We start from the raw sequence: 57,671 nt of genomic DNA on the forward strand, positions 1-57,671 counted from the left end.
GGGCTGGACGGTGTAGGAACCACCGCCCTACCAGGAGCTCGTCACATCACCCCGCCGCCACGCCGCAGCACCGCGTCAGTTCCGAGACACGTTCTAAGGGGCGACTCGCCACACCCGCATGCGGTTTGCGCCAGGTCGGCGACTGTCGCACGCAGGCCGGGCCCGGGAAGCTGCCCCCGGCGAGGGCTTCGCGCACGGATCACTCCGCGCTCGTGCGTCAGTGCGTGTCCGCTGGCGTCGGGAGCAGCCAGAGTCCGCCCGCCAGCGCCCCGTACAGCAGTGCCGGGCCGGTGTGCGGCAGCCCCTTGCCGGAGGCTGCCCGTGCCTGTCCGTAGCGAAAGGCCCACCGTTCCGCGGTGAGCACCCCGCCGACCGAACAGGCGAGCACGGCGGCCACGGACCCGAGAGCGACGGCCTTGCTCCCGGCGGGCAGCGAGCTGAAGGTCTTCGAGGGGAGGGCCTCGCCGTCAACCTCTTGCCGTTCGCGTGCGGTGGCCCATGCCGCCCGCAGGTCCGGCACGGATGCCGCGACGGTGACAGCCGTGAGCCCTGCCTTCGCCCAGCCGCGCGCCGTGCGGGAAGAGATGAAATCGGGCGTGGCGTAGTACATGGCGGTCCCTACTCCGGTGACCAGAGGTGCAACCGCTCGTGAGGGCGTTGGCCGAGTGATCATGCAGCCATTCTTTCGCGCGCGAGCGACCAGCAGAACGCGATCGGCGCAGGTGCCGACACCAGGAACAGGAGAACCCCCACGGGCTCAGGGGCCGTGGGGGTTCAACTCGGTGTCCGAGGGGCGACTTGCTACATCCGCACACGGCTCGGGGTCCGCGATGCGTGAATGGCTTCCGCTGGATCCGGTCGATTGCTCCCGCGCCTGACGTGCATCACGCGTTGCTGTAGGTCCTGACCGGCTCCACGAGCACGGCGGTGCGTCGCTGCTCGGCCATGACGCGGTCGTACTCCTCCCAATCGTCGTGGTGGCCACCGGCCGCGGTGAACACCGCGCGGAACAGCAGGCGCAGCCTCTCCGTCTCGGTCAGCCACGGCTGAGGGTCATCGGGCCCGGCCAGCTCGGCTCGGCCCTCACCGTCGCCCACTGCCATCCGTGCCGGAAGGTGAGGTGACCTGCGGGCGCGCCCGGAGGTTGGTTAGTTTGACCGGGCCGTAGGTCACGAACCCCAGGACCGGCTGCTCGGTCGCGGGATGGGGAAGCACTCCGGCGCTCACCACGGACGCCTGGATGGTCCTGTCGGCGCGCAGAGTGGAGACGACCGCCAGGTGGTTCTCGGGCGCGGCGATGGCCGAGATGTCGTCGAGGCTGGTCATGACAGAACCTTGGCATGGGTCGCGGGTCCTTCTCCCGTCGCGGCCGCGGTCCGGGACTCTAGGTTGGCCGCGGACCCGGACCATCTGGAAGCCACGTGAAGAGGCGGCCAGACCTGCGGCGTGTTCGGTCCGGCCGGAGGGGCGGCGAGGATGGGTCCAACCATCTCGAACGAATGGGCGGCGATCTGGTGAGCGAGATTTCTCGGGTCCTGATGCTGGGTCTCGGGAGCGTGGCCCGTTGCGCTCTCCCGCTGATGTTCGACACCCTGCCGCTCCCGCCGTCCGCCTACACGGTGCTCGACGCACGGGACGACCCCGCTCTGGTGGAGGCGGCCCGTGAGATCCAGGCTCGCGGTGCCCGGTTCGAGTCATGCCTCATCACTCGCGACAACTACGCAGACACGCTGGCGGGCAGGCTCGGCGTCGGTGACCTGCTCGTCGACCTGGCCTGGAACATCGGGACCCTGGACCTGCTGCAGTGGTGCCGGGACAACGGGGTGCTGTACGTGAACGCCTCGCTGGAGGTGTGGGATCCCTATGCCGGTGGATGGACGGAGCCACCGACCTCCCGGACCCTCTACCGCCGTCACCTGGAGCTGCGTGCCATGGTGGCGCGCTGGCCGGACAACGACGGACCGACGGCGGTGCTCGACCACGGCGCCAACCCGGGGCTCGTCTCACATTTCGCCAAGGTCGCCCTGCTGGACACGGCTGATGCGTGGCTCGCCGAGCCACCGGTGGCAGGGGAGTCCGACCGCCGCGACCGGGTGACTGAGGCGGCCGCTGCTCGCGACTGGGCCGCGCTCTCCCGGGCGCTGGACGTCCGGGTGATCCATGTGTCCGAGCGCGACACCCAGGTGAGCAACCGGCCCAAGCGGGTGGACGAGTTCGTCAACACCTGGTCGGTCGAGGGGTTCTACGAGGAGGGCGTCGCGCCGGCCGAGATGGGCTGGGGCACCCACGAGAGGACGCTACCGCCGCTGGCGTACGTGCACGAGGACGGCCCCGGCAACCAAATCTGCCTGGCCCGGCCCGGCTGCCGGACGTGGGTGCGGTCGTGGGTCCCCGCGGGCGACATCACCGGCATGGTCATCCGGCACGGCGAGTCGTTCTCCATCTCCGACTTCCTGACCGTGTGGGAGGACGGCAGACCGGTGTACCGCCCCACGGTGCACTACGCGTACTGCCCCGCGGACGCGGCGGTCGCCAGCCTGCACGAGCTGCACATGCGCGGCTACCAGCTGCAGCCCGTCCAGCGGATCATGGCCGACGACATCGTCGACGGGCGGGACGAGCTCGGTGTCCTGCTCATGGGCCACCCTCTGACGAGCTGGTGGACCGGGTCGCTCCTGGACATCCACGGGGCACGGCGGCTCGCCCCGGGCCAGAACGCCACAACGCTGCAGGTCGCCGCCGGCTTGCTGGGGGCCATCCGGTGGATGTGGAACAACCCCGCCCGTGGCGTCCGCCTGCCCGACGAGCTCCCGCACGACGGGGTCCTCGCCACGGCCGAGCCCTACCTCGGCCCGTTCGTGTCCCGCCGGGTCGACTGGACGCCGCTACGGTCCCGGGTGGACGTCTTCGCCGGGTACGGGGCCGCCACGCCGGCCGCGGAGGACGTGTGGCAGTTCGCCAGCTTCCTGGTTTCCGACGGCGAGTGACCGGACCTGCGCCGACGGCGGCAGGCAGTGCACCGGCATGGGGGAGAACCCGTTGAAGCCGTCCGTGCAATAGGCGCTGGTGTACGCGCCGGCGGACAGGACGTCGAGCCGGTCCCCGTCGGTGAGCGCCAGCGGCAGCTCGTACCGGTGATGCTGGTACATGATGTCCGCGCTGTCGCAGGTCGGGCCGGCCAGCACCACCGGCCCGCGCGGACCCACACGGGACGTCACCAGCCGGTACCTGATCGCCTCCCCGGCGGTCTCGGCGAGGCCGCCGAACACGCCGGTGTCCAAGAACACCCACCGCTCGTCGTCCGCGTGAGACTTCCGGGCCACCAGGACGACCTCGGTTCGCATCACCCCGGCGTCGGCGACCAGGAACCGCCCCGGCTCCACCATCAGCCCGGGGCGGCCACCGGCCGCCCCGGGCGGGAAGTGCCGGTCGACCGAGGCCCTGATGCTGGCCGCGTACTGCTCGATAGGGGGAACGTCCTCCAGGTAGTGGGCCGGGAATCCACCACCAAGATTCAGCACCCTCACCCGGACCTGGTCCCCGCTGCGCCGGCTCACCTCGCGGCTCACGGACGCCGCCAGGGCCACCGCGGCGTCCCATTGCCCGGGGTCCCGCTGTTGCGACCCGACGTGAAAGCTCACGCCGCAGGCGTCCAGCCCCCGCTCGTCCGCCTCCAGCAGCAGGTCGACCGCCATGTCCGGCGTGCACCCGAACTTGCGGCTCAACGGCCAGTCGGCCTTAGTGTCGTGGGTCAGCAGCCGGCAGATGACGGCAGCACCAGGGGCCAGGGTGGCCAGCTTGTCCAGTTCCGCGGCGCTGTCGAAGGCGAACAGCCGGACCCCCAGGCCGTAGGCGTGGGCGATGTCGGCCCGCTTCTTGATGGTGTTGCCGTACGACAGACGATGCGGGGACACTCCCGCGCGCAGGCACAGGTCGATCTCGGCCGGGCTGGCCACGTCGAAGTTGGACCCGAGAGCGGCGAGCAGTCGGATGACGTCAGGCTCCGGGTTGGCCTTGACGGCGTAGTACACGGAGGCCTCGCCCAGCGCTGTCCGCAGGGCGGTGAACCGTTCGGCGACGACGTCCAGTTCGATCACCAGGCACGGCGTCGACAGGTCGTGCTGGGCGTGGAACTGGGCAATGGCCGGCGGCAACCCCTCCGCTCCGACGGCCGTGCCGCTCTGGCTCTCGCCCGCCTCCTCGCCGGCCGCACCGGGCACTGCACCACCGCCTCGATCCGTCGCTACCCGTGGCACGATCAACGAGAGACACGCCGACACACCCGTCCTCGTCCTGTCTCGACCAGCGCAGCCACGAGTTCAACGCCAGCGGACGACTACGCCGGAAGCCGGCCCTCGGACCCAGCCGCGACGACCGACCACAGGCAAGGACGCGAAGGGTATCTCGGGGATCTCCAACGGGCTGGGACAGCTGGTTGACACTGCGAGGCCGACAGGTAGCTCAGCGGCTGCCCGGCCGAGTCGATTTTCGTGGCGTCACGGCCCGCGCGGCCGGCACGGCCTCATCCCGTGCCTCCGGGTCAGAGCAGCTGGTCCAGATCGTCGGGCCCGGGTCCGGTTCCGCCGGAGTCGCGGAGGGGAGACGAGTCAGGCAGGTCATCGTCCGGTGGCTCCGCTGCCACCGGTCCCTCCGCGTACAAGGTGCTCGGGTCTTTCGGGTCCATCTCGCTCATGATCCGGCTGTACCCAGCGAGGAAGGCAGTACCCGAGCAGCCAGCCGCCGGGCACCGGCCACCTGACTGCCTGCACAGCGCCGGCCCCCCCGCGGTGTTCTCCACCGAGAGAGCACCACGACGAGCAGCTGAGCGGGAAGCGGGAAGGCCTTCCAGACGCGCCGGCCCTCTGATCAGCGCAAGGGCGCGCCCTAGCCACCCGCGCATGGAAGTAGCCCCGCCATAACTCTCGACGAGGCGCCCGCCCTAGCAGCCACGGAGCTGACCATTGAGATGAAGCGGTGGACGTGCCGCCGTCGAAAGCGCAGAACCCCAGCGACCCTGGAGGCCGCGGGGGTCCAACTCGGTGTCCGAGGGGCGACACGCTACATACGCACACGGCTGCACATGGCGCCGAGGTCTTGCTACAGAATGGACTGCGTCCCGATCTCCCGAGAGTAGGTGCCGTTCTCGGCCCCGAGCCTGGCCTTTCGAGGTGCGGTGCACGTGAAGAGCTACAACTCCCATCCAGGCCGCCAGACCTCGCGATGAGGGGAGCGACCCGTGCCGGTCATCGACCGTTCTCATATGGGGACCGTCCGTTCTAGGGGCAGGGTGAGGCAGCCCCCTCCGGCCGTCGCTGGAGGGGGCTGCTCTGGGCCGTTGATGCGGGCGGTGACGAGCGTGTCGGTGATTGACGCGTGGTCACTCTCATATGCGCGGGTCGGGACCGCAGGACGGGTTGTTCGGCGGGAGCGCTGCCGCGAATCTGAATGGTCGAGCGTGGCCCGGTCCGGGCTGCTCACAGAACGGTTGCGGGTTCGCTCCTCACGCTTGCCGTCACTCGCCCGGTGATCATCAACGGACGTCTGTGGTTCCGTCCTCGCTCAACAGCGCCTCGGTCCGTGGGCGCGGTCGGAGGTCAACGTGGAGCACGCGCAGCGCAGCGAGCATGAACGACGTTGACCTGCGGGCGGGCTCGCGGAGGGCTTCGCCGCCGGCGAGGACGGAAGGGTCAGCCGTCGGGGTCCATGACTGCCAGCGCCCAGCACCAGCCTGCCAGCTCCCGGGCGATGGCGAGGTTGGCCACCACCGGGCGCTTGCGGCGCGTATCGAAGGACTGCCATCGGGCGTGCAGCCGCCGGTTGCCCTTCGCCGCGTGCGCGGCCACCGCCGCCGGTGCGCGCTGCCAGCGGCGCTGCAGCCTCGTCGAGGGCCGGTAGGGCGGGCGGTGGTGCCAGGCCGCCTCGACCAGCAGCCGACGCACGTGGCTGTTGCCGGTCTTGGTCACCCCGTGCTGCGAGCGGCTCTCCCCGGTGGAGTGCTCGCCGGGCACCAGTCCCAGATAGGCCCCGATCGTGGCCGGCGAGAGCCGTGACCAGTCGCCGATCTCGACCGCCAGCCCGAATCCGGTCAACGTCGAGATGCCGCGCAGGCAGGTCAGGCGGTCGATCACCGGGGTGAACCGGCTGGCCGCGGCCAGCTTGGTGATCGCCTCATCGAGGCGGTCCCGGCGGCCCTCGGTGGCGGCCAGCGCCTCCAGCGCCGCGTCGTAGGCGCATTGCAGTGCCGGCCGGGCGAAGCGCTGGGTGCGCAGCCAGTTCTCGTGCACCCGGGTCCACGGGGTGCCGCCAGCGTAGACGATGCCCTGGCGCAGCAGTAGATGCGTCACCCGATGCCGGGCGCTCATCAGGTCACCGCGCACATCGTCGCGGGCGCGCACCAGGTCCCGCGCGGCCTCGGTCTCCTCATCGGGGACCGCGACCGCGGTCACCTGGCCCACCGCCAGCAGCTGGGCCAGGTGCAGCGCGTCTTTGGCGTCGGTCTTCACCCGCTCCCCGGACGGGCGCAGCAGCCGCGAGGGCGCGGCCACCACACAGTCGATCCCCGCCGCCTCCAGGGCCCGGGCCAGCCCGAACCCGGTCGGCCCCGCCTCGTAGGTGACCGTCACCGGACCGGGCAACGACCGCAGCCACCCGATCACCTGCTCGTGCGCCGGCGTCAAACGCGCCCGCAACACCTCACCGGTCTGCACATCCAGCCCGCGGCCCACCACCGAACGGGCATGAACATCCAGTCCGACACTCGTACGCTGACCGATCACTGGGGCCTCCCACGCCTGTGGCTCTGCCGCCAGGGCCGCCCCCTGCGCGGCAACCCACGATCATTCGTGGCGGGGCCCCAGCCCCCATACCGTCTGACAGGGCCCGCATCTCGTGGGAGTCCGACGGGCCGGAGGACGCTCCCGCCGTCCTCCTGCTCATGGGGCTCGCCTACCCGGCCGCGATGTGGTTCCGGCTGGTGCCTGCACTGGCCGAGAGCTACCGGGTCATCCGAATCGACAACCGGGGTGCCGGCCGCACCGGTGACGTTCCTGGGGCGCCGTACACGATCGAGACCATGGCGGCGGACTGCCTGGCCGTGTTGGACGCGGCGGATGTCGACACCGCCCACGTCGTCGGCATCTCGATGGGCGGCCTGATCGCCCAGGAGATCGTGCTCACCGCTCCGGAACGGGTCCGCTCGCTGTGCCTGATCGCCACACACCCGGGCATCGCGCACGCCGTCATGAACCCCCAGGCGATGGCGATGCTGATGCAGCGCGGCCAGATGACGCCCCAGGAGGCGGCCGAGGCCTCCATTCCCTTCAACTACGCGCCCGAGACGCCTCGCGAGCGCATCGAGGAGGACTGGGCGGTGCGGTTCCCGCTCGCCGCCACGAACGAGGGTTACCTCGCCCAGGTGGTCGGGTCGTCGCAATGGGACGGCTACGACCGCCTGGAGGGCATCACCGCCCCGACGCTGGTCGTACACGGGGAGCTCGATGCGCTCGTCCCGCCGGAGAACGGCCGCATCATCGCCGGCCGCATCCCCGGCGCCGAGCTGGTGATGATCCCGAACGCGAATCACGTGCTGATGACCGACCAGCCCGAGCACGTGTCGAAGCTGCTCGTCGAATGGCTGGATCGGAACCGATAACGAAGCAGTCATGCTGATCGTCCATCGAAGCCAAGCCCGCCCAGCCGCGACCAGCCAACGTCGGGCGCGCCCTGTGTCGCAGCATGGTGACGGTCGTGTGTCCGACGTGTCCGCCAGTCAGTCGCGAGGCAGCCTCCACCCCCACTGCCAGGGCCAGAGGAACCGGCAGCCGTGCTGGCCAGTTCGTCATACGGGAAGCTGGCCACTCGCGCGTAGGCATCGGCGAAGGCGGCCTCGTACTGGCTGCGGTCGAAGGTGATCGGCTGGTCGAGCCGATCGACCGGCCGGGGGTCGTAGATGCCGTCCTCCCAGCGGAAATCCGACCACGAGACCTCGGCGTCCCCGACTCGGCGGGCGGCGGTGAGCGCACCGCACGCCAGGTCGCCGTCCACGTGGCACAGGAGCAGTGCAACGGCGCCCGGGAGCGAGGTCGTCGCTCGGACGTTGGCCGAGGAGCTTCTCCAACGCCTCGGGAACGCCGGCCAGCCACGGACGGTTCAGCTCCGTCACGAGTTCCGGTCCGGGTGTGGTGGTGGTGATCGAACGCAGTGACTGGCCGTTGACCACCAGGTCGAGGAAGTGCGACTCGGGGGGCGCGTGAGGTTGCCGTCGATAAGGCGGCCCGTCACGACGGCGGGCTCCAGGCGCAGCTCCGCCAACTCCAAGGTCACTGCAGGAGTATCACCATGCTGTGACGTCTGGACGCCCTGCCTCAGATGACGGCGCGCCCTGGGATGCTCGCGCCGTGCTGCTGACCTCTTCCGACGGCGCGAGCGTCGAGCTCCGCCCGACCCGCTATCAGTTCCCCGCTGCACACCGAGCGAGCCGGGCGACTGGGACGCGAACTGGCTGCAAGTCCGCGGTCGGATGCGGACGGTGGCGGGCGACTCCTGGGAGTTTGACGACCCCTGCCTCACCACGTGGGAGGCGCGGTAGCTCGGGGACTGGCTGAGGGCGGCCGCTGACGGGCGTGTCCCGGTGACGAACGCCCCCACCGAGGACTCGGAGGAGCTGCTCACCTTCACCGAGCCCAATCTCGGGTTCAGCGTCGGCGCCCGAGGGGACGACTCCCTCGTCGTGCGTATCCACCCGTCCCTCGAATCGGTGGCGGATCGGCCTGGGGCGGGGGAGGAGGCGCCCTACAACTTCTACGCCTACAGCGTGCCGCTCCGGGTCCGGCGCGAGGAGCTGCTTGCCGCCGCACAGGCGTGGGACGAGGACACCAGGCCGTTCCCCGAGCGGTAGGCGTTCGACACCAGCCAGGTGCAGCGGGCCTGACCCGTGAACGACGACAGGGCGTCCACGACGTGGGCGCCCTGTACCTTCAGCACTGGCGTGAGCCAGTGATCTTGTGTCCGAGGGGCGACACGCTACATACGCACACGGGTCCGGCCTTGACGAGGCGACCGCTGGTCATCCCTGCTCGACGTCAGTCTCCTCCGCGAACTCCCGAAAGGCGGCGAACGCGCGTGGCCCGTACACGGTCGCCGGTCCGCCGTTCATCGCGATGGTGACGCCGAGCGCCTCGGCAACTTCCGACTCGGTGGCACCCGTGCGGGCGGCGCCACGAGCGTGGGACGCGATGCACCCGTCGCATTCCTTGCTCACTGCGATGGCGAGCGCGATCGGCTCCTTGGTCTTCTCCTCCAGCGCACCCGGGGCGTATGCGGCGGCATGCATTCGGCGGTAGCCGTCGTAGACCTCGGGGATCGCGCGACGCAGCGCGCGGGCCGGTTCGCGGAGCTCCTCCTGGACGGCGTGGCCGTAGCTCATGGCGTGATGGTGTCAGCCGCCGTGCCGATGGGCGCGATGAGATCCGTACATCCCGGCGTTGCGCGGACCACCTGGAGGTGGTTGTCGCAGGTGCGCCGCGCTCGAAGAGTTCGCTCGGGCCAGCAGGAGTACGCACACAGCTGCTCATGGCGCCCAAGTCCTGCTAGAAAATGGACTGGGTCGTGGTCTCCCGAGACCAGGTGCCACTGCCTGCGGCCGGACCTGACCTCTCGAGGTGCGGTGCACTCGAGGAGCTACAACTCCGATCGAGGCCGCCAGATCTCGCGATGAGGGGAGCGACTCGTGCCGGTCATCGAGCGTCCTGACACGGCCCGCATCTCGTGGGAGTCCGACGGGCCACAGGACGCTCCCGCCGTCCTCCTGCTCATGGGGCTCGCCTACCCGGCCGCGATGTGGTTCCGGCTGGTGCCCGCGCTGGCCGAGAGATACCGGGTCATCCGAATCGACAACCGGGGTGCCGGCCGCACCGGTGACGTTCCTGGGGCGCCGTACACGATCGAGACCATGGCGGCGGACTCCCTGGCCGTGCTGGAGGCGGCAGATGTGGAGACCGCCCACATCGTCGGCATCTCGATGGGCGGCCTGATCGCCCAGGAGATCGTGCTCACCGCTCCGGAACGGGTCCGCTCGCTGTGCCTGATCGCCACACACCCGGGCATCGCGCACGCCGTCATGAACCCCCAGGCGATGGCGATGCTGATGCAGCGCGGCCAGATGACGCCCCAGGAGGCGGCCGAGGCCTCCATTCCCTTCAACTACGCGCCCGAGACGCCTCGCGAGCGCATCGAGGAGGACTGGGCGGTGCGGTTCCCGCTCGCCGCCACGAACGAGGGTTACCTCGCCCAGGTGGTCGGGTCGTCGCAATGGGACGGCTACGACCGCCTGGAGGGCATCACCGCCCCGACGCTGGTCGTACACGGGGAGCTCGATGCGCTCGTCCCGCCGGAGAACGGCCGCATCATCGCCGGCCGCATCCCCGGCGCCGAGCTCGTGATGATCCCGAACGCGAATCACGTGCTGATGACCGACCAGCCCGAGCACGTGTCGAAGCTGCTCGTCGAATGGCTGGATCGGAACCGCTGATCAGTCCGATAGCCGTGCCCGGTCCGGATGGTGGACGACCGGCGTGCGGTCCGGGGAGTCCGCAGCCTCCCACGGCGGGGATGCACGTGCCGGATGACCTGCCCGTCCCGCAGGTCGCCGCAGACGTCGCGTCCGGCGTCGGCCTCGTCACCGTGGGCGCTGTGGGCGCTGCGGGCGCCCGGTGTCGTCCCGCTCCTCGGGTACCAGGTCCAGTCGTGGGCAGCGGCGTACCCGCGCTGTTCGGCCGGCGGGGTGTCGAGGAATTCGGTCGGCGGCACTAACCAGCCCGGGTGCCGGCCGCCCCGCACGCCGGTGCGGCGTGGGACCACGAGGCAGCGCTGACGGCACAGACCCAGCGGGGCGTGGAATGCGGCCACGGTGAGGAGCTGGGTGCCGCAGGCGCTTCGGCCGGGAGCAGCTCTCGGCAACGTCGCCGGCGGCCGCTGCTGGAAACTGCCACCGGTCCAGTTGCTGCATCGCCCGGGAGGGGGGTCGGCAGCGGGCCGCCGGCCGATGTGGGCTTTCAAGCATTGAGCCGACTTCAGAGACAGGAGACTCCAGCGGCCTGAGGCCGTAGGGGTTCAACTCGGTGTCCGAGGGCGACACGCTACATACGCACACGGCTGGGAGCCGGCTGAACGGAGACCGGCGGACCTACGCCTCCGCGGAGCAGTCGGTCGGCGCTCCCTACGACGAAGCCTGAGCTGACAGGTCCTGGGTCATCAGCGGCCCGCTCTGATCGTGCGGATCCGCTGCTGAACGTTGGCACCCAGCGCCATGAGGGAGGTCATCCGGCGTTCGGCGGAACTGCCCAGTGGCGGCAGCAGCCCGAGCTGTCTCAGCAGCGAGGCACTGTCGTAGTACGCGTGGAGCGAAGTGATCCTCCCCTCGTGCACGTGGAAGAGCTCGGCGAGCCGGAGCTCGATCGTCCGGCCCGTGGGAGGGATGGTCCCCCCGGGACCGACCAGGGGCCCGCGGTGGGACCCACGCCCGACGTGCTCGGTTGCAACGCGAGGCCCCTCCGCCACGACGGTGACCAACTCGGCGGTCGCGTCGGGGAGCGCTGTCCGGAACATGCCCAGCCATCGCCGGCAACCGTCAGGGCCGCTCAGCGTCTGTCCCGAGGCGACGTCGGTGAGCTGGAAATCGTCGGATACGAGGGCGGCAGCGCCGTCCAGATCTCCTGCGTTGAAGGCGTCGTACAGCGCGCGGACGATCTTGGTCCCGGGTCGCTCCACGTCCTTCACGAACCCTCCCGGTCAACCGGAGCACCAGCTCGGCCCCCGTTCGAGGCCGGCGGTCCAGCAGCATCCTGATCAGCGCGTCGGCGCCGTTCCGAACACCACGTCCGCGAGGTCCATCTCCACGATGCCGAGTGCGCATCCCGCGCGCACGCGAAGGGTGCTCCGGCGCGGTAGTGGAGGCAACACCTTCTGGCCTGGTGACGCCGCGACGCTCATGTCGAGCCGCCGTCCGCGCACTCATCAGGATCTGGACGGACGGAGGCGGGTCGAGTCGACCCATCGCCCATGGGGCCAGGGGCAGCGGCGTCTGAGACTGGGGCCGGCCTGCCGGCCGATGTGGCCATTCAGGGATCGAGCGGACGTGCCGACGTCAGAAGCAGGAAACCTTCCCCCGACCTGAAGACCACGGAGGGTCAACTCGGCGTCCGAGGGACAACACGCTACATACGGTGGCCGCCTCTACGTGCAGGGCCCGATGGTCACCGGGGCCGTCGCACACCACCCTGGTGGACGCCACTGGAGCCTGCGGCTTTAACACGTGGTTCCGACACCGAGCAAGGGTCTTGCGGAGGTGGCCCGGGGGCGACGCGCCTCGCCAAGATTGAATACGGGTTCCTCTGTTCCGGACGCGTCCGCTGGGGGGCGGTTCTCAAGGGGGGCCTTGCGGGGGACGTCCCATGCCGCAGCCACGGAGGTGCTCACATGACCGGATCGATGTTGGCCAGTGGCCTGTCGGGGGAACTGATCGAGGCCTTCCGAGCAGAGCATCGTGGCGATTGCTTCACACCCTCCGACGACGCATACGACGCGCGACGAGCGCTGTGGAACGGCATGGTGGACAAGCGGCCCGCGCTCATCGCACGCTGCGCAGGCGTGGCAGATGTACTGCGCACTCTGACGCTCGCGCGTGACGCCGGGCTACCGCTTGCTGTCCGTGGGGGTGGGCACAACGTTGCGGGCCTGGCGCTGTGCGACGGTGCGGTCGTCGCGGACCTCTCCGCCATGAGGTCTGTCCGGGTCGATCCGAAGAACAGGAAGGTGCGAGCGGAGGCCGGGGTGCTCTGGGGGGAGTTGGACCGGGAGACGCAGGCCTTCGGACTGGCCACCACGGGGGGGATCGTCAGTACGACCGGCATCGCCGGGCTCACCCTCGGCGGCGGAGTCGGCTGGCTGGCTCGCAAGTACGGCCATTCATGCGACAACCTCGTCTCGGTCGACGTAGTCACCCCGGACGGCGTCCTCCGCACGGCCAGCGCGGAAGACCACGCGGATCTGTTCTGGGGGATGCGCGGTGGTGGCGGGAACCTCGGGATCGCGACGTCGCTCGAGTACCGGCTGCATCCCGTCGGCCCGACCGTCGTGGGCGGCATGATCCTGCACCCCGCTGATCGTGCGGCAGACGTCCTGCGCTTCTATCGCGAGTTCATCCCTGCGGCTCCTGAGGAGTTGGGCCTGTACTGCGGCCTGCTCTCGGCTCCTGACGGCACGCCCGTCGTCGCTCTCATCGGCTGCTACCACGGGCCGCTCGACGACGCCGAAGCGGTTCTCGCGCCGGTGCGCTCCTTCGGAACGCCCATCGTGGACATGTTCCAGCAACGCCCGTACGTCGAGATGCAATCGCTGCTCGATGCGGCGTTCCCCGCAGGAGCCCGGTACCGCTGGAGGTCCTCGTTCCTACGGGACCTGGCGGACGGTGCCGTCGACGCGATCGTGGAGGCGGCGGCCTCACGAACCTCGCCGTTCTCGGCCATCGTCCTCGAGTGGTATGGCGGCGCCCCCAACCGCGTCTCGGAAGACGCGACGGCGTTCCCCCATCGCGAACCCCAGTTCGACCTCATCGTCAGCGCAATGTGGATGGACCCCGGCGAGGACGACCTGCACACCGACTGGGTGCGGCGGGTCTGGGGTGATCTGGCCCCCTACGGCAGCGGTCGGGTCTACTCCAACGTCGTTGACCGAGGGGAGGAGGGCCGCGTCCGGGAGGCCTACGGCGCCGGCTTCTCGCGCCTGCGGGAGCTGAAGGAACGCTATGACCCCGACAACATGCTGCGCTACAACCACAACGTGGCCACGGCCGGCTGAACGCCGCCGCTACCAGGACGAGACCGCCCCGACACCGGTGGACAGCCCACTGGGACTGCGCGCTCCACCCTCGATCGCCGCTTCGTCATGGAGAGCAGCCCACCAGGCAGCCGAAGCAGTCGAGCCGGCTCAGGCCCAGGCAAGCGCCACATGGTCGTCGGCGCTTGGCGCGCAGGCGCGACTTCTGGCGTAGCAGGCGACCGCCCCGAGCATGGCCCTGGACGACCAGTCGCTCACGAAGTCCGCCAGTCCGCCCACAATCCTTCGGTCGACGGGCGACTCGCCGACGTGCAGAAAAGCGACCCTTCACTGGCTGGATGCCGTGCGGTTCAACTCGGTGTCCGAGGGGGGACTTGAACTCCCGTCGAAGGGCAAGCATCCAGATGCCTACAGGCGCCCTGAGCTGTGCTTTCGCCCTGGGTCCGAGGCTTGGGCGGTCCCGAAATCCCGTCCTGATACGCCCGAATACGCCGTCGGCGGTATCACGGGAAGTATCACGACCGGGTCCTCGGGGAGGGCTGACTCGTGGGCTGATCCGCCCCTTCGGTCCCGAGCGTTTGTCGGCCGGGGAGCAGACGTGAAGGAGCCGGCGAGGTGGTTGGTGCTGGGACTTGATCCTCACGGTTGGGGCCGGTGAGCCTCGCTGGGTCGTGTCGCTACCGGTCCCTGGAGTCGGCGCCCTGAGCCTCTGGGAGAGAGTCGTGGACGATCACGCCCAGGACGGCAAGTAAGGGCAGGCGGGGGATCAGCACTCGTCGACCCAGACGGAGAGCCGGCAGCTCGCCGTTCTCGATCGCGCGAGACACCGTGCGCACGTCGACGCCGAAGACTGAGGCCGCCTGCGCGACCGTCACGACGGCGGAGCGGCTGGCCCTGAGATCGTCGAGGTTCACCGCAACTTCTGCGCCCGAGCGGGGACATGGGGGCTGCGCCAGCGCCGCCCGTCGCATCAATAGTGGGGGAGGGACCTTCCGTCGTTCTGCAGTTTCACGGCGGTAGGGGCGCATGTCAGCGTGACCACTGCTGAGTGGAGCTCGGGCCCATGCCCTCTGCTACTGGAGGAGTTCTGGAGACCCAGGTTCAGTGCATGGCCGGGGCGCCGGTCGCACGGGCGCGTCTCCGGTAGGCCTCTAGTACGGGCTCCAGTTCCCGCGCCAGGCCGGGCAGGTCGCGGTCGTACACGCGACCGTCGTTCAGCTGGCGGGCAAGCGCGCCGAGCAGCCCCGGCCAGTCACGACGGGTCGGATCGAGAGGAACGCGGACCTCGACGCGCCGTTCCACCACCTCCACCGCTGAGCGACCCGAGGATGTCGCCCGGGTCTGCTCCCAGGCTCGGTGACGACAGGTGGCTGAACACCACTTGGGGATCGGCCCTCGGCGACGCGGCGTGATGGGCCCTCCGCACCACCCACAGGATGCCGCGGCGGTCCGTCGTTCACGACCGTCTACTGGGACGCCATCCGGGTCCGGAGGAGGCTTCATGACCGGCGTCCGCGCAACCTGTTGACGCCGTTGCCGCTCGCGCTGGCGTCGTCGAGCTCGGTACTCCGGGGTGCCGCTGGTTCCCATGCCCACGACGGTCCAGACGAGCCTCCAGTAACTCGTCACCACGAGTTTGGTGACCCGAGGTGCAAGAGGTGTAAGGGCTTGCGATCTTGAATCGCTGCCCCTGGGGATGAGAATTCTCCAGTCGTCCGGCGACGTCGGAACACACTGGTGCGGGCGAGCCCGCTGAGGTGTATGGCGCGGGGTCCTCGGGTGCCCTTGATTGCTGCTGCGAGCGGTGCGCCACGAGGCGCTGTTTGTCCGGATGGAGGTGGGAGACCTTCGTCGCCTTGCCGTCGTAGCGGTGGGGTGAAGCTGGAGGCAGCCGTTCCCGGGGGTCGCCGGGAGGGGTGGGAGCAGCCTCGACAAAGTCGGGCCGGTTCAGCACTGCCGGATGGGCCGGGCCCGGTGAGCGAGACGAGAAGGCATACGCGAGGAACCGGTGTCGTAACGCCTCTTGAGGCAGCGCCAGCTCCAACCCGGTGGATGTGGGCTGGTCAGCGGTGCGTCCCCCCTCGAGGTCGGGGGTAGGGAACTTCTGGTTCGGTGCGCTCGCCAGGGCCAGGAGGCCACGGTGAAGGTCTACGGCGTAGCCGTGGCGAGGCCGCAGGGGCAGAGCCGGGTGCCTAACTCGTCGACCGGACAGCAGTGAACGTGGGAACCATCCGCGGTCGTTCCACCGTCCGCGCCCGGCCAGGGCGAGGGCTCGGGGGATGGGCGCGACGCCGGCCGAGGGCGCGGATGGGGCGGAGCCGTCGTAGTACTCCGAGCCGGGGAGAGCCCGGCACATGGGGAAGGGCGGCAGCGTGTCGAGCAAGGAGGAGCATGCAATGGTCGAAGACGCGCCGGTGAATACCGGCGCCGCCACGTGGCCGGACCCGGTGTCGGCTGCGGCGGCGGTACGACGGATGCAGACCAAGTTGCACCGTTGGGCGGCAGACGACGTCTGCCGCCGGTTCGGCGATCTGTTCAACCTCGCCTATGACCCGGCGTTCCTGGTGCACGCGTGGCACCGGGTGGCCGCCAATGCCGGGGCGAAGACCCCCGGGGTCGACCGGGCCACCGTGGCCCGGATCGAATCCGGCATCGGGGTGCAGGCGTTTCTGGGCCAGATCCGCGACTCGCTGAAGTCCGGCGAGTTCGCCCCGGTCGAGGTGCGGCAGGTGCTGATTCCGAAGGCGAGCGGCAAGCTGCGCGCCCTCGGCATCCCCACCGTCGCCGACCGGGTGGTCCAGGCGGCGCTGAAGGCAGTGCTGGAACCCATCTTCGAGGCGGATTTTTTGCCGTGCTCGTATGGGTTCCGCCCCAACCGGCGGGCGCAGGACGCGATCGCCGAGATCCACTTTCTGGCCACTCACGGGTATGAGTGGGTGCTGGAGGCCGACATCCAGGCGTGTTTCGACTCCATCGAGCACACGCCGCTGACCGATCGGATGCGGCGACGGATCTCGGACAAACGCGTTCTGGCGCTGGTCAAGGCGTTCCTGAAGGCCGGGGTGATGACCCAGACCGGCGATCGGGAACAGACGCTGACCGGCACTCCGCAGGGCGGGATCCTCTCCCCGCTGCTGGCCAACATCGCCCTGTCGGCGCTGGATGAGCACTTCGACGTCCACCGGCGGCGGGAGATGGGCACCAGCGAGCAGCGGGCCACGCGCCGACGCAAGGGCCTGGGCAACTGGCGGCTGATCCGGTACGCCGACGACTTCGTCGTCATGGTGTCCGGCCAGCGCGAGCACGCCCAGGCGCGGCGAGAGGAGGTGGCGGCCGTGCTCGCCCCGCTGGGGCTGCGGCTGGCACCGGAGAAGACCCGCGTGGTCTCCATCGACGAGGGCTTCGACTTCCTCGGCTTCGCCATTCGCAGGAGGGCGAAGCGAGGAACTCTGAAGAAGGCCGTGTACACCGTGCCGTCCAAGAAGGCCGTGCAGGCGATCAAGGACAGGATGTCACGCCGCACATACAGATCGACCCGGCAGCAGAGCCTGGCCGAGGTGATCGGCGGGCTGAACCTGATGCTGCGGGGATGGGCGAACTACTTCCGTCACGGAGTCTCCGCGCGCGTGTTCCATTCGGTCGACGATCACGCCTGGCGGCGGCTCGTCGGCTGGATCCGCGCCAAGTACTCACGGATCGGGATGAGGGAACTCCGCCGCCGGTTCTGTGACCGCGGCTGGAGGATCGCCCACGAGGGGATCGTGTTCACCGGCGCATCCAGCGTCGCGGTGACCCGCTACCGCTACCGCGGCAGCACCATCCCGACCCCCTGGACCCCGAACCGAGCAGCCGCCACGGCGGCCTGACCAACGGGTAAGACACGTGGAGCGCCCGGTGCGTGGAGACGCGCACGCCGGGTGCGGTGAGCGGGCCGGGGAAACGCGCTGGCCGCAAGGCCAGCACCGCGCCCCGGCCCGACTCGACCGCGGGTCTGTGTCCTGGCAGAGGACCCTCCGGATGACGCACCACAGGTCGTCGACCGCAGGGAGGGATGGAAGGTGGAAGTTCTGTACGAGCGGGTTGCCGGGCTCGACATCGGTAAGGCGACGCTGACCGTCTGCGTGCGCACACCCGGGCCGCGGGGTGGCCGGCGGGCGCAGACGCGGACGTTCTCGACGATGACCCGGTCGTTGCAGGTGATGCGGGACTGGCTGCTGGCCGAGGGCGTGACGGTGGCGGCGATGGAGTCGACCTCGACCTACTGGAAGGCGCCGTTCTACTGCCTGGAGGAGGTCATGGAGGTCTGGCTGGTCAACGCCGCGCACATCAAGGCGATCTCGCGGCGCAAGACCGACGCCAAGGACGCCGAGTGGATCGCCCAGCTGCTGGAGTGCGGGCTCCTGCGCCCCTCCTTCGTGCCACCGGCAGACATCCGCCGACTGCGGATGCTCACTCGCTACCGGGTACAGCTGATGGGCGACCGCACCCGAGAGATCACTCGGCTGGAGCTGATGCTCGAGGACGCCTCTGTGAAGCTTTCGTCGGTGGCGGCGAGCCTGACCAGCGTCTCCGCTCGGGCCATGCTCGGCGCGCTGATCAGCGGAGAGAGCGATCCGCAGGTTCTTGCCGAACTAGCCAAGGGGAAGATGCGCCGCAAGATCCCGGCCCTGACCGAGGCGCTGACCGGGCACTTCGACGCCGGCCACGCGCAGCTGGCCCGCGCCATCCTGGATCGCCTGGACCGGGTGGAAGCCGCGCTGGCCGAGCTAGATGCGGTGCTCGCGGAGGCCTTCACCCCGTGGACGCGGCAACTGCAACTGCTGCAGACCATTCCCGGCGTCTGACCGCGGGTGGCCCAGGTGATCATCGCCGAGACCGGTGGAGACATGTCCCGCTTCCCCTCGGCGGCGCACCTGGCGGCCTGGGCCGGAGTGGCGCCGGCGATCTACGAGTCGGCCGGCAAGCGCAGCCCGGCCGGCGCTCGGCACGGCAACAAGTGGCTCAATCACATGCTCGTCGAGGCCGCTGGGTCGGTCGCCCGGATGAAGGGCGCCAACTACCTCTCCGCGCAGCACGCCCGGCTGACCGCCCGCCGCGGCATGGGTCGTGCCCAGGTCGCGGTCGCGCACTCGATCCTGGTCTCGACGTACTACATGCTCCGCGACGACGAGCCCTATCAGGAGCTGGGCGCGGACTGGCTGGCCCGCCGCAACGACGAAGCCCACACCCGCCGCTTGATCGCCCAGCTCGAACGCCTCGGCCACACGGCCCACGTCTGAGGGTCAAGGGGTCGCAGGTTCAAATCCTGTCAGCCCGACAGTGTGATGTCTCAGGACATCGCGGACGCCCGAACCCACGAGTCGTGGGTTCGGGCGTCCGTCATTTCCGTGCTGGGCCGGGTGGTCGGCCGGTGGGCTGGTAGCCCGCGCGGGGGTCGAGGATCAGGTCGCGGTGGAGCTCGCCGGTGGCGGCGTGGATGACGCGGATGTGCAGGTCCTGAACGAGCAGCAGGACGTCGGTTCCGGTGAGGGTTCGGCCGACGCCCATGTGGTGTAGGCGGCCGGCCACGCGCAGGGTGACGCAGCCGTCGGTGAGCGTGGCGGCCGGGTAGCCGTGTTCGGTGGTGGCCTGGGTGAAGGTGGCGGCCGTGATCGGGCCGGTGATGCGCGGGTGGGCGGAGACGTGCAGGGCGTAGCGGGAGTGGTCGTCGAGCCAGGTGATGCTCTGGGTCGTGGCGCCGGTGGTCAGGCGGTAGTGGGTGAAGTCCGACTGCCAGGTCCCGTTGGGCATCTCCGCGGCGAAGCGCAGGTAGGAGGCCGTCGGTCGCTTGCCGGGGTCGGGGTTGACCTGACCGGCGCGGGTCAGGACCCGGTGGATGGTGGCCCGCGACAGCGTGCGCTGGTGATGGTGGGTCAGATGCCAGCCGATGGTGTCCGCGCCGGCGTCCAGGCCGGCCTCGGTGAGTTGCACCGCAGCACCAGCTCGGTGGTCGCCGGATCGGTGGCGGTCGGGCTGGTGTGCGGCCGGCGGGAACGGGGCTCGAACGCGGCTTCGCCCTCGACGGCGTAGCGGGCACATCAACCGGCTGATCCAGGACTGGGTGACGCCGTAGGAGCGGGCCACCTCCGACTGCGACGATCCGGCCAGGACAGCGGTGATCACCAGACGGCGCTTGGACACCTCGCATCGTCGAGCCCGGACCTATGCCGATGTCTTGAGACACCCCATTCCGATGTCCTGAGCCACGACACTGTCAGCCCGACAGTCTGATGTCTCAGGACATCCCGGACGCCCGAACCCACGATTCGGGGGTTCGGGCGTTCGTCATCTCTCGCCCTCGGGTCGATGAGCCGCGCCGGACATGGTGACAGGCGCAGCGCTTGCCGAGCCGGTGACGGGGTCAGGCCGCAGGAGGACAGTGATGTGCAGCCGGATGGCGCGTGCGTGGGAGGAGTAGCGCGCGATGAGACCACCGAGCACGTCCTCGGGTCGGACTTCGGCGGGATCGACTCCGCCCTCGTCACGGGGGTGTCACGCACAGTCTCGTCTCCGCATGAGTGTGCGAAAAATCACGTGCGGGTCTTGTGCCAGTGACACGCCTCTGGTTCCCTCATGCGAAACCAGTCTCGGATGACGCAACACATTGAGGAGTGTCATGGAGCACCCGCGCGACGAGCAACGCTCGCTCTCCCGCCCACCGAGCAGGTCCCAGGTCGGAGCCGAACCGCTCTCTGCCGACGGTGCCGGCGTGCTGGGGGAGGAGCATTCAGCCCTCAGGGCCACCGATGCGACCGTCACCGGGACGCATCCGGCCATCGCGGACACACCGCCGTGTCAGGCCGACCGGCACTGGGCTGTGGACAGGGTTCTGTTCGCCATCGCCGCAGCCATGGCGCTGGGCTTCGTGGCCTGGGGCTTCGTCTCTCCCACGGGCTTGGGCACTGCCAGCGGATCGGTCCTCGGCTGGGTCACCGGCAATCTCGGCTGGCTGTTCGTACTGCTGGCATCGGCATTCGTGGTGTTCGTGATCTGGCTCGCCGCCGGCAAGTACGGGCGGATCCCGCTGGGGCGCGACCACGAGCGGCCGGAGTTCCGCACCATCTCGTGGATCGCGATGATGTTCAGTGCAGGCATGGGGATCGGCCTGATGTTCTTCGGGGTGGCCGAGCCACTGTCGCACTTCGTCGCCCCGCCACCGCTCACGACCGAGGCCGAGTCGTCCGAGGCCATCCAGACGGCGATGGCAACCACACTGTTCCACTGGACACTGCACCCCTGGGCGATGTACGCCGTGGTCGGGCTGGCCATCGCTTACGGCACCTTCCGGAGGGGCCGCCGTCAGCTGATCAGCTCCGCCTTCATCCCGCTGCTCGGAGAGCGGCGGGCCGCGGGTCCGGCCGGCCGGGTCATCGACGTCCTGGCCATCTTCGCGACGCTGTTCGGATCGGCCGCCTCTCTCGGCCTGGGTGCCCTGCAGATCGGCAGCGGTGTCGAGATCCTCGGCTGGGCGGGGAACGTCGGGAACGGCGTCCTGGTCGGGATCATCGCTCTGCTGACCGCCGCGTTCGTCGCCTCGGCCGTCTCGGGGATCGCCCGCGGGATCCAGTGGCTGTCCAACACCAACATGGTCCTGGCCATCCTGCTCGCGGCCTTCGTCTTCGTGGTCGGCCCGACGATCTTCATCCTCAACCTGATCCCCGACGCAGTCGGCAGCTACTTCTCCGACCTCGGCGAGATGGCGGCGCGCACGGAGGCCACCGGTGGTGACCCGATGGCCGCCTGGCTCCGCGGCTGGACGGTCTTCTACTGGGCCTGGTGGATCAGTTGGACGCCCTTCGTCGGACTGTTCATCGCGCGCATCAGTCGCGGCCGGACCATCCGCCAGTTCGTGACGGGCGTGCTTCTGGTGCCCAGCCTGGTCAGCTTGCTGTGGTTCGCCATCTTCGGAGGCGCCGGCATCGCCGCACAGCGCGACGGCGTCGACGTCAGCGGGTCGGGCACCACGGAAGGGCAGCTGTTCGCCGTTCTGGGGCAGTACCCCCTCGCGACCGCCGCGACCGTCCTCGTGATGATCCTGGTGGCGATCTTCTTCGTCTCCGGTGCGGACGCGGCCTCGATCGTCATGGGTTCGCTCTCGCAGCGCGGCACCCTGGAACCGAGCCGATCGGTCGTCGTCTTCTGGGGCGTCGTGATGGGCTCCGTCGCAGCGATCATGCTGCTCCTGGGCGAGGAGGGTGCAGCCCTGACGGGGCTGCAGAACCTGACGATCATCGCGGCGCTGCCCTTCGCGCTGGTGATGGCGGCAATGGCCGTCAGCCTGGTCAAGGACCTGCGCAAGGATCCCATCGTCCTGCGCGGCAACTACGCCACGTTGGCAGTGGAGCAGGCTGTCGTCGACGGCATCCGCCGCCACGGCGACAACTTCGTCCTCGTGGTGGAGAAGACCTCGGTCCCACCGGCGGACGTTGCTGCAGCCGAGGCGCAGTCGTCCCCGGCGGGCCCGGACTCGGACGGACGGCAGTCGGGCGGCCGGGGGAGCCGCTTCCTGCCGCCGAACGGGAACGTGGCCGTTCCCCCGCAGGGTCAGCCCAAGGCGGAGGTGATCGGCAGACCGATGGGTCCCCGCACCTAGGGACACCACCCCACCGGTGAGGGCCTCCCGGCGTCGGAACGGCGAGAACCGTTCCGACGCCGGGAGGCCCTTCTCGTTGAGGTGACCTCGGTCGAGGCACGGTACGACGGGGGACACGCATCTGCCGCGGATTCGGAACTTCCGAGGAGCCGCGGCATCGACGTGGCGCCGGCCGGGTTCACCAGAGCTCGCAGACGGACGTATCTCCGGCGGCTCCGGACGCCGCGCCCGGGCTCGGCTCCGGCCCGGACGACCGTGACAGCCGCGGACGCGCCAGCAGCTTTCCGTCGCCGGGGGTATCCGAGACGCGCCGGGTGTCCTGAGGGCCCCAGGGAGATCCATGCAGAGGACCAGCGTGCGGCTGTCCGGTTTCTCACGAGCGCTGCGCGACGTGGCGCGTGTCGCCGGGGACTCAGTCAGGTCGGTCGACTGCTCGCAGCGGGGCATCGTCTGCCTCCGCACGACGACGCCCGCCTGAACCGCCGAGTCGAGCAGCGGTTCAGGCGGGCGCTCGGGATCAGGAGAGTGCCGCCACGCTGGAGCGAAGCTGTCGGCGCCAGCGGGTGAAGAGGCGGGGCTGGTTCATCCCGAGCACGGCGACGGGTTCACCGTCGCGCTCGTAGAGCACCAGGAAGCTGCGGTCGGCGCAGCTGCCCTCCACGACCCGCGCGACGTCGGTCTCGCGGCGCGAGCCTGCGAACTGGATGCGAGCGCCGTACTGGTCGGACCAGAAGTAGGGGACCGGGGACGGCGCCGGATCCGCGCTGCCCAACAGCGTGGCGACCGCGGTGGCCGGCTGCTCGAGCGCGTTGGTCCAGTGCTCGATGCGGACGTGCCGCTCCGCGGAGGTCGACCACGTCGCGGCGCAGTCGCCGACGGCGACCACGCCCGGGATGTTGGTGGCACCGCGGGCGTCGGTGAGGACGCCGTTCCCGAGGGCCACGCCGGAGTCGACCAGCCACTCGATGTTCGGTGTGGCGCCGATGCCCACCAGCACCACATCGGCGGGCAGGGGGGTTCCGTCGGTCAGTTCCACGGCCTCGACCCGGTCGGTGCCGATCAGTCCGGCGACCCCGGTCCCGGTCAGCAGGCGGGTGCCGTGATCGGCGTGCAACTCGGCGCAGACGGCGCCCATGTCGGGGCCCAACGGACCGGCGAGGGGGACGGGCTGCGTCTCGACGACCGTGACGTCGAGCCCGAGCTTGCGGGCCGTGGAGGCGACCTCCGCCCCGATGAAGCCGGCGCCGATCACCACGAGCCGCTCGGCGGCAGCCAGGTCCTCTCGAAGAGCGATTGCATCGTCCAGCGAGCGCAGCGCGTGGACACCGTCGAGCCCCTCACCCCCCGGTAGGCGCCGAGCACGGGCTCCCGTGGCGAGAACCACGCCGTCGGCTTCGACCTCGCTACCGTCGCGCAGCAGTACCGAGCGGCTGAGGTGGTCCAGGCCGACCGCCGTGGTGCCCAGCCGCCACTCGAGACCGAGATCCGCGTCGTCCGGGGAGCTCAGGGCGATGTCCTCCAGCGACGCCGTGCCGGCCAGGAAGTCCTTGGAGAGCGGCGGGCGGTCGTAGGGGAGATGCTCCTCGTCACCGATGACCACGATCCGGCCGTCGTAGCACTGGTTCCGCAGGGCGCGTGCAGCCGAGAGACCGGCCAGCGAGGCGCCGACCACGGCGACCGTCGGGCTCATGCGGCGCCGTCCGCGGCGATCCCTGCCTCCACGTAGACCATGCCGTCCTGGACGACGACCCGGTGGGTGCGGACCGGTGTCTTGGCCGGGGGACCGGAGACCTTGCCGGTGCGCAGATCGAAGCAGGATGCATGCAGGGGGCACTCCACGGCGCAGCCGTCGATCCAGCCGTCGGCGAGGGAGGCGTCCTGGTGAGTGCACGTGTCGTCGATCGCGTAGAAGTCGCCGTCGACGTTGAAGACCGCGATGGGCTCCTCGCCGTCGACTCGGATCGCTTCACCAGGGGGCAGTGCGGTCGTCGGGCAGACCGGGATCATGGGGGCTCCAGGCTTCGTGAGTGTTGCGTATGTCACAACTCATCGCCGATAGCGCAACAGCATGCCTCGGTCGGGGGGCAACGTCAAGAGCGCTCGGTCGCCCTGCGCGGTCGGGACCTACGCTGAGGTCATGAGTGGGCCGCAGGGTGTGAACGGTGAGCGGGGCTCGGTCGCCGCGGTCCAGTCCGTCGACCGCGCGCTGAGCGTCCTGGAGATCCTCGCGGCGCACGGGGAGGCCGGCGTCACGGACGTGGCTGCCGAGCTGGGGGTGCACAAGTCGACGGCATTCCGGCTGATCGCCGTGCTCGAGAGTCGAGGTTTCGTCGAGCAGTTGGCCGATCGAGGCAAGTACCGGTTGGGGTTCGGTGTCGTGCGCCTGGCCGGCGCCGCCGCCGCGCAGTTGGACATCGCTCAGGAGGGGCGGCGGATCTGCGAGGCGCTGGCAGCCGACGTCGAAGAGACCGTCAACATCGCGATCCTGGACAGTGACCGCGCGGTGAACGTCAGCCAGGTCCGTGGACCGGCGGCCCTCAGTACCCACAACTGGGTGGGGCAGGGCACTCCGCTGCATGCCACCTCCAGCGGCAAGGTGCTCTTGGCCCACGCTGCCGACGCCGTCCGCAAGGGAGTGCTCTCCCGGGATCTGCAGCGCTTCACTCCTGCGACGATCACCGATCCGGAGGTGCTGAGGCAGCACCTCGACCGCATCGTCGAGCAGGGCTGGGGGTCGACCGTCGAGGAGTACGAGGTCGGGCTCAGTGCCGTCGCGGCGCCCGTGCGCGGCGCGGACGGTGATGTGATCGCGGCACTCAGCGTCTCGGGGCCGTTATTCCGCATGGAAGCGGAGCGCTTTCCGCGGCTCGCCCGCCGGGTGATGGCGAGCGCGGACGAGCTGAGCAGAAGGCTCGGCTTCTTCAGCTGACGGGACGCTCGGCGGACTGCCGCCGAGCGGAGGGCCAGACGCTCCGGCGCGGACGAGTCGCCGCATGTGGGAGGCGACGGGCGGAGCGGGCGCCACGCCCCCTCTGGCCCGTGCGGGTGCCCACCGACGGTGCTGGGACCGGCGGCCCGGGGTCGGCCATGCCCTGGCGACGCGACTCCCATACGCGGCGAACGGGCGGTGCAGCTGACTGTTGCGCAGGGCGCATCGGAGTGTGTAATTTGCAACACATCGGTCGTCATGCAGCGAGTTGGCGGACGACGGCCGTGCAGTGACACAGACCTGCGCTGTCCGACCTTCTGACGTGTCCCACAGATCGCCCGACGGAAATCCCGAGGTGCCGTATGACCACCACCGACCTGCCCGCGAGCCTGATCTCCACGCTGCCGGGCCAGTACTACACCGACCCGGCCATCTTCGCGCTGGAGCAGTCCCACGTCTTCGAGGACATGTGGTTCTGCGCCGTGCGCTCGAGCGACCTGCCGACGCCTGGCTCCTTCAAGAAGGTCCAGGTGGGCAGGGAGAGCGTGCTCGTGGTCCGCAGCCGGGACGGGCAGCTGCGTTCCTTCCTCAACATCTGCCGACACCGCGGTGCGCAGATCTGCACGGACGACTCCGGAACCGTCAAGCGGGCCTTCCAGTGTCCCTACCACGCCTGGACCTACGACCTCGAGGGCAAGCTCATCGCGGCGCCCAACCTGACGAAGATGCCCGACATCGACCGGCTCGAGTACGGCCTGGTGCCGGTGGCGCTGCGCGAATGGCTGGGCTACGCGTGGGTGTGCCTGGCCAAGGAGCCGCCGTCCTTCGAAGACGACGTCGTGGCCTCGGTGGTGGAACGGCTCGGTGACGTCGACTCCATCGAGCACTACCAGCTCGATTCGCTGTCCGTGGGGCGCCGCATCACCTACGACGTCCAGGCGAACTGGAAGCTCATCATCGAGAACTTCATGGAGTGCTACCACTGCGCGACGATCCACCCCGAGCTCACCGAGGTGCTCCCCGAGTTCGCCGACGGCTACGCGGCGCAGTACTTCGTCGGACACGGCGCGGAGTTCGGGGAAGACGTCCAGGGCTTCACCGTCGACGGCAGCGAAGGCTTCGACCGGCTCCCGGGCGTCGACGAGGACCAGGACCGTCGCTACTACGCGATCACGATCAGGCCGACCGTCTTCGTCAACCTGGTGCCCGATCACGTGGTCTTCCACCGCATGTTCCCGATCTCGGCCGACCGGACGATCGTTGAGTGCGACTGGCTGTACTCGCACGACGTCGTCGAGTCGGGCAAGGACGTGACTCGGTCGGTGGAGCTCTTCCACCGGGTGAACGAGCAGGATTTCGCCGCCTGCGAGCGGACCCAGCCGGCCATGTCGTCCCGTGCCTACGCCCACGGCGGTGTGCTCGTGCCCTCCGAGCACCACATCGGGGCCTTCCACGAGTGGCTGACGCAGCGCATTTCCCGCTGACCCCGGAGGGACCGCCGTCCAGGCAGCGCGGGGCCGGGAGGACGACGTCCTCCCGGCCCCGCGGCGTGCGACCGCGTAACTGTCGCTAGTCCGTAACTGCGTAGGACAGGCGAGCCAGCCACTCTTGCCGCCACGCCTCCGTCCGCGCCACCTCGTTGAACGTGAACAGGGGGAAGCCCTGCAGCTTGTTCTCCGGACTCGCGAGCGCGGGCGCGAGACGTTCCACGAGCCTGTCCGGTCGGTAGCCGTGGGGCAGGAAGAAGCGCCAGAACATGCTCTGCTGCTTCGCCAGGAAGCGGGCCGACTGGCCGAGGCCGAGGCCGGCCGAGATGCGGACCAGTTTCTGGCGCGTCACCGCGCCGGGCAGACCGATCCGGATCGGCAGGTCGACGCCGCGCAGCTGCACCTGCCGTGCCCAGGCCGTCGTCGTCGAGGGGTGAAAGCACAGCTGCGTGATGATGTGGGTCGCGTGCGGGGCCTTCCGCTCGAGGGCCCGTTCGATCAGCTCCGCGCTGATGTGTCCGTGGCCTTCGGGATACCCGCCGATCCCCACGTGCCGGAAGTGGTGGCCGATCGTCTCGAGTTTCTCGAGCAGGGAGAACGCATCGGGGAACGTCCCCGCCGGCTCGGCGGCGTCGCCCCCGATGACGAACACCCCGTTCACGCCGGCTGCACGCAGGCGGGCCACGATGTCGGTGAGATGGGACTCGTCCCGGACCAGCCGGGCGGCCAGGTGCGGCGTCGCATCGAACCCGTGGCCCGACAAACGCTCGGCCAGCCCGATGGTCGGGGTCAGGCCCTTGGCCTCGGTCGTCGTGATCGTCAGGGGAACGTCGCGCGGCACGTGCCCGACGACGGCCTCCTCCGCGGTGCGCAGGGGAAGGACCTCGTAGCTCGCCCCGCGCAGCGCGCCTCTCAGCACCTCACGCGGTCGACGTGGCGCCGGCCGGTCGTCGGGCGACCTCGCGGAGGCCCGGCCGTCCCGCGCGGTGGCGACGTCGCGTCCCTCAGTGGACATGGCTCAGTTCCGCCGCGATGGTCGTGTCGTCGCCGTGGCCGGTCCGGACGACGGTGTCGCCGTTCAGGCTCAACAGCTGCGATCGGATGGAGGCCACGATCGTCGGGTGGTCGCTGAACGAGCGGCCGGTCGCGCCGGGGCCACCGCAGAACAGCGTGTCGCCGGTGAAGACCGTGCTCAGCTCGGGCGCGTGCAGGCAGGTGCTGCCGGGCGAGTGCCCGGGGGTGTGCAGGGCGTGCAGCGTCATCCCGGCGACGGTGAACCGGGTACCTGCGGCCAGGTCGCGGTCCGGGGCGGTGTCGGGATGGGTCATGTCCCAGAGCATCCGGTCGGCCGGGTGGAACCAGAGCTCGGCGCCGGTGGCCGCGCGCAGGGCGGGTGCGGCGGTGATGTGGTCGTTGTGCCCGTGGGTGAGCACGATCGCCGTCACGCGGCGGCCGCCGATCGCCTCGACGATCGGGGCGGCGTCGTGCGGCGCGTCCATCACGAGGACCTCGTCGTCGTCCCCGATCAGCCAGACGTTGTTCTCGACGTCGAAGTCCTGCCCGTCGAGGCTGAAGACCCCGGGGACGACGACCTTGTCGATGCGGGCGGTCACTTGTCCAACACCACGACGGAGCGCAGTACCTCCCCCTGGCGCAGGTTGTCGAAGGCCTCCTCGACGTCGTCCAGGCCGATGGCCTCGGTGACGAACTCGTCGAGCGGGAAGCGGCCCTGCAGGTAGAGGTCGATGAGCATCGGGAAGTCGCGGCTGGGCAGGCAGTCGCCGTACCAGGAGGACTTGATCGCGCCACCACGGCCGAAGATTTCGATCGCCGGCAGCTCGATCGTCATGTCGGGCGTCGGGACCCCGACCATGACCACGCGGCCGGCGAGGTCGCGGGCGTAGAAGGCCTGCTCGAACACCTTCGGGTGGCCGACGGCGTCGATGGCGACGTCGACGCCGAAACCGCCGGTGAGCGCCTTGATCCCCTCGACAGCGTCGGTGGACCGCGAGTTGACGGTGTGGGTCGCGCCGAACTTTCGCGCCCACTCCAGCTTCCGGTCGTCGATGTCGACGGCGACGATCGTCGTCGCACCGGCCAGCTTCGCGCCGGCGATCGCGGCGTCCCCGACGCCGCCGCAGCCGAACACCGCCACGGTCTCGCCGCGCTGGACGGCCCCGGTGTTCATGGCGGCGCCGGCGCCGGCCATCACGCCGCAGCCGAGCAGACCGGCGGCACTGGCCGGCGCGGCCGGGTCGACCTTCGTGCACTGCCCGGAGTGGACCAGGGTCTTCTCGGCGAACGCGCCGATGCCCAGCGCCGGGGACAGCTCCGTGCCGTCGGTCAGCGTCATCTTCTGGGCCGCGTTGTGGGTGTCGAAGCAGTACTTCGGCTCGCCCTTGAGGCAGGCGCGGCACTGGCCGCAGACCGCGCGCCAGTTGAGGACGACGTAGTCGCCGACGGCCACGTTCGTGACGCCCTCGCCCACGGCGGAGACGATGCCGGCGGCCTCGTGGCCGAGCAGGAACGGGAAGTCGTCGTTGATGTTGCCCTCGCGGTAGTGCAGGTCCGTCGCGCAGACCCCACAGGCCTGCACGTCGACGACCACTTCACCGGAGGCGGGATCGGGGACGACGATCGTCTCGACGGTCACCGGTGCGCCCTTGCTGCGGGCGACGACGCCTTTCACTTCGTACGGCATGGCGGCGAAATTCCTCTCGGGGATGTGTGGACCGGACGCAGCGGCCTCCCTGCAGGGACCCGCGGCGAGCGTGTGAGCGGTGGGGGGCAGGGAGGTCCTTTCCGGCACCCCTTGACCCTGCCTGACGACCACCCTACTGTGATGGACAACTGATATACCAGTCTTCGTCTCCAATTCACGGACAGGAGAGATCCCGGCATGGTCGTCGAGGTTGAAGAAGCTCTGCGGGTCGCGGCCGTTCCGGATCGGGTGCTCGACCGGTCGCTGGCGGACACCGACCCGGAGGTCCACGCCGCGATCTCCGCCGAACTGGAGCGGCAGCAGAACACGCTCGAGATGATCGCCAGCGAGAACTTCGCCCCGGTGGCCGTCATGCAGGCGCAGGGCTCGGTGCTGACCAACAAGTACGCCGAGGGTTATCCCGGCCGGCGGTACTACGGCGGCTGTGAGCACGTCGACGTGATCGAGCAGCTGGCGATCGACCGGCTGAAGGACCTGTTCGGCGCGGAGTACGCCAACGTGCAGCCGCACTCCGGTGCGCAGGCGAACGCCGCGGCGATGTCGGCCCTGCTGGCGCCCGGCGACACCATCCTGGGGCTGGACCTCGCCCACGGGGGCCACCTGACGCACGGGATGAGGCTCAACTTCTCCGGCAAGCTCTACGACGTCGCGGCCTATCACGTACGCGCCGACGACCACCTCGTGGACATGGCCGAGGTCGAGCGGCTGGCCCACGAGCGGCGGCCCCGGCTCATCGTGGCGGGCTGGTCGGCATATCCGAGGCAGCTCGACTTCGCCGAGTTCCGGCGGATCGCCGACGAGGTCGGGGCGTACCTGATGGTCGACATGGCGCACTTCGCGGGGCTGGTCGCCGCCGGGCTGCACCCGTCGCCCGTCCCGCACGCACACGTGGTCACCTCCACCACGCACAAGACGCTCGGCGGCCCGCGCGGCGGCGTCATCCTCGCCGCGGGCGACCTGGCCAAGAAGTTCAACTCCTCGGTCTTCCCCGGCCAGCAGGGCGGCCCGCTCGAGCACGTGATCGCCGCCAAGGCCGTCGCCTTCAAGCTGGCCGGCGAGCCGGCCTTCCGGGAGCGCCAGGAGCGCACCCTGGCCGGCGCGCGCCTGCTGGCCGAGCGGCTGCTGGCCCCCGACTCCCACGAGGCCGGCATCGACGTGGTCAGCGGCGGAACCGACGTCCACCTCGTGCTGGTGGACCTGCGGGCATCAGAGCTGGACGGCCGGCAGGCCGAGGATCGGCTGCACGCGATCGGGATCACCGTGAACCGCAACGCGGTGCCCTTCGACCCACGCCCGCCGATGGTCAGCTCCGGTGTCCGCATCGGCACTCCTGCCCTGGCGGCGCGCGGCTTCGACCTCGACGACTTCGCGGAGGTCTCCGACGTGATCGCCGCTGCGCTGCGGCCCTCGGTGAGCGAGGAGCAGCTGGCCGGCCTCCGCGCGCGGGTCACCCGGCTGGCCGAACGGCACCCCCTCTACCCCGACCTGACGGAGGTCCCCCGATGAGCCCCCGCACCCCCGGCGCGGACCTGCCGGAGCACCCGGACTTCCTGTGGCGGAACCCCGAGCCGAAGCGTTCGTACGACGTGGTCATCGTGGGTGGGGGCGGGCACGGCCTGGCCACCGCGCACTACCTGGCGAAGAACCACGGCATCACGAACGTCGCCGTCCTGGAGAAGGGCTGGCTGGCCGGCGGCAACATGGCCCGCAACACCACGATCATCCGGTCCAACTACCTGTGGGACGAGAGCTCGGCGATCTACGAGCAGGCGCTCAAGCTGTGGGAGGGGCTCGAGGAGGACCTCGGCTACCCCATCCTGTTCAGCCAGCGCGGCGTCCTCAACCTCGCCCACACCCTGCAGGACGTCCGCGACAGCGTGCGGCGGGTCGAGGCCAACAAGCTCAACGGTGTCGACGCGGAGTGGCTCGAGCCGGACGAGGTCCGCAAGGTCTGCCCGATCGTCAACACCTCCGCCGACATCCGCTATCCCGTCCTGGGGGCCACGTACCAGCCCCGGGCCGGCATCGCCAAGCACGACTACGTCGCCTGGGGCTTCGCCCGCCGCGCCTACGAGGCCGGCATCGACCTCATCCAGGACTGCGAGGTCACGGGGTTCGCCACCGACGGCAACCGGGTCAGCGGGGTGCAGACCACACGCGGCACCATCGCGGCCGGCACGGTCGCCCTGTGCGCGGCCGGCCACACCTCGGTGCTCACCGACATGCTCGGCATCCGGGTGCCGGTGCAGAGTCACCCGCTGCAGGCGCTGGTCTCCGAGCTGCTCGAGCCGGTGCACCCCACGGTGGTCATGTCCAACGCCGTGCACGTGTACGTCTCCCAGGCGCACAAGGGCGAGCTGGTCATGGGCGCCGGTGTCGACTCGTACAACGGCTACGGCCAGCGCGGCGCCTTCCACATCATCGAGCGGCAGATGGCCGCCGCTGTCGAGCTCTTCCCGGTGTTCGCGCGCGCGCACCTGCTCCGCACCTGGGCCGGGATCGTCGACACCAGCCCCGACGCCTCGCCGATCGTGGGCCGGACCCCCTACGACAACGTCTACCTGAACTGCGGATGGGGCACCGGCGGGTTCAAGGCCACGCCAGGCATCGGCTGGGCCTTGGCGCACACCATCGCCCACGACGAGCCCCACGCCAACGTGGCGCCGTTCAGCCTCGACCGCTTCGTGACCGGGGCACTCGTCGACGAGCACGGCGCTGCCGCCGTGGCCCACTGATCCAGGGAGTTTCCCGTGCAACTCATCGAATGCCCGTGGTGCGGCCCCCGCGAGGAGGTCGAGTTCCACTACGGCGGCCAGGCCCACGTCCCGTACCCGGACAACCCCGCCGAGGTCTCGGACGAGGAGTGGGCGCACTACGTCTTCTTCCGCGACAACACCAAGGGCCGCTTCGCCGAGCGCTGGAACCACACCGCCGGCTGCCGCCGCTGGTTCAACGCGATCCGCGACACCGCCACCTACCGATTCGAGCGCGTCTACCGCCTCGATGGCCCGAAGCCGGTGACCCCATGACCAGCACCTTCCGCGCCACGGACGGCGGCCGCATCGACCGATCCGCCACCGTCGATTTCACGTTCGACGGGCAGGTCTACACCGGCCACCCCGGCGACACCCTGGCCTCGGCCCTCCTCGCCGCGGGCCGGCACCAGATCGCCACGAGCATCAAGCTCGGCCGGCCCCGCGGCATCGCCGCGGCCTGGGCCGAGGACCCGGGCGGCCTGGTGCAGATCGAGGAGCCCTTCCCCGAGCCCATGCTCCTGGCCACCACGGTCGAGCTCCACGAGGGACTGGCTGCCCACGGTCTGCCGGGGCAGGGCCGCCTCGCCGAGGTCCCCGACTCCGCCCGTTACGACGCCGTCCACCACCACGTCGACGTGCTCGTGGTGGGCGCCGGCCCGGCGGGGCTGGCCGCTGCGCTCACCGCCGCCCGCGCCGGTGCCCGCGTCGCCCTCGTCGACGAGCAGTCCGAGGCAGGCGGGTCGCTGCTGGGGGGCACCGACCGTCTCGACGACGCCCCGGCCCTGGAGTGGGTCACCGCAGCGGTCGCCGAACTGGCCGGCCACCCGGACGTGCTGCACCTGCAGCGGACCACCGCCTTCGGCAGCTACGACGACGGCTTCGTCCTGGCACTGGAGCGGCGCACCGACCACCTCGGGACGGCGGCGCCCAAGCACATCTCCCGCCAGCGGGTGTGGCGCCTCCGGGCCCGGTCGATCGTCGTCGCGACGGGGGCCCACGAGCGTCCGGTCGTGTTCGCGGACAACGACCGCCCGGGCATCATGCTGGCCGGTGCCGCCCGGACGTTCCTGCACCACTACGGCGTGCTCCCCGGTCGCGAGGCCGTCGTCTTCACCACGAACGACAGCGCCTACGACGCCGCCCTCGACCTGCACCGCGCGGGCGTGCGCGTGCAGGCGGTGGTCGACGCACGGCCGGAGGGCTCGCCGCGCCGCCGCGAGGAGTGCGAGCGCGCCGGGATCCGGGTCCTCCCCGGGGCCGTCGTGACGGGCACGCGGGGTGTCGAGCGGGTCACGCACGCCCTCGTCGCCCCGTTCGCGGACGGAGACGTCGGCGCCGGCAGCGCGATCGCCTGCGATCTGCTCCTGGTCAGCGGTGGCTGGAACCCGGCGGTGCACCTGTTCAGCCAGGCCCGCGGCCGGCTCCGCTACGACGAGGCCCTCGGGGCGTTCCTCCCCGGGGAGGAACTCGACGGCCTGTCGGTCACCGGCGCGGCCGCCGGCGTGTTCGACCTGGCCGGATGCCTGGCCGACGGACGGCGGGTGGCTCGGGCGGCACTGACGGCACAGACGATCGATCCGGCGGGGGTGGACCGGCTGCCCACCGCGCCGGAGCCCGTCGTGCCGACCGCGCCCCTGGTGCTGTGGCGGGTGCCGGACACCTCCGGGGCCGAGGGGAGCACCTCGTTCGTCGACCTGCAGCGGGACGCCACGGTCGCCGACATCGCCCGCGCGGTGGGCGCGGGACTGCGCTCCATCGAGCACATCAAGCGCTACACGACCATCGGCACCGCGCACGACCAGGGGAAGACCTCCGGGGTGCTCACCTCGGGGATCACCGCCGAACTGCTCGGGATCCCGGTGCAGGCCACCGGCACCACCACGTTCCGGCCGCCCTACACCCCGGTGGCCTTCGCCGCCCTGGCCGGCCGCGACCGCGGACGGCTGTTCGACCCCGAGCGGGTCACGTCGCTGCACGACTGGCACGTCGCGGCCGGGGCGGTGTTCGAGGACGTCGGTCAGTGGAAGCGTCCCCGCTACTACCCGCGCCCCGGCGAGGACATGGAGGCCGCGGTCCTTCGCGAGTGCGCCGCGGCCCGCACCGGCGTCGGGATCCTCGACGGCTCCACCCTCGGCAAGATCGACGTCCAGGGCCCTGATGCCGCCGTCCTCCTCGACCGGCTCTACACGAACATGATGAGCAGCCTGAAGGTCGGCTCCGTCCGCTACGGCGTCATGTGCGGCGTCGACGGCATGGTGATCGACGACGGCACGGTGCTGCGCCTGGCCGAGGACCGCTTCCTCGTGCTGACCACCACCGGCGGCGCGGCGAAGATCCTCGACTGGATGGAGGAGTGGGCCCAGACCGAGTGGCCGGACCTGCGGGTGCACTGCACCTCGGTGACCGAGCAGTGGAACACCTTTCCGGTCGTCGGTCCTCGGTCCCGCGACGTCATCGGCGCCGTCTTCCCGCAGGTGGACGTCTCCAACGAGGCCTTCCCCTTCATGGCCTGGCGGGACACCACCCTCGACGGGGTGCCGGTCCGGCTGGCCCGGATCAGCTTCTCCGGCGAGCTCGCCTTCGAGGTCTACGTCAGCCCCTGGTACGGGGTCGCGGTCTGGCAGCGGCTGCTCGAGGCCGGGCACCGGTACGGCATCACGCCGTACGGGACGGAGACCATGCACGTCCTCCGGGCAGAGAAGGGTTACCCGATCATCGGGCAGGACACCGACGGCACCGTCACCCCGCAGGACCTCGGCATGGAGTGGGCGATCTCGAAGAAGAAGGCCGACTTCGTCGGCAAGCGCTCGTTCGCCCGCCGGGCCAACCAGGACCCACTGCGCAAGCAGCTGGTCGGCCTGCTGCCCGTGGACCGGCGGACCGTGCTGCCGGAGGGCTCGCAGATCGTGGAGCTCCACGCCGACGGCCAGCTGCCGCCTCCGCCGGTGCCCATGCTCGGCCACGTCACCTCCAGCTACCGCAGCGCCGAACTGGCGCGTCCCTTCGCCCTCGCCCTGGTCAAGGGAGGCCGGTCGCGGATCGGCGACACCGTCCACGTCCCCGTCAACGGCACGCTCGTCCCGGTCGAGGTCACCGGGTCGGTGCTGGTCGATCCCGAAGGAGCCCGTCGCGATGGCTGAGCTGCTGCGCACCCACCCGCTCGAGGCATGGCACGTCGCCTTCGAGCGCCTGCCCGACACCGCCCGCATCGCCGTGGAACCGTTCGTCGCGATGGTCGACGTCCGACTCGGCGCGGTCGGCCCGGAGGTCCGGGCCGGGCTGGGCGTCGACCTGCCGACGATCGCCAACACCTGGGTCCCGGCCGACGCCGGGCGAGCAACCTGGCTCGGCCCCGACGAGTGGCTGCTGAGCAGCACCGCCGAGACCCCGGAGGAGTTCGAGTCCAGGGTTCGCGCTGCCGTCCTCCCTCTGGGCGGGTCCGCGACGGACGTGTCGGCCCAGCGGATCGGTCTTCGACTGACCGGTGCGCGGGTGCGGGACGTCCTGACCAAGGGCTGCTCGATCGACCTGCACCCGCGGGTGTTCGGTCGGGGGAGCAGTGTGCAGACGATGCTCGGTCAGGCCGGCGTCGTGCTGCTCGCGCTCTCCGACGCCGGCGACGACTACGTGGTCCTCGTCCGGTCGTCCTTCGCCGGCTATCTCGCCGACTGGCTGCTTGACGCGGCCCTCGAGTTCATCACCCCCGACAGCTGACCGGCTCGTCAGTCCCTCCGCCGCCTCCGCGGCAGCCCCCGGATCCACCCGTAGTCAGGAGCAGAGCAATGTCCACCACCCCACGTGTGGTCATCATCGGAGCGGGGATCGTCGGCGCCAATCTGGCCGACGAGCTGACCGTTCGTGGCTGGGACCGGGTCACCGTGGTCGACCAGGGACCCCTCCCGCTGACCGGGGGCTCCACCTCGCACGCGCCCGGGCTGGTCTTCCAGACCAACGCCTCCAAGACGATGACGGCGCTGGCCACGTACACCGTCGAGAAGTTCAAGACCCTCGACGTCGACGGCGCCTGGTGCTTCAACCAGGTCGGTGGACTGGAGGTCGCCACCACGCCGGAGCGGCTGGCGGACCTGCACCGCAAGCAGGGCTGGGCCACTTCCTGGGGCGTCGAGGCGCAGGTGGTCGACGTGGACGAGTGCGTGCGGCTGCACCCGCTGGTCGACCGCGACCGCATCCTCGGCGGCCTGCACATCCCCACCGACGGCCTGGCCAAGGCGTCGAGGGCGGTCGTCGCGCTGGCCCGTCGCGCCGAGGCCCGGGGAGCCCGCTTCCAGGGCTCGACGCGCGTGACCGGCATCGAGCAGACCGGCGGGCGGGTGACCGGTGTCCGGACCCCGGATGGCGTTCTCCCCGCCGACATCGTGGTGTCCTGCGCCGGGTTCTGGGGTGTGGAGCTCGGCGCCATGGCCGGGATGGACGTGCCGCTGCTGCCGCTCGCGCATCAGTTCGCCTGGACGGGCCAGGTGCCGGACCTGGTCGGCCGCAACGACGAGCTCAGCGAGGCGAGCCTGCCGATCCTGCGCCACCAGGACCAGGACCTCTATTTCCGCGAGCGGGTCGACTGCCTCGGCATCGGCTCCTACGCCCACCGGCCGATGCCGGTCGACCTGCGCGAGCTGCCCCAGGGGGACGGCGTCCGGGAGTCGTCCATGCCCTCGATGCTGCCCTTCACCGAGGAGGACTTCGCCCCGGCGTGGGAGCACAGCCAGCTGCTGCTGCCCTCGCTGCGCTCCTCGAAGATCGACTCCGGCTTCAACGGTGTCTTCTCCTTCACCCCGGACGGCGGTCCGCTGATCGGTGAGTCCCGCGACGTCAAGGGCTTCTGGATCGCCGAGGCGGTCTGGGTGACCCACTCGGCGGGGGTGGGCAAGGCGGTCGCCCAGCTCCTCGTCGACGGGCGGTCGGAGGTCGACCTGCACGGGTGCGACGTCCACCGTTTCGAGGCCTTCCAGCTCGCGCCGGAGTACGTGAGCGAGACCTCGCAGCAGAACTTCGTGGAGATCTACGACGTGCTGCACCCGCTTCAGCCGCGGCTATCTCCCCGCAGCCTGCGGGTCAGCCCCTTCCACGCCCGGCAGCAGGAGCTCGGCGCGGTCTTCCTCGAGGGGGCCGGCTGGGAGCGGCCGCACTGGTACGAGGCCAATGCAGAGCTGGTGAAGGACCTCCCCACGGAGTGGATGCCGCCGTCCCGGGACGCCTGGAGCGCCCAGTTCCACTCGCCGATCGCGGCGGTCGAGGCATGGCGCACGCGGACGGCCGTGGCGATGTACGACATGACCCCGCTCAAGCGGCTCGAGGTCAGCGGCCCGGGCGCGCTCGACCTCCTGCAGCGGCTGACGACCGGTGAGATGGACAAGTCGGTCGGGGCGGTGACCTACGCACTGGCCCTCGACGAGGCCGGCGGCATCCAGAGCGACCTCACCGTCGCCCGGCTGGGCGAGCAGCTGTTCCAGATCGGGGCCAACGGTCCCCTCGACCACGACTACCTCCAGCGTCAGGCGCCCGATGACGGCAGCGTCCAGATCAGGGACATCACCGGCGGCACGTGCTGCATCGGCCTGTGGGGCCCGCGGGCCCGTGACCTGGTCCAGCGGCTGAGCTCCGACGACTTCTCCAACGACGGGCTGAAGTACTTCCGCGCCAAGCGGGCCCGGATCGGGGGGGTGCCGGTGACGGCGATGCGGCTGTCCTACGTCGGCGAGCTCGGCTGGGAGATCTACACCAGCGCCGACAACGGTCAGCGGCTGTGGGACGTGCTGTGGCGTGCCGGCCAGGACCTCGGCGTGATCGCCGCGGGCCGAGCCGCGTTCAACAGCCTCCGGCTGGAGAAGGGCTACCGAGCCTGGGGCCACGACATGACCACCGAGCACAACCCCTACGAGGCCGGTCTCGGCTTCGCCGTCCGCAAGCAGAAGAAGGACGACTTCGTGGGGCGGGACGCCCTCGCCGACATAAGCGACGCCACCGTGACCCGCCGCCTGTCCTGCCTCGTGGTCGACGACGGGCGCAGCGTCGTCCTCGGGCACGAGCCCGTGTACGTCGACGGCCGCCCCGTCGGCTACGTGACCAGCGCGGCCTTCGGTCACACCGTCGGCCGGCCCATCGCCTACGCCTGGCTGCCGGCCTCGGCGACGGTCGGCACGCAGGTCGAGATCGAGTACTTCGGCACGCGCATCCCGGCCACCGTCACCACCGAACCGCTCGTCGACCCGGGGATGACCCGGCTCCGCGGCTGAACTCGCCTACCCGAAGGACGACCCATGCGTACCGACACCATCGAGACCTTCCTGGCGCAGCTCGCCGCCAGGGTGCCCGCCCCGGGGGGAGGGGCCACCGCCGCACTGCACGCCGCCCAGGCCGCTGCCCTCGTGGCGATGGTTGCCCGATACAGCGATTCGGCGAAGTTCGCCGACCATGCCGAGGAGATCGGCATCATCACGGCGACCGCGGACCGGCTGCGCGACAACGCGCTGGGCCTGGCCGAGGAGGACGCCGCGGCCTTCACCGCGGTCACTCAGGCCTACGGGCTCCCGAAGGGGACGCCGGACCAAGCCGCGGCGCGGTCCGGGGCGATCGCGAAGGCACTGGTCGGCGCCGCGCAGGTGCCGGCGATCGTCATCGCCGTCGCGGATCAGGTGCTGAGCCTGACCGAGCAGCTGCTGCCGATCGGCAATCGCAATGTCATCAGCGACGTCGCGGCGGCCGCCGAGGGAGCGCGGGCCGCGGCGACGACCGCCCGGGTGAACGTGGAGATCAACCTCGGCGGCATCAAGGACCCGGCTACCTGGGGACAGCTCTCTGCGGTCGCCGAGAGCGTCGACGACCTCGTCCTGCGCGCGGACAAGGTCACCGCCGCCGTCCGGGACGGACTGGCGCCATGACGACGCGCCTCAGCGGGAGTGAGCTGGCCGCCGGCATCCGAGCCGAGGTCGCCGCCGCGGCCGCGGAGCTGGCCGCCGCTGGGACCCCGCCCCGGCTGGCCGTGGTCGTGGCGACGGCGGACGAGTCCAGCGCCTGGTACGTCCGCTCCATCGCCCGAGCCGCGGAAAAGACCGGCATCGCCTGCTCGGTCGTCGACCTGGGGGAGACGGCGACGCCGGACCGGATCCGCGCCGAGCTGGCCGCGCTCAGCCGCGACCCCGCGGTGCACGGGATCATCCTGCAGACCCCGCTGCCGGCCGACGCCGTCTTCGAGGACCTCGCCGCCTCCATCGACCCGGCCAAGGACGTCGACGGCGCCAACCCGCTCAGCCTGGGCCGGCTGGCCGCGGGACTGCCCGCCTTCGCGCCTGCCACCGCCGCGGCCGTGCTCGCGCTCTTGGACCACCACGGGATCCCGCTGTCCGGCGCTCACGCCGTGGTGGTGGGGCGCTCGAACGTCGTCGGCAAGCCCGCGGCGCACCTGCTGCTCCAGCGGGACGCGACCGTGACCATCTGCCACAGCCGCACCAAGGAGCTGGCCGAGGTCACCCGTTCCGCGGACGTCCTCGTCGCCGCCGTCGGGCGGCCCGGCCTCGTCGCCGCCGAGCACGTGGCCGAGGACGCCGTGGTCATCGACGTCGGGACCAACCCCATGCCCGACGGCGGGCTGGTCGGCGACGTCGACGCGGGGTCGGTGTCCGGGCGGGTCGCGGCGCTGACCCCGGTGCCCGGCGGCGTCGGGCCGGTCACCACCGCCCTCCTCCTGCACCAGACGATCCAGGCGGCGCGCTCCTAGCTCGTGCCGGTCCGGGCGAGGCGGCCGTGCCCCCGCCACCCCGCCCATCCACCTCGACCCGCGTGGGTGCACGACGGCCCGGCGCAGGAGACGTCATGCTGAGTTCCGTCCGCGCGACCGCGGTTGCCGGTCCCTCGCCCCGCCCGCTGAGCCGGACGTTCGCGCAGAGGCGGCCGCTGGTCTGCGGCATCCTCAATGTCACCCCCGACTCCTTCTCCGACGGCGGGCGGTTCGACAGCTTCGACCGGGCCGTGGAGCACGGACGTGCCCTTGCCGCCGACGGGGCCGACCTGATCGACGTCGGCGGGGAGTCCACGCGACCCGGCGCCCGCCCGCCGACCCTCGCCGAGGAGCTGGACCGCGTCATCCCGGTCGTCGATGCTCTGGTGCGGCGGATTCCGGTGCCGCTGTCCGTGGACACTTCGCGTCCCGAGGTCATGCGGGCAGCCGTGGCCGCGGGGGCGAGCATGATCAACGACGTTCGCGCGCTGCGCTCGCCGGGCGCTCTGGAGGCCGCCGCGGAGCTGGGCGTGCCGGTGTGCCTCATGCACATGCGGCGCTCGCCGGAGACCATGCAGCAGGATCCCCGCTACAAGGACGTCGTCGCCGAGGTGCGCAACTTCCTGGCCGAGCGGATGGGCGCCTGCCTCGACGCCGGAATACGGCCCGAGCACCTGCTGGTGGACCCCGGGTTCGGGTTCGGCAAGACGCTGGCACACAACGTGGCGCTGCTGGCGTCGCTCGACAGTCTCACCAGCCTGGGGGTCCCGATCATGGTGGGCCTCTCCCGCAAGTCCATGCTCGGGCAGCTCACCGGGCGGGCGGTGGCGGATCGGCTGCCCGGCTCCCTGGCTGCGGCCCTCCTCGCCGCCCAGCGAGGCGCCGCGATCCTGCGCGTGCACGACGTGGCGGCCACGCGGGACGTCCTCGCGATCCTGGACGCCGTCGGCGCCGGCTGAGGCTTTGCGCGCGCAGCCGGTCCTCGGTTCAGATGACCGCGCGGATCGCCCGCTCGAAGCCCAGGACGTGCTCACGGGCGAGGTCGTCGGCCCGATCGGCGTCACCGGCCGCGATCGCGCGGAGCAGCTCCACGTGCTCCCCGACGTGCTCGTCCACCGTGGGCAGCCGGTCGAGGAACAGGCAGAAGATCCGCGTCGCCAGGTTGTCGTAGCGGATGAGGACGTCCTCCAGGTGTGGATTGGCGGCCGCCCGGTAGATGGCCCGGTGCACGGCGAGGTCCCAGCGCATCAGCTCCGTCCGGTCCACCTCCGTGACGTCCAGCTGTTCCGTCCGGGAGGCCAGCTGTTCGAGCTCCACGTGGATCGTGCGGGGGGCGCGCTCGGCGGCGCGGCGGGCGGCCAGCGGCTCGAGCTGGGCGCGGATGTCCGAGATGTGCGCCAGATCGGAGATGTCCATCCCGGTCGCGAAGGTGCCCCGTCGCGGGTAGGAGACGACGAGCCGGTCGACCTCCAGGCGTTTGAGCGCCTCGCGCACCGGGGTGCGGCCCACCCCGAGGGCCTCGGCCAACTCGTCGTCGTCGATGGGGTCGCCCGGCCGGATGTCCAGCATGATCAGCTGGTCCCGGATGGCGACGTAGGCCTTGTCCGCCAGCGAAGCGGCGGAGGGGTCCAGGTCCAGCGCGGTAACGGTCACGGCGAGATCGTACGGGCTGAGAGCCCGAGGGTCTTGCCTCGTCAGAGGGATCAACATATCGTCATCGTACTTCTGATATACCAACCGTGTACCTGTCGGTCCCGGTTGGCCCAGCACCGGGAGAACACCGATGACGATCAGCGCCTTCGACCTCTTCAAGGTCGGCATCGGTCCGTCCAGCTCGCACACCGTCGGCCCCATGCGGGCCGCCTCGTCCTTCGCTGCGCGCCTGCGGGAACAGCGGCTGCTGGCCCGGGTGGCCGGGGTGCGGTGCGAACTCTTCGGCTCGCTGGGCGCGACCGGCCACGGGCACGGCAGCGTCAAGGCCGTCGTCCTCGGCCTGGAGGGCGAGGAGCCCGACCTCGTCGACCCGGTCGCCGCCGAGCCGCGCGTCGAGACCATCCGCCACGAGGGCAAGCTCCGGCTGGCCGGCGACCACCTCATCGCCTTCTCGGTGGACGACGACGTCGTCCTGCACCGGCGCAAGCGGCTGGACTTCCACAGCAACGGCATGCTCTTCGTGGCGAGCGACGCCGACGGGACGGAGCTGAGCCGGCGGGAGTACTACTCGGTCGGCGGCGGCTTCGTCCTCGACGAGGACGAAGCCGGGAACCGCGTGATCGTCGAGGACAGCACGCCGGTGCGGTATCCGTTCCGCACCGGCGAGCAGCTGCTGGCGCACACACGCGAGACGGGGCTCCGGATCAGCGACCTGATGCTGGCCAACGAACTCTCCTGGCGCGGCGAGTCGGAGATCCGCGCGGGACTGCTGCACATCTGGTCGGTGATGCAGGAGTGCGTAGAGCGGGGCACCCGCACCACCGGCGTCCTGCCCGGCGGCCTGAAGGTCCGGCGGCGCGCGGCGTCGCTTCGGGCGCAACTGGAGGAGCACCGGGACGACGCCGACGCGCTGCGCGCGATGGAGTGGGTGACGCTCTACGCCCTCGCGGTGAACGAGGAGAACGCCGCCGGCGGGCGTGTGGTGACCGCGCCGACCAACGGCGCCGCCGGGATCGTCCCCGCAGTCCTGCACTACTACCGGGACTTCCTGGACTTCTACGCCGAGGACGGCGTGGTCCGCTTCCTGCTGACCGCGGCCGCCATCGGGCTGCTGTTCAAGGAGAACGCCTCCATCTCGGGGGCCGAGGTGGGCTGCCAGGGCGAGGTCGGCTCGGCCTGCTCCATGGCGGCCGCGGGTCTTGCTGAGGTCCTCGGTGGCACGCCGGAGCAGGTGGAGAACGCCGCCGAGATCGGCATCGAGCACAACCTCGGACTCACCTGCGACCCCGTCGGGGGGCTCGTGCAGATCCCGTGCATCGAGCGCAACGCGGTGGGTTCGGTCAAGGCGATCACCGCGGCGCGGATGGCCGTGCGCGGGGACGGCCGGCATCACGTCTCGCTGGACAAGGCCATCAAGACGATGCGCGAGACCGGCGCGGACATGAAGGACAAGTACAAGGAGACCGCCCGCGGCGGGCTGGCCCTCAACATCGTCGAGTGCTGAGGAGGCACCCATGTCCCATCCCTTCACCCTCACGCTGAGCTGCCCGGAGCGTCCGGGCATCGTGCACGCGGTGACCTCGTTCCTGTTCGAGCACGGCTGCGACATCGTCGAGCACCAGCAGTTCGACGATCCCCTCCGCGGGCAGTTGTTCCTGCGTACCGAGTTCGTGTGCAGCCAGGCCACCGACGCCGACCGCCTGTCGGAGGAATTCCAGGCGGTCGCCGACGACTTCGGCATGACCTACCGGGTGACCGGGGGCCAGCCGCAGCGGGTGCTCGTCCTGGTGTCCAAGCTCGGCCACTGCCTCAACGACCTGATCTTCCGCTGGCGGGCCGGCAGCCTCGGCGCCGAGCTCGTCGCCGTGGTCTCCAACCACGAAGACCTGCGCGCGATGGCGGAGGCAGCCGGTCTGCCGTTCGTCTACGTTCCCGTGACGCCGGCGACCAAGCGGCAGGCTGAGGCCCGGCTGCTCGAGCTCGTCGACGAGCACCGGGCCGACCTGGTCGTCCTGGCCCGCTACATGCAAATCCTCTCCGACGAGACCTGCGCCGCCCTGCACGGGCGGGCGATCAACATCCACCACTCGTTCCTGCCGGGATTCAAGGGCGCCAAGCCCTACCACCAGGCTTTCGACCGGGGCGTCAAGCTCGTAGGCGCGACTGCGCACTACGTCACGGCGGACCTGGACGAGGGCCCGATCATCGAGCAGGAGGTGATTCGGATCGACCACACGTATGACCCTCGAGCACTGGCCACCGTCGGCCAGGACGCCGAGGCCCTCGCGCTCTCCCGCGCGGTGCGCTGGCACAGCGAGCGGCGCGTGTTGCTGAACGGGCACAGCACCGTCGTCTTCCGTTGACCGGGGTCGTCGAGGCCATGTCGAGCAAAGCCCTGCAGCAGCCGGCGTCCGTCGATCCTCCGCCGTCCTCGGCGGCGCTCGACCGGGTCCTGCGATACCTGCTGGAGGAGATGGGGCCACAGCAGGGCCCGACCGGGGCGGGACTCGACCGCGCTCGCGCACTGTTGGCTGCGCTGGGAGATCCGCAGGACCGCTACCCGGCCGTGCACGTCGCCGGGACCGCCGGCAAGGGCTCGGTCAGCGTCTTCGTCGCGAGCCTGCTACGGGCACACGGGTTCCAGGTCGGTGCGCATCTCTCGCCGCACGCCTACTGCCTGCTCGAACGCTTCCAGATGGACGGCGGGCCGGCTCCGGCCGAACTCGTCGATGCCGAGCTGCAGAGGATCCGGCCGGCGGTGGCGGCGGTGGAGCGCGCCGGGCACGGTCGGCCCTCCTTCTTCGAGGTCACCAACGCCATCGCCTTCAGCCTGTTCGCCGGACGGGTCGACTACGGGGTGATCGAGACGGGGGTAGGGGGTCTGCTCGACTCCACGAACACCATCGCCCGCGCCGACAAGCTGGCGGTCATCACGCCCATCGGGCTCGACCACCAGGAACTGCTCGGGACGACCGTCGCCGAGATCGCGCGCCAGAAGGCCGGCATCTTCCCGGTCGGCGGTCGTGCGGTCGCGGCTCGCCCACGCAGCGCCGAGGTGGCGGACGTGCTGACCGCAGAGGCAGCCCGCCGGGGGTGCGACCTCGGCTGGGTGGACCTCGGGCCCCCAGCGGTGCGGGCCCGCACCGGCCCGGACGGCACCGACATCCTCCTACGCGGCCACCCGCCCCTGCGCCTGGGGCTGACCGGGCGACACCAGGCCGGCAACGCCCGTCTGGCGCTGCGTGCCGTCGAGGCGATCGCTGCCCGGGACGCGTGGACGGTCGATGCGGATGCTGTCCGGCTGGGATTGCGGAGCACCACGCTGCCGGGTCGGTTCGAGCGTCGGCTCATCGGCGGCCGGACGACCCTGCTCGACGGAGCGCACAACCCGATGAAGCTCGCGGCGCTGGTCGCGACGCTGCAGGAGGTCTATCCCGGCGCCCGGTTGCCGTGGGTGCTCGCCCTCAAACAGGGCAAGGACCTCCACGCCGCCCTCGAGGTGATCGCACCCACGGCAGCCCTGGTGGTCGCCACAGAGTTCGCCACCGAGGACGGCGACCACCCCGCCGCGGCATCCGTGCCCGCGACGCAGATCGCCATGGCGGCCAGGGAGCGCGGGCTCCAGGCGGTGGTCGAGGAGGAGCCGGCGTGCGCGGTGACCCGTGCCTCGCAGCACGCTGACCTCGACCTGCCGGTCGTGGTCAGCGGCTCGTTCCACCTCCTCGCCACCGTGCGACCCGGGACGACGGCGGCGTGACATCCGGCCGCCGGCCCGCGCTTCCGTGGGCACGCTTCGACGACCTCCGTGCCGGGACCGCGGTCCGATGCCCGTCGCCCCGGCGGGTGCTGGTAGCCGAGCGCCCCGAGGAGGTCGTCGACGTCCTGGCTGAGGTGGAGCGGGCGACTGACGCCGGGTCGTGGGCTTTCGGCTACGTCGCCTACGAGGCGGCCGCAGGGCTGGACCCGCGGCTTCCCGTCCACGGCACCACCCCCATGGGCATGCCGCTGATGTGGTTCGGGCTCTGCGACGAGCCGGTTCCAGTGCCCCCGGTGGCGGCAACCGGGCCGAACGCCACGGTACCGGTCGCGGCCGCCCGATGCCGACCCACGTGGACGCCGGACGGGCACGCCTCTGGCGTCCGGGAGATCCGGGAGCGGATCGCCGCCGGCGACACCTACCAGTGCAACCTCACCGTGCGGATGTCGGGCTTCGTCCCGGGCGACCCGTTCGATCTGTACGAGGATCTCGCGCTGGGGCAGCGGGGCGCCCACAACGCCTACATCGACCTGGGCCGCTTCGCCGTGGCCAGCGCCAGCCCCGAGTTGTTCTTCGAGCGTCGCGGGAACTCCGTCCTGCTCCGCCCCATGAAGGGAACCGCACGGCGGGGACGCGACGAGGACGAAGACCGGCACCTGGCCGACCGGCTGCGCTCCAGCCCCAAGGAGCGGGCGGAAAACGTGATGATCGTCGACCTGATGCGCAACGACGTCGGCCGGGTCGCGGAGATCGGCAGCGTCGAGGTGCCGGCGCTGTTCACCGTCGAGCGCTACGAGACGGTGCAGCAGCTCACTTCCGACGTCACGGCTCGCCTCCGCCCGGGAACGGGCTTGGTAGAAGTCTTCCAGGCACTCTTCCCCTGCGGCTCCGTCACGGGGGCGCCCAAGGCGAGCTCCATGGGGATCATCCGGTCCTTGGAGGCCGAACCCCGGGGCGTCTACTGCGGAGCAATCGGCCTCGTGGGCCCATCGGGCTCCCCGGTGCGGGCCCGCTTCAGCGTGGCCATCCGGACGGCGGTGGTGGACACCTACTCGGGGGAGGCCGTGTACGGCACCGGAGGCGGCATCACCTGGGGGTCGGAGGAGGCGGCGGAGCACGACGAGGTGCTCGCCAAGGCCGCCGTCCTGGCCGTCCGGCCCCGCGAGTTCGAGCTGCTGGAGACGATGGCGCACGACCCGCAGCGCGGCCTGCGCAACCGCGAGAGGCACCTGCAGCGGCTGGCCGCCTCGGCCGACCACCTGCGGTTCCGATTCGACGGGGCAGAAACGCGACGGCTGCTGGACGAGCGGCTGGTGAGCGAGACGCCCGCGCGCGTCCGGCTACGGCTCCGCCGTGACGGGACGGTCGCCGTCGACGTCGCGGCTCTCCCTGCCTTCCCGGCTGGACCGGTACTGCTGGCGCTCGACGACGAGCCGGTCGACCCGGGATCGAGGTGGCTCCGCCACAAGACGAGCATGCGTGACCCCTACGACCGGCGCCGCGACCGGCGCCCGGACGTCGACGACGTGATCATGGTGAACACGAGAGGCGAGCTCACCGAGGTCACCCGGGCCACGCTCGCCGTGCAGATCGACGGGCAATGGTGGACACCACCTGTCGAGTCCGGTTGCCTGCCCGGCGTCGAGCGCGCGCGCTTGATCGAGGTGGGCAGGCTGCGGGAGCGGGTGCTCCGTGTGGCCGACCTCGAGCGGGCAGAGGGGGTAGCGGTGGTCAGTTCTCTGCGCGGTTGGCGCGCCGCAGCCCTGAGCCCCGTTCGTCGTGAGGCCGCACCCACCGCGGAGCCTGGTCAGGACCGTGTGGACGTCCCATCGGCCGGGAGCCCCCAGCCAGCAGTCGGTGGCGGCAGGGGACGGCGAGCCGCCGCGTTCCGATCGTGCGTGCCGTTCCCGCCGAGCGAGGCGCGGTCGTCCGGACCCCCATCACTCCCTGTCGGGGGGCGACTGCTGACCTCCGTGCTGCGGTGGGACGGATGAGCAGCTCAGTCGATGGTCATGGCGCGCCTGCGGACCCGTTCGTCGAAGCGGTCCCGCTCACCGCTGACCGGCCTGCCGAGGTACTCACCCAGCGTCACGCCGGCAGCGAGAGCGAGACCGACGGCCAGCGCTCCGACGAGGGCGGCCAGTGCGCCCTCGATGTCGGCGCCGACGACGATCCTGAACAGGCCCTGGTAGACGGCCAGTCCCGGCAGCAGCGGAACGATGCCGCAGACCGCGACGAGCTGCGGGGGGACCCGCAGCCGCTGGGTCAGCACCTCTCCGGAGAACCCGATGACGACGGCCGCGATCCCGCTGGCCAGGGGAGTTCCGGCCCCCACTGCGCTGAGCGCCCAGAATGTCGTCCACGCGAGCGCTCCGGCGATCGCGGCGAGTCCGACGGCGCGCGGCCGGGCATGGCTGGCCAAGGACCAGAAGCCGGCGATCCCGACCGATGCCGCGAGCGCGACGGGGAAGGGCACAGGGGAGGGCGCGGTGGTGACGACGGTCAGCGGCAGTTCGGCGCGCCGAGCCAGATCGAGCACGCCGGCGATGCCCACCACGATGCCGGCGGTCAGCGTCACCACCTCGAAGGCTCGCGCCCCGGCGGTCACCGGAAACCCGTTGATCGCGTCCTGCGCCGCACTGACGAGGGAGAGGCCGGCAAGGAGCACGACGATGCCGGCGGCGACGACCAGCGACGTCCGGACCTCGACGCCCCAGGCGAGCAGGAGAACGGCGACCCCTGTGGCGAGCGCGGCCCCCGCTACCTGCTGGAAGAAGACCGGCAGGCTCCGCCGGTTGAGCACCCGCATCACCTGCTCGATCAGGGCGGTCGTCAGGGCTGCGAGCAGCGCCTCCAGCCAGCCACCGCCGAGAACGAGGCAGAAACAACCGGCCACACCGGCCCATGCCATTGCATTCACGGTCCGGCGGTAGGTGGCAGGCGCCGCGACCACACGGTCCAGCCTGCGGTGTGCCTCCTCGATGTCGAGGTCACCTGCGCCGATGGCGCGGGCGAGGTCGGTGACTCCCTGGAAGCGGGTGTAGTCGAGACGGCTCATCCGCACGATCCGCATCGCGGTGAGCGGTACTGCGTCCTCCCGGTCGAAGCTGACCGTGATGGACGTGAACGTGATGTCGACCTGGCAGCTGGTCAGCCCGTAGGCGGCGGCGACCCGCAGCATCGTCGAGGTGACGTCGGCGCAGGAAGCTCCGACGGCGAGCATGGACGCGCCGATGCGCAGCGCCAGGCCCAGCGCCGCGTGCGCCGTGAGGTCGTCCATCCGGCTGGGCAGGGCCCGAAGGCCGATCGGTGCGGTGGGTGGGTTGTTCCCCGCGACCGCACGCCAGGCCCGCTCCGGGAGACGCGAGTACGGCACACGGCGACGCGGGGGCCAGGCGGGCACAGACCCAGGCTATGGCTTCGAAGGAGAGCTGACCGATGTGGCCAGGACGCTCCCGGAGTGCCGGTCACCCTCGTCGGCGGGCCCGGACGGCGGTCGGTCCGGGGGGCCGAACCGACCGCATCGGGCTACGAACCGACATGGTCACCCGGGTGGGAAACCGCCCGTCGGCACCACAGCGGGAGGCTGAGGGCATGATCCCGTGCACTCGGCCGGCGAGCCGTTCAGCTGGCGGTCGGCAGACCTCCTCTTTCCGGGCAGCGCCGCGATGACCGACGAGGCACGTCTCCCGGGGGAACCCGCCGACGACCACGCGCGGGCCGTCCCGGTGTTCTTCCTGTCCGACAGCACCGGGATCAGCGCGGAGACGATGGGCAATGCGCTGCTCATCCAGTTCCCGGACATGCGCTTCGAGCGCACCGTGATCCCCTTCATCTCCTCGGTCCAGGAGGCCCGGGAGGTCGTGGCCCAGCTGGACGAGGTGATGGCGGGGCCCGTTCCCCCGCTGGTCTTCACCACCGCCGCCGTCGACGAGGTGCGTGCGGAGCTGCTGAAGACCAAGGCTCCGATCATTGACTTCTTCGGGCTGCACATGGAGCGGGTGGAGGCGCAGCTCGGGGCTCGGGGACTGCACGAGGCCCGGCGACTGCACGGGGTCGGGGACGTGCGTCGCTACAACGACCGGATGGCGGCCATCGAGTTCGCCATCGAGCACGACGACGGTCTGAGCCCCCGGGGCCTGGACCGGGCCGACGTGGTGCTGCTGGCGCCGTCCCGGTGCGGCAAGACGCCGACCGCGATGTACCTGGCGCTGCAGCACGGCCTGTTCGTGGCCAACTATCCACTGGTCGACGAGGATCTGGAGTCCACCGAGCTGCCCGGACCGGTCCGGGGCCTCGCCGACCGCTGCTTCGGGTTGACCACCACGGTGACGCGCCTGAGCCGGGTCCGGCAGGAGCGCCGCCCGGACTCCCGCTACGCCTCCGAGGAGCAGTGCCGCTTCGAGCTGCGCCGGGCGATGGCGATCTACGCCGCCCACGACCTCCCCACCGTGGACACCACGACGGCCTCCGTCGAGGAGATCGCCACCGTGGTCATCCAGACCCTGGCCCGGCAACGGCGGCGCTCCGGCGCACGCCCGCAGTCCGGCCACAACCTCCCCCGAGGAAGGACCCTCCGATCATGAGCACCGACACCGCACGCGAGGCACAGACCGGGGGAACGGCCGACGACGGCGACAACGTCCGGTGGTTCGCCGAGCTGGGGCTCGCCGACCTCGAGGTGGTCGGCGGGAAGAACTCCTCGCTGGGCGAGATGATCTCCCATCTCGCCGATGCCGGGGTCAGCGTCCCCGACGGCTTCGCCACCACGGCGGCGGCCTACCAGCGCTTCCTCGGCGACACCGGGCTGGCCGGCCGGATCGCGGAGCGGCTGCGCGGGCTGGACATCGACGACGTCCGGGCGCTGGCCGAGGCCGGCCGGGAGATCCGGCGGCAGGTGGTCGAGCAGCCCTTCCCGCCGGCCCTGGAGGCCGACATCCGCGCGGCATACGACCGGCTGGCCGGCGGCGACGCGGAGGCCTCCTTCGCGGTCCGCTCCAGTGCCACCGCCGAGGACCTCCCGGACGCCTCCTTCGCCGGGCAGCAGGAGACCTTCCTCAACGTGCGTGGCGTCGACGCGGTGCTGCAGGCCGTCCGGGAGGTGTACGCCTCGCTGTACAACGACCGGGCCATCGCCTACCGGGTGCACCACGGCTTCGACCACGAGGCGGTCTCGCTGTCGGCGGGGGTGCAGCGGATGGTGCGCTCGGACGTCGGGGCCTCGGGCGTCATGTTCACCATGGACACCGAGTCCGGTTTCCGCGACGCCGTCTTCATCACCTCGGCCTACGGCCTCGGCGAAGGGGTGGTGCAGGGGGCGGTCAACCCGGACGAGTTCTACGTCTACAAGCCGGCCCTGCGGGCCGGGCGCCCGGCCATCCTCAAGCGGGGTGTGGGGGAGAAGGCCACCAAGATGGTCTACACCGAGCACGCCGAGGTCGGCCGTACGACCCAGTTCGTCGACGTCGACCCCGCGGAACGCCGGCTGCTGTCCCTCACCGACGAGGAGGTCCTCGAGCTGGCCCGACAAGCGCTCAAGATCGAGGAGCACTACGGCCGGCCCATGGACATCGAGTGGGGCAAGGACGGCCTCACGGGGCAGCTCTACATCCTGCAGGCCCGTCCGGAGACCGTGCAGTCCCGCTCCGGCAACACCTCCGAGCGGTACATCCTCACCGGCACCGGGGAGGTTCTGGTCGAGGGGCGGGCGATCGGGCAGAAGATCGGCGCCGGCGCCGTCCGGGTGCTCACCGACATCGACCAGATGGACCAGTTCACCGCCGGGGACGTGCTGGTCGCCGACATGACCGACCCGGACTGGGAACCGATCATGAAGCGGGCCGCGGCGATCGTGACCAACCGCGGCGGGCGGACCTGCCACGCGGCGATCATCGCCCGCGAGCTGGGCATCCCCGCCGTCGTGGGCACCGGCACGGCCACCCGGAAGCTGTCCGACGGCGACCCGGTCACCGTCTCCTGCGCCGAGGGCGACACCGGTCTGGTCTACGCCGGCGAGATCGGCTTCGAGGTGGCGGAGACCGAGCTGGACGCCATGCCGGAGATCCCGACCAAGATCATGATGAACGTGGGGACGCCGGAGCAGGCCTTCGCGTTCTCCCGGCTGCCCCACGCCGGCGTCGGGCTGGCCCGGCTGGAGTTCATCATCAACCGGCAGATCGGCATCCACCCGCGGGCGCTGCTCGACCTCGAGCGGCTCGACGCCCCGCTGAAAGCGCAGATCGAGGAACGGATCGTCGCCTACCCCTCGGCGCGGGACTTCTTCGTGCACCGGGTCGCCGAGGGCGTCTCGATGATCGCCGCGGCGTTCGCGCCCGAGCCGGTGATCGTGCGGATGAGCGACTTCAAGTCCAACGAGTACGCCAACCTCCTCGGCGGCGACCTGTACGAGCCGCACGAGGAGAACCCGATGCTGGGTTATCGCGGGGCCTCGCGGTACCTGTCGGCCGACTTCGCCGACTGCTTCGCCATGGAGTGCGAGGCGCTGCGCTACGTCCGCGACGAGATGGGGCTGACCAACGTCAAGATCATGATCCCGTTCGTCCGGACCGTCGCCGAGATCGAGGGCGTGGTCCGCCTGCTGGGCGAGCACGGTCTGCGCCGCGGGGAGAACGGCCTGTCGGTCGTGATGATGTGCGAGCTGCCCTCCAACGCGCTGCTGGCCGGGGACTTCCTCGAGCACGTCGACGGGTTCTCCATCGGCTCCAACGACATGACCCAGCTGGCCCTCGGCCTCGACCGCGACTCCGCCCTCGTCGCGGCAGGTTTCGACGAGCGTGACCCCGCCGTGCTCGCCCTGCTGAAGATGGCGATCGAGGCCTGCCTGGACCGAGGGAAGTACGTCGGCATCTGCGGCCAGGGCCCCAGCGACCACCCCGATCTCGCCGACTGGCTGGTCGGGCAGGGCATCGAGTCGATGTCGCTGAACCCCGACACCGTCGTCGACACCTGGCAGCACATCGCCAAGTCACCCCACGTCAGCTGACGCGGCGTCTCGGCGTGACCACGGCACCAGTGTCATGGTCACGGTCAGCTACGGCTTTCCGGCCGGGGTGGGCCGGTAAGCGTGGTGCGAGGCGGCGATTCCTGACCACCACTCTGACCACCATTGAGCCCCGTTCCGGGCCGTTCGGCACCGTTCGCCGTCGTCTCGTGCACCGCTCGACCTGCGCAGATGGACTCGGGCGAACCACCGCAGACCCCCGGCCGACGGCTGGGGGTCTTGAGGTCGCAATGGGGGCAGAGATTGACCTGTCCCGCATCGGGCACCCGCATTGCGGCTCTGCGACGTGCCAAGTGGGCGGTCCGAGCGACTCCGGGGCCACTGGAGAAAAACAGGAGACTGCTGCGCGAGGCTCTGGTGACCGTGTTCACGGCACCGCCTGAGCGCTGACCCACGGTTCCACAGGCCGCCTACTCGTCCACAGGTTTGCCACTGCGGCAGCGAAGCCCCCTAGTCGCCAGTAAGTCGGGAGAGAGCCTGACAGCCGAGAGACGGCCAGAGCTGGGCCTCTCGAGGCGGGCCAGCAGGAGGAGGTCGGCGGGATGGGGAAGCCACGGCGGCGGCAGGCGGGCGAGGGCGGGATCAGTGAGTACGAGACCAAAGCCGGCCGGCGCTTCCTGATCAAGTTCACGGTTCAGCGCGAAGACGGGACCAGGCGTGTCGTCCTCAAGCGCGGATTTCTGTCCCGGAGGGACGCCGCGGCGGCCCTCCGTGCCGAGATCCGCAAGGCTGAGGTGGGGGAGTGGGTGGAGCCGTCGAAGCAGCGCCTCGACGCCTACCTTGCGGAGTGGATCAAGGGGCAAAGGCTGAGCCCTTCCACGCTGTCGTCGTACCGGAAGAACATCCGGCTGCACATCGACCCTTACCTGGGTGAGCAGCTCGTCGCCCGTCTCACCGGCTCGGCGGTCGACGCGTGGATGCGGAAGTTGGAGGCGTCCGGTCGTGCCGACGGCCAGGGTGGGCTTTCCGCGCGCACAGTGCGCTACGTGTTCACCATCCTGCGGTCGGCACTGAGCGATGCGGTCAGTCAGGGGCGGCTCGCGGTCAATCCGACGGACCGATCTACGGCGCCGACCCCCTCGGAGGCCCGTCCCCCGGAGATGAAGGCCTGGACCGCGCCGGAGCTCGCCCGCTTCCTCGGCTGGGCGGAAGCGTACGACCCGGACTTGGCCATAGGTTGGCGGCTGCTCGCGACGACCGGGATGCGCCGCGGAGAGGCGCTCGCCCTGCGCTGGCGGGACGTCGACTTGGACGCCGCGCGGCTTGCAGTTCGTCGCAGTGTCGGGGTGGTGAAGAACAAGGGCGCCGGCGAGGAGCTGGTCGAAGGCCCGACCAAGACGGGCCAAGCCCGAGTCGTCGACCTCGACGCGGGCACCGTGGCAGCGCTCCGCAGGTACCGGACGGTCCGCGGCTTACTGACTCTCGAGCTCGTTCGGGACTCTGCGCTCGTGCTGAGCGAGCTCGACGGCGCCCATCGGCACCCGGAGCGATTCTCCCGCCGTTTCGCCGGCCAGCTCCTCCGAGCGCGCAGGGCGCTGGGCGAGGAGCAGCTGCCGGTGATCCGGCTGCACGATCTCCGTCACACGCACGCCACGCTGCTGCTTGCCGACGGCGTACCGGTGAAAGTCGTGTCGGAGCGGCTGGGCCACGCCAGCGCCACCATCACGCTTACCGTCTACCAGCACGTTCACCCCGGCATGGGCCGCCAGGCCGCTAACCGCTTCGCCGCCCTGTTGGAAGGCTGAGTCGGGCACGAAGTATCACGCGAGTATCACGAGGGCCTCCGAGGCCTCAACACGAAATTACCCCGGGTCCCTGACCTGCAGGAAGACCGGGGTGAGGCTGTGTCCGAGGGGGGACTTGAACCCCCACGCCCAATAAAGGGCACTAGCACCTCAAGCTAGCGCGTCTGCCATTCCGCCACCCGGACGAGTGTGCGATCAGCCTACCGGACCAGTTGAGCGTTCCGGTGCACCCCCCACCGGTCGGGTTGCCGCGACGGAGACGCGGCCCCGGCCGGCGCGCTTGGCGTCGTAGAGAGCGTTGTCGGCGGCGGTGTAGAGCCCGCGCCGGTCGCTCGAGTGCTGCGGCAGGTGGGCCACGCCGACGCTGATCGACAGGGCCAGGAGGGTGCCGTCGGCCAGGGTCATGGGCGAGGAGCGGACGGCCTGGAGCAGGTTCTCCGCGCGGAGTGCCGCCACGTCCCTGCGACACCCGGGCATCAGGACGGCGAGCTCGTCCCCGCCCAGCCGGGAGAGGACGGCGTCCTCGGCCCGGACCCGGGTGCGCAGGACGGTCGACAGATGAACCAGGACGTCGTCGCGCACCGGGTGACCGTGGCTGTCGTTGATCGATTTGAACGAGTCGACGTCGATGAGCACGAGCGCGGTCCCACCCGGTACCGATCGGTCCAGTGCGCGCTCGAGGGCGCGGTCGAAGGCCCGCCGCGTAGCAAGGCCGGTCAGCGAGTCCACGGTGACCTGCGCCCGGAGCGCGGTGACCAGCCGTTCCTGCTTTTCGTTGGCGCGCACGAGCAGCACCGCCATCACGACCAGCACCGCGCCGAAGAAGATCATGTCGGTCAGGGCCGCGGCCGGCGGCAGGAGGAGGAAGAGCGTCAGGCAGTTCCCGGCCAGCGCCACAGCGGTCACCAGCACCACCCCGGGTGCCCGGAGGTGCGAGGCGGCCCAGAAGATCGGGAAGGCGAAGAACGCCTGCGCCGCGGCCGAGGTGTCCTCGGTGAGCACGTTCAGCGTGCTGGTCAGGATCACGCCGAGCAGGGCGGCGATGACGCTGAGACCGAGCCGGTCGAGCATCCGCGGGGACAGCACCGAACACGCGGCGGCACCGGCGAGCAGCAGGGCGACGGCGACCCAGTGGACGGCGAGGACGAGGGCGCCGGCGTCGGCCTGGTCGAACACCGCCAGGCCGGCGACCACCGCGGAACAGACCAGCAGGATCAGCCGCGTGCTGTGCGCGGCCGCCTGTGGCTCCCGTGCCCGAAGCGCCCGGCCCATCCTCATGGGGGAGGTATCGACGGACGGTATCGGACGGTGGAGTACCTATTCACCCTCGCGAGGGAAGGCCCCGGGAATGGCACGATCACGTCCATGGCCGAGCCCTTCGCACAGCCCCTCGCCGCAGCCCAGAGCGAGGTCGCCGAACTGTTGTCCGATCTCATCCGGATCGACACCACCAACACCGGTGACACCGCCACCAGCGCGGGCGAGCGGGCCGCCGCCGAGTGGATGGCCTGCAAGCTCGCCGACGTCGGCATCGACTCCGAGATCCACGAGTCGGAGCCCGGCCGGGCGAGCCTGGTGGCCCGGATCGAGGGTGCAGACCGCTCCCGGCCCGCCCTGCTGGTGCACGGGCACCTCGACGTCGTGCCCGCGGACCCGGGGGAGTGGAGCGTCCACCCGTTCTCCGGCGAGGAGCGTGACGGCTACATCTGGGGCCGGGGGGCCGTGGACATGAAGGACATGGACGCCATGGTGCTGGCACTGGTCCGCGACTGGGCCCGCACCGGCGTCCAGCCGCCCCGCGACATCGTGCTGGCCTACGTCGCCGACGAGGAGGCCGGCGGCAAGCTCGGCGCCCGCTGGCTGGTCGACGAGCACCCGGATCTGTTCGAGGGCTGCACCGAGGCGATCAGCGAGGTCGGCGGCTTCAGCATCACCGTCCGCGACGACCTGCGCCTGTACCTGGTGCAGACCGCGGAGAAGGGCCTGGCCTGGATGCGGCTCACCGCCTCCGGCAAGCCCGGCCACGGCTCCTTCGTGCACGACGACAACGCCGTCACCCGGCTCTGCCAGGCCGTCGCCCGCCTCGGCTCCGCTCGGCTGCCCACCGTGCTCACCCCGCCGATGCGCCAGTTCCTCGACGCGGTCAGCGACGCCTACGGCATCGAGATCGACCCCGACCAGCCCGAGGAGGCGCTCGCCCGCCTCGGCAGCATCAGCCGCATGATCGGGGCGGCCCTGCGCAACACCGCCAACCCGACGATGGTCGACGCCGGCTACAAGGCCAACGTCATCCCGGGGACGGCCAGTGCCACCGTCGACGGCCGGTTCCTGTACGGCCAGCAGGAGGAATTCGAGCGCCAGCTCGCCGGGCTGATCGGCGAGGGCATCCAGCGCGAATGGATCGTCCACGACCAGGCCGTCGAGACGACGTTCGACGGCCCGCTGGTCGACCAGATGGTCGCCGCGCTCAAGGCCGAGGACGACGGCGCCCGACCGGTGCCCTTCACGATGAGCGGCGGCACCGATGCCAAGAGCTTCGAGCGCCTGGGGATGCGCTGCTTCGGGTTCTCCCCGCTGCGCCTGCCGGCCGACCTGGACTTCGCGTCGCTGTTCCACGGCATCGACGAGCGGGTGCCCGTCGAGTCGCTGCAGTTCGGCATCCGGGTCCTCGACCGGTTCCTGCGCAACGCGTGATGTGATGCGGGCGTGACCTCTCCCACACCTGCCCCTGGCTCCGTCGCTCTGATCACCGGGGGAACCGGCGGCTTCGGCCGTGCCCTCGCCACCAAGCTGCGGGCGCTCGACGTCACCGTCGTCCTCGCCGACCTCGACAGCGAGCGCAACCGGCAGGTCGCCAAGGACCTCGACAGCCACTTCGTCGTCCTCGACGTCACCGACCGCGCCGCCAACCAGGCAGTGGTCACCCAGGTCGAGGCCGAGCACGGCCGCCTGGACGCCGCGTTCCTCAACGCCGGCATCGCCGGGAAGTCCCGCGAGACCCTCGACGTCGACGAGTTCCTCCGTGTCGTCGACATCGACCTGTTCGGGGTCGTCTACGGCACCGAGGCCGCGCTGCCGGCGCTGCGCCGGGCCGGCGGCGGCTCGATCGTCGTGACGGCGTCGCTGGCCGGCCTCTCGCCCATGGCCACCGACCCGGGGTACAGCGTGGCCAAGGGCGGAGCGGTGGCGTTCGTGCGCTCGATGGCCCCGCGACTGGTGGGCGAGGACATCGTCGTCACCGCGATCTGCCCCGGTTTCGCCGACACCGCGATCATCGATCCGATTCGCGAGGAGTTCGAGAAGGCCGGCTTCCCGGTGCTCACCGCCGAGGAGGTCGCCGACGCCATGATCGCGGCCTGGACCTCCGGTGAGCCGGGTGCGGCCTACATCATCCAGCCGGGCGT

Annotated in this window: 47 protein-coding genes, 1 tRNA gene and 1 pseudogene (1 of these 49 running past the window's edge); 29 read left to right on the plus strand and 20 right to left on the minus strand. The window is 70.8% G+C overall.

Features of this window, described 5'->3' with window-relative positions:
* Window positions 1–217: 217 nt before the first annotated feature.
* From CHB94_RS10490 to CHB94_RS25670, 3 genes are all read right to left on the minus strand, one after another.
* Window positions 218–610: a hypothetical protein gene (locus CHB94_RS10490; RefSeq protein ID WP_089336530.1), complete on the minus strand. Its 393-nt coding sequence runs from the start codon at window positions 608–610 to the stop codon at window positions 218–220.
* A 274-nt stretch (window positions 611–884) separates the two neighbouring features.
* Window positions 885–1,103 carry a pyridoxamine 5'-phosphate oxidase family protein gene (locus tag CHB94_RS25665; RefSeq protein ID WP_217899253.1) on the minus strand — a complete coding sequence of 73 codons (219 nt, stop codon included), beginning with the start codon at window positions 1,101–1,103 and terminating at the stop codon, window positions 885–887.
* Entirely contained in the window at window positions 1,084–1,326 is a 243-nt protein-coding gene (locus CHB94_RS25670) for a pyridoxamine 5'-phosphate oxidase family protein (protein WP_217899254.1), read from the minus strand. The genes CHB94_RS25665 and CHB94_RS25670 overlap by 20 nt, the downstream gene beginning before the upstream one ends.
* A gap of 188 nt (window positions 1,327–1,514) precedes the next feature.
* Here CHB94_RS25670 and CHB94_RS10500 point away from each other — a divergent pair, with 188 nt between their 5' ends.
* Complete coding sequence (locus tag CHB94_RS10500) at window positions 1,515–2,987, plus strand: saccharopine dehydrogenase C-terminal domain-containing protein (RefSeq protein ID WP_217899255.1); 1,473 nt, start codon at window positions 1,515–1,517, stop codon at window positions 2,985–2,987.
* Here the strand turns inward: CHB94_RS10500 and CHB94_RS10505 are convergent.
* On the minus strand, window positions 2,886–4,220 hold the full coding sequence (locus tag CHB94_RS10505; RefSeq protein ID WP_254920559.1) for a type III PLP-dependent enzyme: 1,335 nt from the start codon (window positions 4,218–4,220) through the stop codon (window positions 2,886–2,888). The genes CHB94_RS10500 and CHB94_RS10505 overlap by 102 nt on opposite strands.
* A 1,467-nt stretch (window positions 4,221–5,687) precedes the next feature.
* Window positions 5,688–6,776 (minus strand): IS110 family RNA-guided transposase, encoded by a 1,089-nt coding sequence (locus CHB94_RS10515; RefSeq protein ID WP_176445504.1) that lies wholly within the window; start codon window positions 6,774–6,776, stop codon window positions 5,688–5,690.
* A 17-nt stretch (window positions 6,777–6,793) separates the two neighbouring features.
* Between CHB94_RS10515 and CHB94_RS10520 the strand changes: the two genes are divergently transcribed.
* The gene (locus tag CHB94_RS10520) at window positions 6,794–7,651 is read left to right on the plus strand and encodes an alpha/beta fold hydrolase (RefSeq protein WP_254920560.1); all 858 of its coding nucleotides are present in this window, start codon (window positions 6,794–6,796) and stop codon (window positions 7,649–7,651) included.
* Between the two features lie 8 nt (window positions 7,652–7,659).
* Here CHB94_RS10520 and CHB94_RS24485 read toward each other — a convergent pair whose 3' ends face one another.
* A complete protein-coding gene (locus CHB94_RS24485; protein ID WP_141137457.1) occupies window positions 7,660–8,043 on the minus strand; it encodes a hypothetical protein in 384 nt (127 codons plus the stop codon).
* A gap of 337 nt (window positions 8,044–8,380) precedes the next feature.
* Between CHB94_RS24485 and CHB94_RS26945 the strand changes: the two are divergent.
* Window positions 8,381–8,896 (plus strand): annotated as a pseudogene (locus CHB94_RS26945) (WapI family immunity protein).
* Between the two features lie 168 nt (window positions 8,897–9,064).
* Here CHB94_RS26945 and CHB94_RS10530 read toward each other — a convergent pair.
* Complete coding sequence (locus CHB94_RS10530; protein WP_089336535.1) at window positions 9,065–9,424, minus strand: carboxymuconolactone decarboxylase family protein; 360 nt, start codon at window positions 9,422–9,424, stop codon at window positions 9,065–9,067.
* A 303-nt stretch (window positions 9,425–9,727) separates the two neighbouring features.
* Between CHB94_RS10530 and CHB94_RS10535 the strand changes: the two genes are divergently transcribed.
* Entirely contained in the window at window positions 9,728–10,528 is an 801-nt protein-coding gene (locus tag CHB94_RS10535; protein ID WP_089336536.1) for an alpha/beta fold hydrolase, read from the plus strand.
* A gap of 722 nt (window positions 10,529–11,250) precedes the next feature.
* Here the strand turns inward: CHB94_RS10535 and CHB94_RS10540 are convergent.
* Window positions 11,251–11,775, minus strand: coding sequence for an ester cyclase (locus CHB94_RS10540; protein ID WP_089336537.1), 525 nt, complete (start codon window positions 11,773–11,775; stop codon window positions 11,251–11,253).
* A gap of 699 nt (window positions 11,776–12,474) precedes the next feature.
* Here CHB94_RS10540 and CHB94_RS10545 point away from each other — a divergent pair.
* Window positions 12,475–13,854: an FAD-binding oxidoreductase gene (locus CHB94_RS10545; protein ID WP_217899257.1), complete on the plus strand. Its 1,380-nt coding sequence runs from the start codon at window positions 12,475–12,477 to the stop codon at window positions 13,852–13,854.
* 656 nt (window positions 13,855–14,510) lie between these two features.
* Here the strand turns inward: CHB94_RS10545 and CHB94_RS26710 are convergent.
* Window positions 14,511–14,861, minus strand: coding sequence for an excisionase family DNA-binding protein (locus tag CHB94_RS26710; protein WP_368073857.1), 351 nt, complete (start codon window positions 14,859–14,861; stop codon window positions 14,511–14,513).
* Window positions 14,862–14,934: 73 nt separating this feature from the next.
* Complete coding sequence (locus CHB94_RS10555) at window positions 14,935–15,135, minus strand: hypothetical protein (RefSeq protein ID WP_089336657.1); 201 nt, start codon at window positions 15,133–15,135, stop codon at window positions 14,935–14,937.
* Between the two features lie 1,094 nt (window positions 15,136–16,229).
* Here CHB94_RS10555 and ltrA point away from each other — a divergent pair.
* From ltrA to CHB94_RS25680, 3 genes are all read left to right on the plus strand, one after another.
* Window positions 16,230–17,699 (plus strand): group II intron reverse transcriptase/maturase, encoded by a 1,470-nt coding sequence (gene ltrA / locus CHB94_RS10560; protein WP_089336539.1) that lies wholly within the window; start codon window positions 16,230–16,232, stop codon window positions 17,697–17,699.
* A gap of 192 nt (window positions 17,700–17,891) precedes the next feature.
* Complete coding sequence (locus tag CHB94_RS25675; protein WP_217899259.1) at window positions 17,892–18,677, plus strand: IS110 family RNA-guided transposase; 786 nt, start codon at window positions 17,892–17,894, stop codon at window positions 18,675–18,677.
* Between the two features lie 15 nt (window positions 18,678–18,692).
* Window positions 18,693–19,112, plus strand: a complete 420-nt coding sequence (locus CHB94_RS25680; RefSeq protein ID WP_217899260.1) for a transposase — start codon at window positions 18,693–18,695, stop codon at window positions 19,110–19,112.
* Window positions 19,113–19,212: 100 nt separating this feature from the next.
* Here the strand turns inward: CHB94_RS25680 and CHB94_RS10570 are convergent, their stop codons facing one another.
* Window positions 19,213–19,803, minus strand: coding sequence for a DDE-type integrase/transposase/recombinase (locus tag CHB94_RS10570; protein WP_217899261.1), 591 nt, complete (start codon window positions 19,801–19,803; stop codon window positions 19,213–19,215).
* 685 nt (window positions 19,804–20,488) lie between these two features.
* Here CHB94_RS10570 and CHB94_RS10575 point away from each other — a divergent pair.
* The gene (locus CHB94_RS10575; RefSeq protein WP_089336540.1) at window positions 20,489–22,465 is read left to right on the plus strand and encodes a BCCT family transporter; all 1,977 of its coding nucleotides are present in this window, start codon (window positions 20,489–20,491) and stop codon (window positions 22,463–22,465) included.
* A gap of 517 nt (window positions 22,466–22,982) precedes the next feature.
* Here the strand turns inward: CHB94_RS10575 and CHB94_RS10580 are convergent.
* Complete coding sequence (locus CHB94_RS10580; RefSeq protein WP_089336541.1) at window positions 22,983–24,155, minus strand: NAD(P)/FAD-dependent oxidoreductase; 1,173 nt, start codon at window positions 24,153–24,155, stop codon at window positions 22,983–22,985.
* The gene (locus tag CHB94_RS10585) at window positions 24,152–24,472 is read right to left on the minus strand and encodes a bifunctional 3-phenylpropionate/cinnamic acid dioxygenase ferredoxin subunit (RefSeq protein WP_089336542.1); all 321 of its coding nucleotides are present in this window, start codon (window positions 24,470–24,472) and stop codon (window positions 24,152–24,154) included. The genes CHB94_RS10580 and CHB94_RS10585 overlap by 4 nt, the downstream gene beginning before the upstream one ends.
* A 130-nt stretch (window positions 24,473–24,602) precedes the next feature.
* Between CHB94_RS10585 and CHB94_RS10590 the strand changes: the two genes are divergently transcribed.
* Together CHB94_RS10590 and CHB94_RS10595 are read left to right on the plus strand one after the other, a co-directional pair.
* Window positions 24,603–25,394 carry an IclR family transcriptional regulator gene (locus CHB94_RS10590; protein ID WP_089336543.1) on the plus strand — a complete coding sequence of 264 codons (792 nt, stop codon included), beginning with the start codon at window positions 24,603–24,605 and terminating at the stop codon, window positions 25,392–25,394.
* A gap of 362 nt (window positions 25,395–25,756) precedes the next feature.
* Window positions 25,757–26,878 carry an aromatic ring-hydroxylating oxygenase subunit alpha gene (locus tag CHB94_RS10595; RefSeq protein WP_089336544.1) on the plus strand — a complete coding sequence of 374 codons (1,122 nt, stop codon included), beginning with the start codon at window positions 25,757–25,759 and terminating at the stop codon, window positions 26,876–26,878.
* Between the two features lie 85 nt (window positions 26,879–26,963).
* Here CHB94_RS10595 and CHB94_RS10600 read toward each other — a convergent pair whose 3' ends face one another.
* The 3 genes from CHB94_RS10600 to CHB94_RS10610 are packed head-to-tail and all read right to left on the minus strand — an operon-like array spanning window position 26,964 to window position 29,582.
* On the minus strand, window positions 26,964–27,896 hold the full coding sequence (locus CHB94_RS10600) for a methylenetetrahydrofolate reductase (RefSeq protein WP_089336545.1): 933 nt from the start codon (window positions 27,894–27,896) through the stop codon (window positions 26,964–26,966).
* Window positions 27,886–28,494, minus strand: coding sequence for an MBL fold metallo-hydrolase (locus CHB94_RS10605; RefSeq protein ID WP_089336546.1), 609 nt, complete (start codon window positions 28,492–28,494; stop codon window positions 27,886–27,888). The genes CHB94_RS10600 and CHB94_RS10605 overlap by 11 nt, the downstream gene beginning before the upstream one ends.
* Complete coding sequence (locus tag CHB94_RS10610) at window positions 28,491–29,582, minus strand: S-(hydroxymethyl)mycothiol dehydrogenase (protein ID WP_089336547.1); 1,092 nt, start codon at window positions 29,580–29,582, stop codon at window positions 28,491–28,493. The genes CHB94_RS10605 and CHB94_RS10610 overlap by 4 nt, the downstream gene beginning before the upstream one ends.
* A gap of 198 nt (window positions 29,583–29,780) precedes the next feature.
* On the opposite strand from CHB94_RS10610, the gene glyA reads away from it, so the two are divergent.
* From glyA to folP, 9 genes are all read left to right on the plus strand, one after another.
* Window positions 29,781–31,109: a serine hydroxymethyltransferase gene (glyA, locus tag CHB94_RS10615; RefSeq protein ID WP_089336548.1), complete on the plus strand. Its 1,329-nt coding sequence runs from the start codon at window positions 29,781–29,783 to the stop codon at window positions 31,107–31,109.
* Window positions 31,106–32,338: a sarcosine oxidase subunit beta family protein gene (locus CHB94_RS10620; RefSeq protein ID WP_089336549.1), complete on the plus strand. Its 1,233-nt coding sequence runs from the start codon at window positions 31,106–31,108 to the stop codon at window positions 32,336–32,338. The genes glyA and CHB94_RS10620 overlap by 4 nt, the downstream gene beginning before the upstream one ends.
* Before the next feature lie 15 nt (window positions 32,339–32,353).
* Window positions 32,354–32,632: a sarcosine oxidase subunit delta gene (locus CHB94_RS10625; RefSeq protein WP_089336550.1), complete on the plus strand. Its 279-nt coding sequence runs from the start codon at window positions 32,354–32,356 to the stop codon at window positions 32,630–32,632.
* Window positions 32,629–35,499: a 2Fe-2S iron-sulfur cluster-binding protein gene (locus CHB94_RS10630; RefSeq protein WP_089336551.1), complete on the plus strand. Its 2,871-nt coding sequence runs from the start codon at window positions 32,629–32,631 to the stop codon at window positions 35,497–35,499. Before CHB94_RS10625 ends, CHB94_RS10630 begins: the two co-directional genes overlap by 4 nt.
* A complete protein-coding gene (locus tag CHB94_RS10635) occupies window positions 35,492–36,073 on the plus strand; it encodes a sarcosine oxidase subunit gamma (RefSeq protein ID WP_089336552.1) in 582 nt (193 codons plus the stop codon). Before CHB94_RS10630 ends, CHB94_RS10635 begins: the two co-directional genes overlap by 8 nt.
* 68 nt (window positions 36,074–36,141) lie before the next feature.
* Window positions 36,142–38,610 (plus strand): GcvT family protein, encoded by a 2,469-nt coding sequence (locus CHB94_RS10640; RefSeq protein ID WP_089336553.1) that lies wholly within the window; start codon window positions 36,142–36,144, stop codon window positions 38,608–38,610.
* A 24-nt stretch (window positions 38,611–38,634) separates the two neighbouring features.
* Entirely contained in the window at window positions 38,635–39,255 is a 621-nt protein-coding gene (locus tag CHB94_RS10645; protein WP_089336554.1) for a cyclodeaminase/cyclohydrolase family protein, read from the plus strand.
* Window positions 39,252–40,091 (plus strand): bifunctional 5,10-methylenetetrahydrofolate dehydrogenase/5,10-methenyltetrahydrofolate cyclohydrolase, encoded by an 840-nt coding sequence (locus CHB94_RS10650; RefSeq protein WP_089336555.1) that lies wholly within the window; start codon window positions 39,252–39,254, stop codon window positions 40,089–40,091. Before CHB94_RS10645 ends, CHB94_RS10650 begins: the two co-directional genes overlap by 4 nt.
* 95 nt (window positions 40,092–40,186) lie before the next feature.
* Window positions 40,187–41,050 carry a dihydropteroate synthase gene (folP, locus tag CHB94_RS10655; RefSeq protein WP_089336556.1) on the plus strand — a complete coding sequence of 288 codons (864 nt, stop codon included), beginning with the start codon at window positions 40,187–40,189 and terminating at the stop codon, window positions 41,048–41,050.
* A 28-nt stretch (window positions 41,051–41,078) separates the two neighbouring features.
* Here the strand turns inward: folP and CHB94_RS10660 are convergent, their stop codons facing one another.
* Window positions 41,079–41,744 (minus strand): GntR family transcriptional regulator, encoded by a 666-nt coding sequence (locus CHB94_RS10660; protein ID WP_254920561.1) that lies wholly within the window; start codon window positions 41,742–41,744, stop codon window positions 41,079–41,081.
* Window positions 41,745–41,874: 130 nt separating this feature from the next.
* On the opposite strand from CHB94_RS10660, the gene CHB94_RS10665 reads away from it, so the two are divergent.
* The 4 genes from CHB94_RS10665 to pabB all read left to right on the plus strand — a co-directional run bounded on the left by CHB94_RS10665 (window position 41,875) and on the right by pabB (window position 47,495).
* Window positions 41,875–43,248, plus strand: a complete 1,374-nt coding sequence (locus CHB94_RS10665; protein ID WP_089336558.1) for an L-serine ammonia-lyase — start codon at window positions 41,875–41,877, stop codon at window positions 43,246–43,248.
* A 10-nt stretch (window positions 43,249–43,258) separates the two neighbouring features.
* Window positions 43,259–44,107 carry a formyltetrahydrofolate deformylase gene (gene purU / locus CHB94_RS10670; protein WP_089336559.1) on the plus strand — a complete coding sequence of 283 codons (849 nt, stop codon included), beginning with the start codon at window positions 43,259–43,261 and terminating at the stop codon, window positions 44,105–44,107.
* On the plus strand, window positions 44,104–45,501 hold the full coding sequence (locus CHB94_RS10675; RefSeq protein WP_089336560.1) for a bifunctional folylpolyglutamate synthase/dihydrofolate synthase: 1,398 nt from the start codon (window positions 44,104–44,106) through the stop codon (window positions 45,499–45,501). The genes purU and CHB94_RS10675 overlap by 4 nt, the downstream gene beginning before the upstream one ends.
* An 86-nt stretch (window positions 45,502–45,587) precedes the next feature.
* Window positions 45,588–47,495 (plus strand): aminodeoxychorismate synthase component I, encoded by a 1,908-nt coding sequence (gene pabB, locus CHB94_RS10680; RefSeq protein ID WP_254920562.1) that lies wholly within the window; start codon window positions 45,588–45,590, stop codon window positions 47,493–47,495.
* Between the two features lie 5 nt (window positions 47,496–47,500).
* Here pabB and CHB94_RS10685 read toward each other — a convergent pair whose 3' ends face one another.
* Window positions 47,501–48,904, minus strand: coding sequence for a threonine/serine exporter family protein (locus tag CHB94_RS10685; RefSeq protein ID WP_254920563.1), 1,404 nt, complete (start codon window positions 48,902–48,904; stop codon window positions 47,501–47,503).
* Window positions 48,905–49,103: 199 nt separating this feature from the next.
* On the opposite strand from CHB94_RS10685, the gene CHB94_RS10690 reads away from it, so the two are divergent.
* The 3 genes from CHB94_RS10690 to CHB94_RS10700 all read left to right on the plus strand — a co-directional run bounded on the left by CHB94_RS10690 (window position 49,104) and on the right by CHB94_RS10700 (window position 54,267).
* Window positions 49,104–50,087, plus strand: a complete 984-nt coding sequence (locus CHB94_RS10690; protein ID WP_254920564.1) for a pyruvate, water dikinase regulatory protein — start codon at window positions 49,104–49,106, stop codon at window positions 50,085–50,087.
* On the plus strand, window positions 50,084–52,504 hold the full coding sequence (gene ppsA, locus CHB94_RS10695) for a phosphoenolpyruvate synthase (RefSeq protein WP_089336563.1): 2,421 nt from the start codon (window positions 50,084–50,086) through the stop codon (window positions 52,502–52,504). Before CHB94_RS10690 ends, ppsA begins: the two co-directional genes overlap by 4 nt.
* Before the next feature lie 560 nt (window positions 52,505–53,064).
* Complete coding sequence (locus CHB94_RS10700) at window positions 53,065–54,267, plus strand: tyrosine-type recombinase/integrase (RefSeq protein ID WP_089336564.1); 1,203 nt, start codon at window positions 53,065–53,067, stop codon at window positions 54,265–54,267.
* 100 nt (window positions 54,268–54,367) lie between these two features.
* Here CHB94_RS10700 and CHB94_RS10705 read toward each other — a convergent pair.
* Window positions 54,368–54,452 (minus strand) — tRNA-Leu (locus CHB94_RS10705).
* 10 nt (window positions 54,453–54,462) lie between these two features.
* Entirely contained in the window at window positions 54,463–55,545 is a 1,083-nt protein-coding gene (locus CHB94_RS10710; RefSeq protein ID WP_254920565.1) for a GGDEF domain-containing protein, read from the minus strand.
* 87 nt (window positions 55,546–55,632) lie between these two features.
* Between CHB94_RS10710 and CHB94_RS10715 the strand changes: the two genes are divergently transcribed.
* Together CHB94_RS10715 and CHB94_RS10720 are read left to right on the plus strand one after the other, a co-directional pair.
* A complete protein-coding gene (locus CHB94_RS10715) occupies window positions 55,633–56,961 on the plus strand; it encodes a M20/M25/M40 family metallo-hydrolase (protein ID WP_089336566.1) in 1,329 nt (442 codons plus the stop codon).
* A gap of 12 nt (window positions 56,962–56,973) precedes the next feature.
* Window positions 56,974–57,671: the 5' portion of an SDR family oxidoreductase gene (locus CHB94_RS10720; protein WP_089336567.1), read on the plus strand. 103 nt of this gene lie beyond the right edge of the window; the window shows 698 of its 801 coding nt (coding positions 1–698); it begins with the start codon at window positions 56,974–56,976; its stop codon lies off the right edge, out of view.

The organism is Blastococcus mobilis, assembly GCF_900188025.1.
Taxonomy (GTDB): Bacteria; Actinomycetota; Actinomycetes; order Mycobacteriales; family Geodermatophilaceae; genus Blastococcus_B; species Blastococcus_B mobilis.

Coding starts and splice junctions, on each gene's coding strand:
- CHB94_RS26710 (WP_368073857.1), bottom strand. CDS start 14,861: ATGCGCCCCTACCGCCGTGAAACTGCAGAACGACGGAAGGTCCCTCCC.
- CHB94_RS10620 (WP_089336549.1), top strand. CDS start 31,106: ATGAGCCCCCGCACCCCCGGCGCGGACCTGCCGGAGCACCCGGACTTC.
- CHB94_RS10630 (WP_089336551.1), top strand. CDS start 32,629: ATGACCAGCACCTTCCGCGCCACGGACGGCGGCCGCATCGACCGATCC.
- ppsA (WP_089336563.1), top strand. CDS start 50,084: ATGAGCACCGACACCGCACGCGAGGCACAGACCGGGGGAACGGCCGAC.
- glyA (WP_089336548.1), top strand. CDS start 29,781: ATGGTCGTCGAGGTTGAAGAAGCTCTGCGGGTCGCGGCCGTTCCGGAT.
- CHB94_RS10490 (WP_089336530.1), bottom strand. CDS start 610: ATGTACTACGCCACGCCCGATTTCATCTCTTCCCGCACGGCGCGCGGC.
- CHB94_RS10665 (WP_089336558.1), top strand. CDS start 41,875: ATGACGATCAGCGCCTTCGACCTCTTCAAGGTCGGCATCGGTCCGTCC.
- CHB94_RS10700 (WP_089336564.1), top strand. CDS start 53,065: ATGGGGAAGCCACGGCGGCGGCAGGCGGGCGAGGGCGGGATCAGTGAG.
- CHB94_RS10640 (WP_089336553.1), top strand. CDS start 36,142: ATGTCCACCACCCCACGTGTGGTCATCATCGGAGCGGGGATCGTCGGC.
- CHB94_RS25670 (WP_217899254.1), bottom strand. CDS start 1,326: ATGACCAGCCTCGACGACATCTCGGCCATCGCCGCGCCCGAGAACCAC.
- CHB94_RS10580 (WP_089336541.1), bottom strand. CDS start 24,155: ATGAGCCCGACGGTCGCCGTGGTCGGCGCCTCGCTGGCCGGTCTCTCG.
- CHB94_RS10650 (WP_089336555.1), top strand. CDS start 39,252: ATGACGACGCGCCTCAGCGGGAGTGAGCTGGCCGCCGGCATCCGAGCC.
- CHB94_RS10575 (WP_089336540.1), top strand. CDS start 20,489: ATGGAGCACCCGCGCGACGAGCAACGCTCGCTCTCCCGCCCACCGAGC.
- CHB94_RS10645 (WP_089336554.1), top strand. CDS start 38,635: ATGCGTACCGACACCATCGAGACCTTCCTGGCGCAGCTCGCCGCCAGG.
- CHB94_RS10710 (WP_254920565.1), bottom strand. CDS start 55,545: ATGAGGATGGGCCGGGCGCTTCGGGCACGGGAGCCACAGGCGGCCGCG.
- CHB94_RS10635 (WP_089336552.1), top strand. CDS start 35,492: ATGGCTGAGCTGCTGCGCACCCACCCGCTCGAGGCATGGCACGTCGCC.
- CHB94_RS25665 (WP_217899253.1), bottom strand. CDS start 1,103: ATGGCAGTGGGCGACGGTGAGGGCCGAGCCGAGCTGGCCGGGCCCGAT.
- CHB94_RS10715 (WP_089336566.1), top strand. CDS start 55,633: ATGGCCGAGCCCTTCGCACAGCCCCTCGCCGCAGCCCAGAGCGAGGTC.
- CHB94_RS10590 (WP_089336543.1), top strand. CDS start 24,603: ATGAGTGGGCCGCAGGGTGTGAACGGTGAGCGGGGCTCGGTCGCCGCG.
- CHB94_RS10610 (WP_089336547.1), bottom strand. CDS start 29,582: ATGCCGTACGAAGTGAAAGGCGTCGTCGCCCGCAGCAAGGGCGCACCG.
- purU (WP_089336559.1), top strand. CDS start 43,259: ATGTCCCATCCCTTCACCCTCACGCTGAGCTGCCCGGAGCGTCCGGGC.
- CHB94_RS10595 (WP_089336544.1), top strand. CDS start 25,757: ATGACCACCACCGACCTGCCCGCGAGCCTGATCTCCACGCTGCCGGGC.
- CHB94_RS10585 (WP_089336542.1), bottom strand. CDS start 24,472: ATGATCCCGGTCTGCCCGACGACCGCACTGCCCCCTGGTGAAGCGATC.
- CHB94_RS10545 (WP_217899257.1), top strand. CDS start 12,475: ATGACCGGATCGATGTTGGCCAGTGGCCTGTCGGGGGAACTGATCGAG.
- CHB94_RS10530 (WP_089336535.1), bottom strand. CDS start 9,424: ATGAGCTACGGCCACGCCGTCCAGGAGGAGCTCCGCGAACCGGCCCGC.
- ltrA (WP_089336539.1), top strand. CDS start 16,230: ATGGTCGAAGACGCGCCGGTGAATACCGGCGCCGCCACGTGGCCGGAC.
- CHB94_RS10600 (WP_089336545.1), bottom strand. CDS start 27,896: ATGTCCACTGAGGGACGCGACGTCGCCACCGCGCGGGACGGCCGGGCC.
- folP (WP_089336556.1), top strand. CDS start 40,187: ATGCTGAGTTCCGTCCGCGCGACCGCGGTTGCCGGTCCCTCGCCCCGC.